The sequence below is a fragment of the Enterobacter cloacae complex sp. P2B genome (assembly GCF_014895985.1).
Lineage (GTDB): Bacteria > Pseudomonadota > Gammaproteobacteria > Enterobacterales > Enterobacteriaceae > Enterobacter > Enterobacter bugandensis.
On the sequence record NZ_JADBQQ010000011.1, the window covers coordinates 346,029 to 391,234 of the forward strand.

Sequence of the window (45,206 nt, forward strand, 5' to 3'; positions counted from 1 at the left end):
CAAGGTTAACCTGGTGACAAATACCGGTGCCGGGTGGAACCACGCTAAAGCGGCTGAACGCCTGCTGACCCCACTTCAGGAAGACATAACGCTCGTGATTTCGCTCCATCTCGAGACGCACATTTTCGCCAAAGGCATCGTCATCACCGAAGTGGTCAACGGTTACGGAGTGGTCAATCACGAGGTCGACGGGTGAAAGCGGGTTCACTTTAGCCGTATCGCCGCCGAGGCGTTTAACCGCCTCACGCATGGCGGCGAGATCCACCACGGCAGGAACGCCGGTGAAGTCCTGCATCAGAACCCTTGCCGGGCGGTAGGCAATTTCTCTGTCGGCATGGGCATTCTTAAGCCACCCTGCCAGCGCCTGAATATCGTCGAGGGTCACGGAGTCACCGTCCTGCCAGCGCAAGAGATTTTCCAGCAAAACTTTCAAGGACTTGGGTAAACGCGAAATGTCCCCAAGCGTTCTGGCAGCCAGCGGCAGGCTATAGTAGTGCCAGGTTTTATTTTCTGCCTGTAACGTGTCCTTACTGGCTTCGCGTAGGGTTAACGACATAAGCTCCTCCTTAATTACAGAGATGTCCTGACAATCATCAGGGCCGTAATTAAAGATAACACAAAGATGTCGTAACGTTTTGATAACAACCCAAATTGATAAATTTAGGAATGGTCCAGAGGAGGGTAAAACAAAAAACCCCGCCGCAGCGAGGTTTTATGATTTAGTGGACGGCCAGCCAGATGAGCTGACTCCAGAACAGAATCGACAGGGTAAAAACGCCGATCCATGACCAGTATTTTTGAGACATCATGTTATTCATCATAGGGACACCAGGCATTATTTATTAAACATTCCGAGGCAGGTCCTCGTGCTATATTGCTGATGTGTATTTATTAAAGAGTACAAAGGCGCATAGTCATTATTCAGACTAACTGCATCATTACGCAATAAACTAAATTATTGTTTTTTGGGTTCGTCTTCCGCGAACACATCAATAAAAGCCTGCTGCTGCGGCGTCAGTTTCCAGGATGCTGGCACTGCTGTTGCAGGCGCTTTGCGTCCCTTGTGAACAGTGTCATGATGCTGACACATCCGCTTAGCCGTTTCTGTACGTACCGTCACTGCCATATTCAACCCCAATATTTCCAGGCCAGGAGAGCAACCATCACCCAGAACAGGGCGGAAACGAGAAAGACCGCCAGCCAGGCTTTACGCTTGAGCGCAGGATCCCTTTGCGGTTCTTCACTTCCTGAAGGCATTGCTAACCTCATACAATCGATATCGCTTATCATTTAGGACCAAACAATTGGTACAATTAATCATCTGTTGAGATAAATCCTAAAGAAACTTTAGCCGAAAAGCCAGTGAATTTACGCATCAAGAGGCATGAAATATTCAATCTTTTGACCAGAAATAAATATTTGAAAAGAAAAATTTGCGTAGCCGTTAATTAGTTTCTATTTTTGTCGCCAATTCACGACATTAAAGCCACACAAATTAAAAGGATAATGACAATATATGGCAGGGGAAGTGCAGATGATGATAATTCTAATTTAGCTTTAAGCCGATATTTCGGTATCTTTCCCTCAGGGAAAGATACCGGGTGTGATTATTTTTCGGGGAGTTTGATATCTTTAAACATCTCTTCGATATCTTCATTTGATCGTAATGCCACGGCGGTATCCACCACGTCACGCGTTAAATGCGGTGCAAAGCGCTGAATAAAATCATACATATAGCTTCGCAGGAAGGTACTGCGGCGGAAGCCAATTTTTGTCGTGCTGTGGCTGAAAATATCATGCGCATCAAGACGCACCAGGTCAGGGTCTGACACCGGGTCGACCGCCATGCTGGCGATCACCCCTACCCCCAGGCCAAGCCGTACATAGGTCTTTATGACGTCGGCATCGGTGGCGGTAAAGACAATCCGCGGCGTTAACCCGGCCCGGTTGAAGGCGGTATCAAGCTCAGATCGTCCGGTGAAGCCAAACGTGTAGGTGACCAGAGGATATTGCGCCAGCTCTTCGATTGACACCGACCCCTTGCCCGCCAGCGGATGATCCGGGGTCACCACAATGGAGCGGTTCCAGTGATAGCACGGCAGCATGACCAGATCGTCATAGAGATGGAGCGCTTCCGTTGCAATGGCAAAATCTGCATTGCCCTTCGACACCGCCTCCGCAATTTGCGTCGGCGATCCCTGGTGCATATGCAGGGAGACGCGCGGATAACGCTCGATAAAGCCCTTGATAACGCCCGGTAGCGCATAGCGCGCCTGGGTGTGCGTCGTGGCAATATACAGCGAGCCTTTATCCGGCCAGGTATGTTCCCCCGCCACAGACTTAATCGCATCGACTTTGGAAAGGACTTCCCGCGCAATACGGATGATTTCCTGCCCCGCTGGCGTCACTTGGGTAAGGTGCTTACCACTGCGGGCGAAAATCTGAATACCTAATTCATCCTCCAGCATGCGAACCTGCTTGCTGATGCCCGGTTGCGAGGTATATAGCCCCTCGGCGGTGGAAGAGACATTAAGGTTGTGATTCACCACCTCAACGATATAACGAAGCTGTTGTAATTTCATGCCATACCATCCGATTTAGCGCACGCGGTCAATCGCTTAAGACGATTTGATAATAAAAAAAGGGTTAACTATAACCACTATATCACTTATAGCCTGACTGTATAGTACGGAACAAAAAATAATAATAAGGTAATAAAAAAGGGCCGGAAGTCCGGCCCTTTCACGGGTAAGCTACGGTAAAGAAAGATTATTTCTTGCCTTCAACCCATTTGCCATCGACAAAGAAGGCGGACCATCCGGTCGCTTTACCCTCTTTCTCTGCCGCAACGTACTGCTGCTTCGTTTTACGGCTAAAACGGACCACCGTCTTATTGCCTTCAGGATCCTGCTGTGGCGCATCGGCCAGATAACGCAGCTTCTCAGGCAGACGATCGCGGAAGCGATGCAGCTCTTCCACCAGCGGGGCGCGCGTTTCACGCGATTTCGGGAAGGTGTTGGCGGCCAGGAAGACACCTGCGGCACCATCACGCAGCACGAAGTACGCGTCGGATTTTTCACACGGCAATTCTGGCAGCGGAACCGGATCTTCCTTCGGCGGAGCAACCTCACCATTGCGCAGAATTTTGCGCGTGTTCTTACACTCGTCGTTGGTGCAGGCCATGTACTTACCGAAACGCCCCATTTTCAGGTGCATTTCAGAGCCACACTTCTCGCACTCCACAATCGGACCGTCATAGCCTTTAATGCGGAACTCACCCTCTTCGATCTCATACCCGTCGCACGTTGGGTTGTTACCACACACGTGCAGCTTACGTTTAGGATCGATCAGATAGCTGTCCATCGCCGTGCCGCATTTTTTGCAGCGGCGTTTCGCGCGCAGGGCGTTGGTTTCCGCATCATCACCTTCCAGCACGTTGAGAACTTCGTTCTCCGGCACCAGGTTGATGGTTGTTTTGCAGCGCTCTTTTGGTGGCAGCGCATAGCCTGAACAGCCAAGGAACACGCCCGTTGTCGCAGTACGGATCCCCATCTTGCGGCCGCAGGTTGGGCAGTCGATGCTGGTCAGAACCATCTGGTTAGGCAGCATGCCGCCCTCTTCAGGATCTTTCTCCGCTTTCTCAAGCTGGTTGGTAAAGTCACTGAAGAAGCTATCGAGAACCTTCTTCCACTCCGCCTTGTGACTGGCCACTTCGTCGAGGCTGTCTTCCATCTGCGCGGTGAAGTCGTAGTTCATCAATTCGCGGAAGTTAGCTTCCAGACGGTCAGTGACAATCTCACCCATTTTTTCGGCATAGAAACGGCGGTTCTCTACGCGAACGTAACCGCGGTCCTGAATGGTCGAGATGATTGACGCGTAGGTTGACGGACGCCCAATCCCGCGTTTTTCCAGCTCTTTAACCAACGACGCTTCACTAAAGCGCGCAGGCGGCTTGGTGAAGTGCTGGGCCGGAACCAGGTCGACAAGCGACAACTCGTCGCCTTTGTTTACCGCAGGCAGCGTACGGTCTTCATCACCTTTACGCAGCGCAGGCATCACTTTCGTCCAGCCGTCGAAACGAAGAATACGACCGCGTGCCTTGAGGCGGAAGTCGCCCGCGCCAACGGTCAGCGTAGTGGAATCATATTTCGCTGGCGTCATCTGACACGCGACAAACTGACGCCAGATCAGCTGATACAGCTTCTGGGCGTCGGCTTCCATATCCTTCAGCGACTCGGCTAAAACAGAGACATCAGAGGGACGAATCGCTTCGTGCGCTTCCTGAGAATTCTCTTTGCTGGCGAACTGGTTGGCGCTTTCCGGCAGGTATTTTTTACCGAAGTTGTCGCTGATGTAGCCGCGCACCATGTTCACCGCGTCCTGGCTCAGGTTCGTTGAGTCAGTACGCATGTAGGTGATGTAACCCGCTTCATACAAGCGCTGGGCCATCATCATGGTTTTCTTCACGCCGTAACCCAGACGGGTGCTCGCCGCCTGTTGCAGTGTGGACGTGATAAACGGCGCGCCAGGCTTGCTGCTGGTCGGCTTATCTTCACGTTCCAGTACCTGATAGCGCGCTTTTTCCAGCAGCGCCACGGCGGCCATGGTCTGATCGCGGTTTTCAGGACGGAAAGGCTTATCGTTGTGATGGCTTACCTGCAGCGGCAGCGCATCACCGCCCGGGGTGGTGACATTGGCGTCAACTTCCCAGAACTCTTCCGGCACGAAGGCTTTAATTTCGCGTTCACGCTCAACGACAAGACGCACGGCTACAGACTGCACGCGTCCTGCAGACAGGCCGCGGGCAATCTTTTTCCACAGCAGTGGAGAAACCATGTAGCCCACAACGCGGTCCATAAAGCGACGCGCCTGCTGGGCGTTCACACGGTCGATATTCAGCTCGCCCGGCTTCTCAAACGCCTGACGAATCGCATTCTTTGTAATTTCGTTAAACACTACGCGGCTGTAGCGTTTGTCATCCCCGCCGATCACTTCCCGCAGGTGCCACGCAATGGCTTCCCCTTCGCGGTCAAGGTCGGTTGCGAGATAGATGTGGTCTGCTTTTTCAGCCAGCTGCTTCAGCTCGTTAACGACTTTTTCTTTCCCGGGCAGCACTTCATATTGTGCATCCCAGTTGTGCCATGGGTTAACACCCATGCGGTTGACAAGCGCGCTACGTTCATCCTTTTTAGGCTTTTTAGCCCCTTTGGTGGAGGTAGAGTCTGCGCTCTTTTTGCTGGCTGAGCCACTGGTCGGCAAATCGCGGATGTGACCAACGCTGGACTTAACCACGTAGTCATTACCCAGATACTTATTGATCGTTTTGGCTTTTGCCGGGGACTCAACGATGACGAGAGCTTTACCCATATTCACCTTTACCTAATTTAATTCTTCCAGGAATACGCCGCACGTTGATTTCCCTTCCGCTGACGACGAGCCAATGATATTGCGACTGCGTCAGGGGATATCAACCCCTATGTCTTACCGAACGTCAGAATGGCGACATCCAGGTCATTGAGTTTTCGGGTATTTTTCTCACATCTCGTATAATTCGTGACGAATTCCCGGTCGAATGTCAAGCAATTCTGTTGCCAGAATGACGAAAGCGCACACTCTACCTGATAAAATTCGTTACGCAACTTTATTAGCATGCAAAAGCAAATCCCGCCAACCTGCCCTCTGCATCTTATCCCCTCACATTACAGGGAAAATTTGCCCCCAAAGCGCCCCCGGCGTAGACTATTGTCACTGTTTAAGGAGTGGATTATGCAGAATACGACCCAACCCATTGACCGAGCCTCTCTGCTTATCGAAGCAAACAAGCTTATTCGTGACCATGAAGATACGCTGGCAGGCATTGAAGCCACCGGCGTTGAGCAACGTAATGGCGTGCTGGTTTTCAGCGGCGAATACTTCCTTGACGAGCAGGGGTTACCGACCCCGAAAAGCACTGCCGTGTTTAATATGTTTAAATACCTGGCGCATACGCTTTCAGAGAAATATCACCTGGTCGATTAATGCAAAACGCGAGGCATATGCCTCGCGTTTTTGTTTACAGCAGCGGTTTTTGTCCGCGCTGTAGCCAGCGAAGCAGCAGGCGGTCCGCGCTTTCCGCCGCACTGTTGGTAAAGCGGTCCATCAGCCGTTTGCGCTGTGTAAAGCGCACGCCTACCAGTTCCCTGCCTTCCATCAGGTTGAGCAGCAGGTCATCACTGGTACCTACTTCATCCACCAGCCCTTTTTCCTGCGCCTGGATGCCGTACCAGTGCTCACCGGTCGCCACCTGTTCAATATCCAGCGTTGGGCGCATGCGATGTACGAAGTCTTTAAAGAGATGGTGAGTTTCATTCAGATCTTCACGGAATTTTTGGCGCCCCTCTTCCGTGTTTTCCCCCAGCAGCGTCAGGGTGCGTTTGTACTGACCCGCCGTGTGAAGTTCGATATCAATCTCTTTATTTTTCAGGAAGCGGTTAAAGTTAGGGATCTGTGCGACCACGCCAATGGAACCTATGATGGAAAACGGCGCCGCAACGATTTTGTCCGCCACGCAGGCCATCATATAGCCGCCGCTCGCCGCGACTTTATCTACCGCCACGGTAAGTGGGATCTGCTTCTCGCGCAGACGCTGCAGCTGTGAAGCGGCCAGCCCGTAACCGTGTACCACCCCGCCCGGGCTCTCAAGACGCACCACTACCTGATCCTGCGGCGTTGCCACGGCCAGAACCGCAGTCACCTCTTCGCGCAGCGAAGCGACTTCATGCGCATCCATGCTGCCTTTAAAATCGAGCACATAGACGCGGGGTTTTGCGTCGCCCTGCGGCGTCTCGAGCTTTGCCTTCGCCTTCGCGGCTTTGGCTTCCTGCTTGTGTTTTTTCTTCTGGGCTTTCAGCCAGAGCTTCTGCTGATGGCTATCGAGCAGCGAGAGGGACATCTCTTCCTGCATCTCTTTATACTGCTCGCTCAGGCGGGTGATGCGTAACTCCCCACGCTGACGCTTGCGCTGCGTCAGGTTGACAATCAGAACGGCAACCACGGCAATGGCAATCACCACCGTCGCGATTTTGGCCAAAAACAACCCATATTGAGAAAGTAATTCCACGCGTTCCACCTTGATTTAACCACGAATCTTTCACGGCAGTGTACAACAGCCCTGCCCCTGCGTCTCGCCCGTGACATTACCTCTGCGAGCCGTCTTCAGGAATCCCCGCGCTGCGGTTTAAATATTTGCAAATTGTTAATTTTGCAGCAATGCGTCCTGTAGACTGATTGAATTCTCACGCTAATTCGGGCATAAAGCCGAAAAGTCATTATGAAGGCGTGATTGAGACCCCGTGCGCCTGAGGAGTCACCGTGCATTATCAACCGCAAAAAAACCTGCTGCAGAACCGAATCATTCTTGTCACCGGCGCCAGCGATGGTATTGGTCGCGAAGCGGCCCTGACGTACGCTGAATATGGCGCAAGCGTAATTCTGATTGGGCGTAACGAAGAAAAGCTCAAAGGGGTCGCTCAGGAAATTGAGGCCGCAGGCGGGACACCTGCCCCCTGGTACACGCTCGATTTGCTGACATGCACCCCAGCGCTCTGCCAGGAGCTTGCTCACCGTATCAGTACCCACTACCCACGTCTTGACGGCGTACTGCACAACGCCGGTTTGTTAGGTGAAGTGCGTCCAATGGATGAACAGGATCCTGAAATCTGGCAGCAGGTGATGCAGGTTAACGTTAATGGTACTTTTTTCCTCACGCAGGCCTTGCTTCCTTTATTACTCAAATCCGAGTCTGGATCTCTGGTCTTCACCTCTTCCAGCGTAGGCCGCGAGGGACGCGCAAACTGGGGGGCTTATGCTGTCTCAAAATTCGCGACCGAGGGCATGATGCAGGTGTTGGCGGATGAGTATCAGAGCCGCCATCTGCGCGTAAACTGCATTAATCCGGGGGGTACGCGCACCAGCATGCGCGCCAGCGCGTTCCCGACGGAAGATCCGCTGAAGCTGAAAACCCCGGCAGACATTATGCCGCTCTATCTCTGGCTGATGGGCGACGACAGCCGCCGCAAAACCGGAATGACCTTTGATGCCCAGCCGGGCCGCAAACCGGGAATTTCGCAATGAGTGAAGAACGTCATCAGCAGCGACAGCAGCGTCTGAAGGAACAGGTTGACGCGCGCGTCGCGGCAGCTCAGGAGGAGCGTGGGATCGTCATCGTTTTTACCGGCAACGGCAAAGGCAAAACTACTGCCGCGTTTGGCACCGCTACGCGCGCCGTCGGCCACGGGCAAAAAGTGGGGGTCATCCAGTTTATCAAAGGGGAATGGCCCAACGGTGAGCGTAATTTGCTTGAACCTCACGGCGTTGAGTTTCAGGTGATGGCGACCGGGTTTACGTGGGATACGCAGAACCGGGAAACCGATACCGCAGCCTGTCTGGCCGTCTGGGAGCACGCTAAAAGAATGCTGGCCAATCCCTCGCTGAATATGGTGCTACTGGATGAGATCACCTATATGGTCGCCTACGACTACCTGCCGCTGGAGGAGGTGCTGGATGCACTGAAGAGCCGCCCTGCGCACCAGACTGTTATCGTTACAGGTCGTGGGTGTCATCGTGAGATTCTGGAGCTGGCAGATACCGTCAGCGAGTTGCGTCCGGTCAAGCATGCGTTTGATGCAGGCATCAAAGCACAAATTGGCATTGATTACTAAAGAAAAAGCCCGGTGAGTTCACCGGGCTTTTTCAATTAACCGTTGTTATTCCGGCTGCCAGAGCGACGATTGCTGTTCACCTGGCTGTGGCGTTTCACCGCACGACGGATCTGATTCGCCTTCATACGACGACGATCTTTCTCCACCGCCACTTTAGAGGTGGTTTCCGGCGTCAGGCCAACCAGCTCGCGCAGGTAGTTAGTCTGGGTAAGATCCAGCTCGGTATAACCACCGCGCGGCAGACCTTTCGGCAGCAGAATGTCGCCGTAGCGAACGCGGATCAGGCGGCTAACCTGCACGCCTACCGCTTCCCACAGACGACGCACCTCGCGGTTACGGCCTTCGGTCAGGGTCACGTTGTACCACTGGTTAATCCCTTCACCACCGGTAAATTTGATGGTTTTGAACGCCGCAGGGCCGTCTTCCAGCTGCACGCCACGCGACAGATCGCGCAGTTTATTTTCGTCGACCTGGCCGAAGACGCGAACGGCGTATTCACGCTCAACTTCACGGCTTGGGTGCATCAGACGGTTTGCCAGTTCACCATCGGTGGTGAACAGCAGCAGACCGCAGGTGTTCACGTCCAGACGCCCCACCGCAATCCAGCGGGCGCCGCGCAGTTTTGGCAGACGGTCAAACACCGTTGGACGACCTTCCGGGTCGTTGCGCGTACACAGCTCGCCTTCCGGCTTGTAATACGCCAGCACGCGGCAGATCTGTTCCGCGGACTCTTTCACGGAGATAAGATGACCGTCAATGCGGATCTTGAGCCCCGGTACGATTTCTACGCGGTCACCCAGCGTGGCGATTTTACCGTCCACACTCACGCGGCCCGCTTCAATAATGGCTTCGATTTCACGGCGTGAACCGTGGCCGGCGCGCGCCAGCACTTTCTGTAACTTCTCGCTCATTGAGCTTCCTCAGGTGTCGCCTTCACAGGCGTCGAATCAGGTCAAAAGCAGAGCCGAGCCCTGCTTTGATGGCCGCGTAGTATATCTGCTTACACCTTTACAAGAAAGGCTTAACATCACCCACGCCTTCACGAATGACTTCTGGCGCATCTTCGGTGAGATCTACCACGGTGGTTGGCTGCTGGCCGAGATAGCCGCCGTGAATAATCAGCTCGACCACCTTCTCCAGACGATCCTTGATCTCTTCCGGATCGGACTCGGTAAACTCGCTGCCCGGCAGCATCAGCGAGGTAGAGAGCATCGGTTCGCCGAGAGTTTCCAGCAGCGCCTGGGCAATCGGGTTCGACGGCACGCGCATGCCGATAGTCTTACGCTTTTCCTGCAGCAGGCGACGCGGCACCTCCTTCGTCCCTTTCAGAATGAAGGTGTAGTTACCCGGCGTATTGTTCTTGATCAGGCGAAACGCCACGTTGTCGACATACGCATAGGTCGACAGCTCAGAGAGATCGCGGCACATCAGGGTAAAGTTATGGCCGTCCGGCAGCTGACGGATGCGACATATTCGCTCCATCGCCCCTTTATCTTCAATTTTACAGCCCAGCGCGTAGCCGGAATCGGTCGGGTAGACTATCACGCCGCCTTTGCGGACGATCTCCACGGACTGGTTAATCAGACGTGGCTGCGGATTGTCCGGATGGATATAGAAAAACTGACTCATACTTCCCTCTCTTCAATTTGCTGCGGCTGCTCCCAGAGCTGCCAGACCGGCTCAACGCCAGCGGGTAGCCAGAGCTTGCGTCCCAGTTCGATCCACGCGCAGGGCTGGTGGAAATCAGAGCCCTGTGACCCTAGCAGGCCAAACTGGCGGGCGTAAGTCGCGAGCTGCGCGCGCTCGTTGGGCGCCTGCTGACACTGGGCGACTTCCATCGCCTCGCCACCGCATTCGGCAAAGTGCGCCAGCAGCCGTTTCAGCCATTTAGCAGAAAGATTATACCGCCCCGGATGGGCCAGCACGGCCTTACCGCCAGAATGATGAATGACATCAATAGCTTGTTTTATTGTACACCACTGTGGCGGAACGTATCCGGTTTTCCCGCGCGCCAGATACTTTTTAAAGACATCCGCCATGGTCGTCGCTTTGCCCGCTTCAACCAGAAAGCGGGCGAAATGACCGCGGGTGACCGCCCCGCCGTTCGCCAGCTTTTGCGCACCTTCCAGCGCGCCCGGAATATGCGCCTTCTCCAGACGCTCGCCGATCATCTCCGCGCGCTGGTTGCGGCGCGTTTTTTGTTCTTGCAAAAAGGCAAGAAGTGCCGGATGTTCTATATCAATGTTCAGGCCAACGATATGAATCTCATGGTTTTCCCAGACGGTCGATATCTCGACGCCGGGCACCAGATTCAGCGCCAGCCCGCTGCGGGCAATCTCGGCGCGCGCTGCCGGAATGGCGTCGGTGGTATCGTGATCGGTTATCGCCAGCGTGCCGACACGCATTTCAACCGCGCGATGAACCAGGGCTTCGGGTGTCAGCAGGCCATCAGAGGCCTGAGTATGGCTGTGTAAATCATAAACAATCGCGTAGGTGGTATCGCTCAAAGCACTTCCCATAACAGGTTGGAGACATCCGAAAACGCCATGATACCGACTTAATGTGAAATTCTGAAATCAAGGGTTGACAATACGCCACCGAACTAGTTAACTAGTACGCAAGTTCACACGAGAAAGGTATCTGAAAATGACAGCACATTTCACTCTGCACGGTTGGTGGCGCACTTCCTGATCTTCGGGCAGTGTCACGCATCTGCGAAATGCAAACAGATACCCGCCCGCTACCCAGCGGGCTTTTTTTTGAACAGAATAAATGAGAATCACAACATGCAAACAGCCAAACCTCATCTCGAACTGTTGACCTGCGAGGCGGTCTATCGCCACAACCCGACCGCGCTGTTTCATCAGGTGTGCGGCGCGCGTCCGGCGACGCTGCTGCTGGAGTCTGCGGATATCGACAGCAAGGACGATTTGAAAAGCCTGCTGCTGGTCGACAGCGCGCTGCGCATTACCGCGTTAGGTGACACCGTCACCATTAAGGCGCTCTCTGATAATGGCGCATCGCTGCTGCCACTGCTGGATGCGGCTCTGCCCGCGGGCATCGACAATGAACGTCACCCGGACCTGCGAATTCTGCATTTCCCGCCGGTAAGCCAGCTGCTCGACGAAGACGCGCGCCTCTGCTCGCTGTCCGTGTTCGATGCCTTCCGCCTGCTGCAAAATCTTGTCACCGTGCCGGAAGATGAGCGCGAAGCAATGTTCTTCGGCGGGCTGTTTGCTTACGACCTGGTCGCCGGTTTTGAAGATTTGCCGGAAACCGAGCAGGGCAACCGCTGCCCGGACTACTGTTTCTACCTGGCCGAAACCCTGTTGGTGATCGACCATCAAAAAAAATATACCCGCATCCAGGCAAGCCTGTTCACGCCCTCTGCGTTTGAGAAAAACCGCCTTGAGCATCGCATCGCTCAGCTCCGGCAGCAGATGACGGAAGCGCCGCCTGCGCTGCCGGTACAGCGCATTGAGGAGATGACCTGCGAATTAAGTCAGACCGACGATCAATACGGCGCGGTGGTACGTCAGATGCAAAAAGCGATTCGCGCCGGGGAAATTTTCCAGGTGGTGCCGTCCCGTCGCTTCTCACTGCCCTGCCCGTCGCCGCTGGCGGCTTACGATGTGCTGAAAAAGAGCAACCCAAGCCCGTACATGTTCTTTATGCAGGACAATGATTTCACGCTGTTTGGCGCGTCGCCGGAAAGCTCCCTGAAGTACGACGCCACCAGCCGACAGATTGAGATCTACCCGATTGCGGGCACCCGTCCACGCGGCCGTCGTGCCGATGGCTCCCTGGACCGCGATCTCGACAGCCGCATCGAACTGGAAATGCGTACTGACCACAAAGAGCTGTCCGAACACCTGATGCTGGTCGACCTGGCGCGAAACGATCTGGCGCGAATTTGCACGCCGGGCAGCCGCTACGTGGCAGACCTGACCAAAGTTGACCGTTACTCCTTCGTGATGCACCTGGTCTCCCGCGTGGTGGGTGAACTGCGCAGCGACCTCGACGTGCTGCACGCCTACCGTGCCTGCATGAATATGGGCACCCTGAGCGGCGCGCCGAAGGTGCGTGCCATGCAGCTTATCGCCGAAGCGGAAGGACGTCGGCGCGGAAGCTACGGCGGCGCGGTAGGTTACTTCACCGCACACGGCGACCTTGATACCTGCATCGTGATCCGCTCCGCCTACGTCGAAGACGGTATTGCCACCGTTCAGGCCGGCGCCGGGATTGTTCTTGACTCTGTTCCGCAGTCTGAAGCTGACGAAACCCGCAATAAAGCACGCGCGGTATTGCGCGCCATCGCTACCGCACACCACGCACAGGAGATTTTCTGATGGCTGACATTCTGCTGCTCGATAACATCGACTCCTTTACCTACAACCTGGCAGATCAGCTGCGTGCGAATGGTCACAACGTCGTTATCTACCGCAACCACGTTCCTGCTCAGACCCTGATTGACCGTCTGGCGACCATGCAAAACCCGGTGCTGATGCTCTCCCCGGGGCCGGGCGCGCCGAGCGAAGCGGGCTGTATGCCCGAACTGCTGACCCGCATGCGCGGCAAGCTGCCGATTATCGGTATCTGCCTTGGTCACCAGGCAATCGTGGAAGCTTACGGCGGTTACGTCGGCCAGGCGGGCGAGATCCTGCACGGTAAAGCCTCCAGCATTGAACATGACGGCCAGGCAATGTTTGCCGGGCTGCCGAATCCGCTCCCGGTCGCGCGCTATCATTCGCTGGTCGGCAGCAACATTCCGGCCGGGCTGACCATCAACGCCTCGTTTGAAGGGATGGTGATGGCGGTACGCCACGATGCGGATCGCGTCTGCGGGATGCAGTTCCACCCGGAATCTATTTTGACCTCCAATGGCGCCCGCCTGCTGGAGCAGACCCTTGACTGGGCGTTACAGAAGCTGGAGCAGACCAACACCCTGCAGCCGATTCTGGAAAAACTGTATCAGGCACAGACCCTGAGCCAACAGGAGAGCCACCAGCTTTTTTCCGCCGTGGTGCGCGGCGAGCTGAAGCCTGAGCAGCTGGCGGCGGCGCTGGTGAGCATGAAAGTGCGCGGCGAAAGCCCGCAGGAGATCGCCGGTGCGGCAACCGCGCTGCTGGAAAATGCCGCCCCGTTCCCGCGTCCGGACTATCAGTTTGCGGATATCGTCGGGACCGGTGGCGACGGCAGCAACAGCATCAATATTTCGACCGCCAGCGCCTTTGTGGGGGCGGCCTGCGGCCTGAAGGTGGCCAAGCACGGTAACCGCAGCGTCTCCAGCCGTTCAGGCTCGTCCGATCTGCTGGCCGCGTTTGGCATCAATCTGGAGATGAATGCCGAGCGTTCGCGTGAAGCGCTGGACGATTTGGGCGTTTGCTTCCTGTTTGCGCCGAAATATCACACCGGTTTCCGCCACGCGATGCCGGTTCGCCAGCAGCTTAAAACCCGCACGCTGTTTAACGTGCTCGGCCCGCTGATCAACCCGGCCCATCCGCCGCTGGCATTAATTGGCGTTTACAGCCCTGAGCTGGTCCTGCCGATTGCCGAGACGCTGCGCGTGCTGGGTTACAAACGCGCCGCCGTGGTGCACAGCGGCGGAATGGATGAAGTTTCGCTGCATGCGCCGACGCTGGTGGCCGAGCTTAACGATGGTGAAGTACTCAGCTATCAGCTTGAGGCATCTGATTTCGGCTTAACGCCGTACCATCAGGAAGCGCTGGCAGGCGGTACGCCGGAAGAAAACCGTGACATTCTGACGCGCTTACTACAAGGTAAAGGTGAGGCCGCTCATGAGGCCGCCGTGGCTGCCAACGTCGCCATGCTGATGCGTTTGCACGGTGAGGAAGACCTGAAGGCCAATGCTCAAAAAGTTCTGGATGTACTGCGCTCCGGTGCAGCTTACGATCGCGTTACCGCACTTGCGGCAAGAGGGTAAAGAATGCAGACCGTTTTAGCGAAAATCGTTGCCGATAAGGCCATCTGGGTGGAAGCACGCAAAGCAGAGCAGCCGCTTGCCAGTTTCCAGAATGACGTCGTCCCAAGCAGCCGTCGTTTCTATGACGCCCTGCAGGGTGCACGTACCGCCTTTATTCTGGAGTGCAAAAAGGCCTCTCCCTCAAAAGGTGTTATTCGTGACGATTTCGACCCGGCGCGTATCGCCGGTATTTATAAGCATCATGCGTCGGCAATCTCCGTGCTGACGGATGAGAAATATTTCCAGGGCAGCTTCGATTTTCTGCCGATCGTCAGCGGCATCGCACCGCAGCCGATCCTGTGCAAAGACTTTATTATCGACCCGTATCAGATCTGGCTGGCACGTTTCTACCAGGCCGATGCCTGCCTGCTGATGCTCTCGGTACTGGACGACGAACAGTATCGGCAGCTTGCTGCCGTGGCGCACAGCCTGAAAATGGGCGTGCTGACCGAAGTGAGTAACGAAGAAGAGCTTGAGCGCGCCATCGCGCTGGAAGCCAAAGTGGTCGGCATCAACAACCGCGATCTTCGCGACTTGTCGATTGACCTGAACCGCACCCGCCAGCTGGCGCCACGTCTGGGTGCGGGCGTCACGGTGATCAGCGAGTCCGGCATTAACAGCTACGCCCAGGTGCGCGAGCTGAGCCACTTCGCCAACGGTTTCCTGATTGGCTCCGCCATGATGGAACATGACGACCTCAATGCGGCGGTGCGTCGCGTGCTGCTGGGTGAAAACAAAGTCTGCGGCCTGACCCGCGAACAGGATGCGCTGGCCGCGTATGAGGCAGGAGCAATATATGGCGGTTTAATCTTCGTCGACACCTCTCCTCGAGCAGTCAATGAGGAACAGGCCCGCAAGGTAATCGCGGCGGCCCCGCTGAGCTATGTTGGCGTGTTCCGCAATGCGGATGTCGCGGACGTTGTGGCAAAAGCCGACGCGTTATCCCTGAGTGCCGTTCAGCTTCATGGCGATGAAGATCAGGCGTATATCAATGCCCTGCGCGACGCGCTGGCACCGCAGGTTCAAATCTGGAAAGCACAAAGCGTGGGCACCACCCTGCCCGCACGTAATCTTCACCACGTTGACAAATACGTGCTCGACAACGGCCAGGGCGGCACCGGACAACGTTTTGACTGGTCGCTGCTGAACGGCGAAAAGCTGGACAACGTCCTGCTGGCGGGCGGACTAAGCCCGGATAACTGTGTGGAAGCCGCGAAAACCGGCTGCGCAGGCCTCGATTTCAATTCAGGCGTAGAGTCGCAACCGGGTATCAAAGATGCCAGCAAGCTGGCCTCGGTGTTTAAAACTCTGCGTGCATATTAAGGAAGAGAAGATGACGACATTACTTAACCCGTATTTTGGTGAATTCGGCGGGATGTACGTTCCGCAAATCCTGATGCCCGCGCTGCGCCAGCTGGAAGAAGCGTTCGTGAGCGCGCAGAAAGATCCGGCGTTTCAGGCGGAGTTTACCGACCTGCTGAAAAACTACGCCGGGCGTCCAACCGCGCTGACCAAATGCCGCAACCTGACCGAAGGCACCAAAACCACGCTGTATCTTAAGCGTGAAGACCTGCTGCACGGCGGCGCGCATAAAACTAACCAGGTGCTGGGCCAGGCGCTGCTCGCGAAGCGTATGGGTAAAACCGAAATCATCGCCGAAACTGGCGCAGGCCAGCACGGCGTGGCTTCTGCGCTCGCCAGCGCCCTGCTCGGCCTGAAGTGCCGCATCTATATGGGTGCTAAAGACGTTGAGCGTCAGTCGCCGAACGTGTTCCGTATGCGCCTGATGGGTGCGGAAGTGATCCCGGTGCACAGCGGTTCTGCGACGCTGAAAGATGCCTGTAACGAAGCGCTGCGCGACTGGTCCGGCAGCTACGAAACCGCGCACTATATGCTCGGCACCGCGGCAGGTCCTCACCCGTTCCCGACCATCGTGCGCGAATTCCAGCGCATGATTGGTGAAGAGACCAAAGCGCAGATCCTTGAAAAAGAGGGTCGTCTGCCGGATGCAGTCATTGCCTGCGTCGGCGGCGGGTCTAACGCCATCGGCATGTTTGCCGATTTTATCGACGAAACCCGCGTGGGGCTGATTGGCGTCGAGCCTGCCGGTCATGGGATTGAAACCGGCGAGCACGGCGCGCCGCTGAAGCATGGCCGCGTGGGGATCTACTTCGGCATGAAAGCCCCGATGATGCAGACCGATGAAGGGCAGATTGAAGAGTCTTACTCAATTTCTGCCGGACTGGACTTCCCGTCCGTTGGGCCACAGCACGCGTTCCTGAACAGCACGGGGCGCGCGGACTATGTCTCCATTACCGATGACGAAGCGCTGGAAGCCTTCAAAACGCTGTGCCGCAGCGAAGGGATCATCCCGGCGCTGGAGTCTTCTCACGCGCTGGCGCACGCGCTGAAAATGATGAAAGAGAACCCGGAAAAAGAGCAACTGCTGGTGGTGAACCTTTCCGGTCGCGGTGACAAAGATATCTTCACCGTTCACGATATTTTGAAAGCACGAGGGGAAATCTGATGGAACGCTACGATAACGTATTTGCTGAACTGAAATCCCGCCAGGAAGGCGCGTTCGTCCCCTTCGTTACGCTGGGCGACCCCGGCCCTGAGCAGTCTCTGAAGATTATCGACGCCCTGATTGAAGCCGGCGCCGACGCGTTGGAGCTGGGTATTCCGTTCTCCGATCCGCTGGCGGATGGCCCGACCATCCAGAACGCCACCCTGCGCGCCTTTGCGGCAGGCGTGACCCCAACCCAGTGCTTTGAAATGCTGGCGGCGATCCGCCAGAAGCACCCGACCATTCCGATTGGTCTGCTGATGTACGCCAACCTGGTGTTCAACCGTGGTGTTGACGAGTTCTATACAGAATGCGCGCGCGTGGGTGTCGACTCGGTCCTGGTAGCAGACGTGCCCGTGGAAGAGTCCGCGCCGTTCCGCCAGGCTGCGATGCGTCACAATGTCGCCCCTATTTTCATCTGCCCGCCTAACGCGGACGATGAACTGCTGCGCCAGATAGCCTCTTACGGACGCGGGTATACCTATCTGCTTTCCCGCGCGGGCGTGACTGGCGCCGAGAATAAAGCGGCCCTGCCGCTGCATCATCTGGTGGAAAAGCTGGCCGAGTACCATGCCGCGCCGCCGCTGCAGGGCTTCGGGATCTCCTCTCCGGATCAGGTCACCGCGGCAATTGAGGCGAAGGCAGCGGGTGCCATTTCCGGCTCTGCGATTGTGAAGATCATCGAAAAGAACGTGGACAAGCCCGAGCAGATGCTGAGCGAATTGAAAGCGTTCGTGACCGCAATGAAAGCAGCGACGCGTAAAGCATAATCCCTCCACCGTCTGGCAACCCTGCCAGACGGTTACTCCTCCTTCTCCATCCTCTCCAAAGGATTACGTCAAAATTGATCCCGTCGATATTTTCGGTGTGAATAGCTTTTCAAACTTTCGCGTAAGCGTATGATCTGGACTCTTTTTAGCACTAATCCTTCTGAGTTCAGAGGCTTATTCATGTCATGGCAATCCTTCAAACAGACTTACCTGGTTAAGTTCTGGTCACCTGTTCCGGCCGTCATCGCGGCAGGCATTCTCTCTACTTATTATTTCGGCATTACCGGCACCTTCTGGGCCGTCACCGGTGAATTCACCCGCTGGGGTGGGCAACTGCTGCAGCTCGCAGGCGTGCACACCGAAGAGTGGGGATACTTCAAACTTATTCACCTGGACGGCACCCCGCTTACCCGCATCGACGGAATGATGATTATCGGCATGTTCGGCGGCTGTTTCGCTGCGGCGCTGTGGGCAAACAACGTTAAGCTGCGCATGCCCAAAAGCCGCGTTCGCATCATGCAGGCGGTAGTCGGGGGTATGATTGCCGGGTTTGGCGCCCGCCTGGCGATGGGCTGTAATCTGGCCGCGTTCTTTACGGGGATTCCGCAGTTCTCCCTTCATGCCTGGTTTTTTGCCGTGGCCACGGCGATTGGCTCTTACTTCGGAGCAAAATTCACCCTTCTGCCGCTGTTCCGCATTCCGGTGAAAATGACAAAAGTCAGCGCGGCGTCCCCGCTAACCCAAAAACCGGAGCAGGCAAAGCGCCGTTTCCGCCTGGGTATGCTGGTCTTTTTTGCTATGATCGCATGGGCCATTTGCACGGCGATGAATCAGCCGAAGCTTGGCCTGGCGATGTTGTTCGGCGTCGGCTTTGGCCTGCTGATCGAACGCGCGCAGATCTGCTTTACCTCTGCGTTTCGCGATATGTGGATCACCGGAAGGACGATGATGGCGAAGGCAATCATTGCCGGCATGGCGGTGAGCGCTATCGGCATCTTCAGCTATGTTCAGCTCGGTGTTGAACCGAAGATCATGTGGGCTGGCCCGAACGCGGTGATTGGCGGTCTGCTGTTTGGCTTCGGGATTGTGCTGGCGGGCGGGTGTGAAACCGGCTGGATGTACCGCGCGGTTGAGGGACAGGTGCACTACTGGTGGGTCGGGCTTGGGAATGTCCTTGGATCCACACTCCTCGCATACTTCTGGGACGACGTGTCCCCGGTGCTTGCCACAAACTGGGACAAGGTTAACCTGCTGAGCGCTTTCGGCCCTCTCGGCGGCCTGCTGGTGACTTATGCCCTGCTGCTGGTCGCTTTTTTACTGGTTGTCGCACAGGAGAAACGCTTCTTCCGCCGTGCCGTCGTCAAAACTGAAACGCAGGAGAACGCTGCATGAAAGAGATCGTCCCCGACTATCGTCTGGATATGGTCGGTGAACCCTGCCCGTATCCGGCGGTTGCCACGCTTGAGGCACTGCCGCAGCTGGAAAAAGGTGAAATTCTGGAGGTGGTGAGCGATTGTCCGCAATCCATCAACAACATTCCGCTGGATGCAAAAAACCACGGTTATACGGTGCTGGATATCCAGCAGGATGGCCCAACCATTCGCTATCTGATTCAAAAATGATCGCTAAGGGCCTCGCAAGGGGCCTTTATCGTATTGAATTATAAGTCATGTTGATCCACGGCAAAAACGCGATTTTTGACTTAAGTAAAATCTCATTTCCCTTTTGAAGGAGGTTTTCGCGGTTTGATGTATTTACGAGCTTTACTGGTTTTCGCCTTATTGATTCCCTTCCACGCGCTGTCCCTGAATTTTTCTTCGACCTTCCTGCGACTTAATTGCCCGGAAAGAGGACTTGTCGACGTTATTCTGCACGTCTATGACCATACTCAGGAACGATGGCGCGGTCATTTTGAAACCGGCGCGGGTCATAAACGTGTGGGTGATACCGAAATTATCCCGTTTGCCAACGGTGATATTCTCTTCCATTCCCTGTCCAGCGACGCTTTCAGCTATTTATATGATGGGGAAAAGATCCTGAGGCACTGCGTAAAGCTTGACGAGCGGCCGGTTTATCCGTCGTTTTGAAGCGAGCAAAGCAAACTGGCCACCCTGTGGCCAGTTTGACGGGGATCAGAAACGATAACCCGCAGAGAACATGAACACCCACGGATCCAGACGCGTATTGATGCTTTGCTGCTCGCCGCCCGCCTTGAAGCGTACGTCCGTATCAATATCCATATACCAGACCGAGGCGTTGATCAGCCAGTCGCGGTTAATCAGATAGTCCAGACCAACCTGCCCAGCCATACCCCACGAGTCTTTCAGGCTGAGATCTGAGAGTCCTGCTTCTTTGCCGGTATCGTTGAATTTCTCATCGAAGAAGGTGGTGTAGTTCACACCCGCGCCAATATATGGACGCACCTTGCTGCTGGCATCGCCAAAGTACCATTGCGCCATCAGCGTTGGCGGTAAATGGTGAACCGTGGCGATATCACCGGTCGCACCAAGACCGACACGGTGACGGAACGGGGTTGCCGCCAAAAGCTCAACACCAACGTTATCCGTCGCCATCCAGGTGAATGTTAAACCTAACTGGGTGTTGTTACTGACGTTAAAACCGCCCATACCCAACACGTTATCCGATCCTTCAGTTGGGCGAACCGTAGCCGAACCGGCACGAATAAAGAATTCGCCTGCTTCATGCGCATACGCGCCGCCAGAGAGACTGCTTAATACAAGGGCTGCCACCGCTAATTTTTTCATATCCGCTCCATCGTTGTGGTTTTAATCGCGGATGAGAATATACTCACAAAAGAGTAATAAGTGATCTGCCACAGATCACATTAAAACCAGTAAGTTAACATTCATTGATCTGGGTTAATTTTTTGTGGCGCTTTGAAAAGCAATAAGTTGTTTCTATGTCAATTTTTGGCATTTCACAGTTACAAAATTTTCTCTTTTCCCCCTCTTGCTCTTCCTCTGTCGGCTGGATAATTTATCGCTCTCACAAGTTGATTTGATGCGTTCTTTTTTGCAGGTGTGCTATGAGTGAAGTTAACCCGTGCATGACGTGCGGAGCCTGTTGTGCGTATTTTCGAGTCTCTTTCTATTGGGCTGAAGCCAGCGATGGCGGCGGTACCGTTCCGGTTCATCTTACTGAGCCGTTAACCCCCTTTCTGCGCTGCATGCGCGGCACCAATCAAAAGCAGGCCCGCTGTGACGCGCTGCAGGGTGAGCCCGGGGTTTCGACCCGGTGCGCGATCTATGAGGATCGCCCCAGCCCGTGCCGGGAATTTGCCATGTCGGGGGAAGATGGGCAGGTCAACGAAGCCTGTAATCGCGCCCGCGCGCGCTTTGGATTACCGCCGCTTTACAAAGATATGCTTTTCCATACAAGCCTTGATGCTGCCACAGCAGGTTCATCCGGTGTACAATTGCCGGCTAATTAACACCTGCAATACGCAAGGAGAGTGCATGTCTATCACGGCGAAGTCTGTCTACCGTGACACGGGAAATTTTTTCCGCAATCAGTTCATTACCTTTTTACTGATCGCGTTGCTTTGCGCCTTTATCACTGTGGTGCTGGGTCATGCGTTCTCACCGAGTGAAGAACAGATTGCCAGCCTGAGCCAGGGCGACCATCTTGCAGGAAGCGTTGGGCTATTTGAACTGGTGCAAAACATGACGCCAGAGCAGCAACAAATTCTGCTCCGGGCGTCTGCCGCATCCACGTTTTCTGGCCTGATTGGTAACGCCATTCTGGCGGGCGGCGTTTTGCTGATGATCCAACTGGTGTCGGCGGGCCACCGGGTCAGCGCCTTGCGGGCGATTGGCGCCAGCGCGCCGGTCTTACCTAAGCTGTTTATCCTGATCTTTTTAACCACCATGCTGGTGCAGATGGGAATTATGCTGGTTGTGGTGCCGGGCGTGTTACTGGCTATTGTGCTCGCTTTTGCCCCAGTAATGATCGTGCAGGATAAAATGGGAATTTTTACCGCGATGCGCAGCAGCATCCGACTCGCATGGGCTAATATGCGTCTGGTGGCTCCCGCAGTCATTGCCTGGCTGCTGGCAAAAACGCTCCTGCTCCTGTTTGCACCGAATTTTGCGGTATTAACCCCGAACGTTGGCGCGGTGGTCGCGAATACACTGAGCAACCTGATTTCAGCGGTGCTGCTTGTCTATCTGTTCCGCCTGTATATGTTAATTCGTCAGTAACCCTGATGCCGGGTGCATGACAGGGCCCGGCTCAACAAAGAAGATGGAATCACAGAATGAAGCAGTTTCTTGATTTTTTACCGCTGGTGGTCTTTTTCGCGTTTTACAAACTGTATGACATTTATGCTGCCACCACAGCGCTGATTATTGCGACAGCGGTTGTGCTGATCTACAGCTGGGTTCGCTACCGTAAAGTTGAGAAAATGGCGCTGGTAACGTTCGTCCTGGTCGCCGTATTCGGTGGGCTAACCCTCTTCTTCCACAATGATGAATTTATCAAGTGGAAAGTTACGGTGATCTACGCGCTGTTTGCGGGTGCGCTGCTCATCAGCCAGTGGGTGATGAAAAAGCCGCTGATCCAGCGCATGCTCGGCAAAGAGCTGACGCTGCCTCAGGAAGTCTGGTCGCGCCTGAATATCGCCTGGGCCGTGTTCTTTATCCTTTGCGGTCTTGCCAATATCTATATCGCTTTCTGGCTGCCACAGAATATCTGGGTCAACTTCAAGGTCTTCGGCCTGACGGCCCTGACGCTGATATTCACCCTGCTAAGCGGCATTTATATCTATCGCCACATGCCGCAGGACGACAAGCACTGATTGCTGACTGACCAGAACGTGTTCGACAGGCGTTCTGGTCTATTCTCTCCGCTGTGAAATCATAGTAGCATCCCGCCTGAAGTCTTCCGTTATGAGTTAAAACAATGACAACAAATAACGCCCCTCAGGGCGAACTGGTTTTACGCACACTGGCAATGCCCGCTGACACCAATGCCAATGGCGATATTTTTGGCGGCTGGCTGATGTCGCAGATGGATATGGGCGGCGCAATTCTGGCAAAAGAGATTGCTCACGGACGCGTGGTGACCGTGCGGGTGGATGGAATGACCTTCCTGCGCCCGGTTGCGGTAGGTGATGTGGTTTGCTGTTACGCCCGCTGCGTAAAGCGCGGCAATACATCCATCTCCATCAACATTGAAGTCTGGGTGAAGAAAGTCTCTTCTGAACCGATTGGACAGCGCTATAAAGCAACTGAAGCGCTGTTTATTTATGTCGCTGTCGATAGCGAGGGTAAACCTCGTCAGCTTCCGCCAGCCTGAATGGCAGGCAAAAAAAAGCCTCCTTTCGGAGGCTTTTTTTATTCCATCTGCGCCCCGCCGTTCAGGCGGAAAACAATGTTCACGATCAGTCCGCTTCCCGGTTTACCGGGTTCGTAGCGCCATCTGCGCATCGCCGACTTCACTTCGCGCTCAAACATATTAGAAGGTTGCGCAGACAGGATTTCCACGTTATCCACGCGGCCATCCGCAGTGACGTCAAATTTCACCCGTACGCGACCTTCAATACGCAAGGCCTGAGCCCGCGCCGGATACTGAGGCTGATTACGGCTCAACGCACGTGGGCCCGCTGGTGCGGCAACCGTCGGCTTCGCCGCCGGTGCGCTGTTATTCATGACCGGACGCGAAGGCGCTGCATTCTCGACCGGCTGGGTCGCGCGCGGTTCAACCGGGCGTTCTTCACGTTTAGGACGCTCCTCGACCTTCTTCACCGGCTTTGGCTTCGGCTTAGGTTTTGGCTTCGGTTCAGGTTTGTGGATCACCACCGGTGCCTCCTTCGGTGGCTCCGGTACAGGCTCGGGTTCCGGTTCAGGCTCAGCAACCGGCTGTGGCGGTGGTGGCGCAACCTGCGGCGGTTCGAGATCCGCTGGCGAGACCATGGTTACCGAGATCGGCTGGGCAGGTGCGGGCATTTCAATAACCTGATGAACCGAGGTGTAGAGCAAACCCGCCACGACGGCACCGTGAATCACGACGGACAACAGCGTCGGCCAGGGAAAGCGGCGAGGTAAATCAAGGGTCATCGAAGTCATAATCATCAACGTTAAAAAACCGGACCCTGATTTTAAATGCAAATAGCAATCATATTCAATAAGACACTTTGTTCTGGCGCAATTTAAGCGCAGGAGTGGTCAAAAAAAGGGCATCCAGATCGGGGTATTAATGTTGTTTTTATCTTTACATTGCAGTCAATTGCCCTTTCACATAACGTAACTGACACTTTATAACGCTTAAGGAGCTTCACCGTGCTTTACGTGATTTACTCTGAAGATATCGCTGATTCCCTCGAAAAACGTCTCTCTGTTCGCCCTGCCCATCTGGCTCGCCTGCAGCTGCTCCAGGACGAAGGCCGTTTGCTGACCGCGGGTCCAATGCCTGCTGTTGACAGCAATGACCCGGGAGCCGCCGGTTTTTCTGGCTCCACGGTTATTGCTGAGTTTGAGTCTCTTGAAGCGGCGCAGGCCTGGGCTGACGCAGACCCATACGTTGCGGCGGGTGTGTATGCAAAAGTGACGGTGCGACCGTATAAGAAAGTGTTCTGAGGTAAAAAGGCTCCCGCAGGAGCCTTTCTTCACATCAATGCAGTGACGCTAACCGCGCTGCAAACCCGACAAACAGCAGCCCTATCAGCCCGTTCCCCAGCTTTGCCAGCTTCTTTTTGGTTTTCAGATAACGCGTAACAAACGCCCCAGAGAAGATCAGAAAGCTCATGTACATAAAGCTAATCAGCTCAAGCGTGGTAGCGAGGATCAGGAAAGAGGTCCCGGTATTTTGCGCATTCACGTCGATAAACTGCACAAAGAACGAAACGTAGAACAGAATCGCTTTTGGATTGGTCAGGCTCAGGACGAGGGAGCGTTTCAAGATCGTGCTGGCAGGCTCGGTTCCGCTTTCTTGAGCGTTATTCTGACGTGTGATCACCGACCAGAGCATTTTTCCGCCCAACCACAGCAGATAGAAAGCCCCGAGATAGCGCACGATATTAAAGAGTACGGGGGTCGTCTGGATCAATGCCGCAACACCCGCCCAGGCCAGGAACATCAATACCGCATCACCAATAAACACGCCGGTCGCGGCAAGATACCCTTTTTTCACACCGTGACCGATCCCCGTTTTCAGCACAAACAGGGTGTTTGGCCCGGGAACCAGCACGATAAAAAATGCGCCAACAACATACGTCCAGAAATTCAGTACACCAAACTCCGCAAACACCTCTCCCTCCTTTTGCTAAAAATAACCGGAATATCGCCGCAATAACGATATTCGCAAAATAAGACACAATATAATCAGCGGGCACCTTGCGGTGCCCTCATGGGTTTCAGATATCCTGGACTGCGAACAGCAACGCATTGCGGTGCCGGGTCAATCCACATTTTCTGATGGCGTGGATACGCATATTGCGGCGGGATTGTGCTTCCAGCCAACGAGCCTTGCGACGACTCACCTGTCGCAACATACGCCAGCGCCCTACTTCTGTTCTACTGCGCTTCATGTCTACAACTCTTTCTCAAACAGAGCCGCCATTATAAACCCAACCCGACAGCAAACCAGCGCTTTTACCTGGCGTTTTTATTTGCCAGATGAATCCTGATGCGTACACTCATAACAATACGCTTTCAAAAGGATTTTTTTATCTATGACAACCTTCTACACCGTGGTGAGTTGGCTGGTCATTCTGGGATACTGGCTGTTAATCGCGGGTGTGACGTTACGCATCCTGATGAAGCGCAGAGCCGTACCCTCTGCCATGGCCTGGCTTCTGATCATTTATATCCTCCCACTGGTGGGAATTATTGCCTATCTCTCTTTCGGTGAGCTTCATCTTGGTAAACGCCGTGCCGAGCGGGCGCGCGCAATGTGGCCTTCCACCGCGAAGTGGCTTAACGATCTCAAAGCCTGTAAGCATATCTTTGCCGAGGAGAACAGCAGCGTCGCCTCCTCGCTGTTTAAGCTCTGCGAGCGTCGCCAGGGGATTGGCGGCGTTAAGGGCAATCAGCTCCAGCTTCTGACGTCGTCCGATGATGTCATGCAGGCGTTAATCCGCGATATTCAGCTGGCTCGCCATAATATTGAGATGGTGTTTTATATCTGGCAGCCCGGCGGCATGGCTGACCAGGTCGCTGAATCCCTGATGGCGGCCGCACGCAGGGGGATCCACTGCCGTCTGATGCTGGACTCCGCGGGCAGCGTGGCATTCTTCCGTAGCCCCTGGGCGGGCATGATGCGTAACGCCGGTATCGAGGTGGTTGAGGCGCTGAAGGTGAATCTCCTGCGCGTGTTTCTGCGCCGGATGGACCTTCGCCAGCACCGTAAAATGATCATGATCGATAACTATATTGCCTACACCGGCAGTATGAACATGGTTGACCCGCGCTTCTTTAAACAGGACTCCGGCGTCGGGCAATGGGTGGATCTGATGGCGCGAATGGAGGGGCCGATTGCCACCTCGATGGGCATCGTTTACTCCTGCGACTGGGAGATAGAAACCGGCAAGCGTATCCTGCCGCCACCGCCGGATGGCAATATTATGCCGTTTGAAGAGGCCAGCGGTCATACAATTCATACTATCGCCTCCGGACCGGGCTTCCCGGAGGATTTGATTCACCAGGCGCTGCTGACGGCAACCTACTCCGCGCGTGAATATCTGATCATGACGACGCCCTACTTTGTCCCCAGCGATGATCTGCTGCACGCGATTTGTACCGCAGCGCAGCGCGGCGTCGATGTCAGTATCATTCTGCCACGCAAAAATGATTCCCTTCTGGTGGGCTGGGCCAGCCGTGCCTTCTTTAGCGAACTGCTTGCCGCCGGGGTGAAAATTTACCAGTTTGAAGGCGGGCTCCTGCACACCAAGAGCGTGCTGGTCGACGGCGAATTAAGCCTGGTGGGCACGGTTAACCTTGATATGCGCAGCCTGTGGCTAAACTTTGAAATCACCCTGGTGATTGATGACGCCGGCTTTGGCGGTGACCTGGCGGCGGTTCAGGATGACTATATCTCCCGTTCGCGGCTGCTGGATGCCAGGCTGTGGGTAAAACGTCCGTTATGGCAGCGAATAGCTGAACGACTGTTTTACTTCTTTAGTCCGTTGCTGTAAAACGTGCCCAACGATGTTAAACAGGTAGTCATCATGGAAATGGATCTGAACAATCGCCTGACCGAAGACGAAACGCTCGAGCAGGCCTATGACATTTTTCTCGAACTGGCGGTTGATAACCTCGATCCCGCAGACGTGATCCTCTTTAATCTGCAGTTCGAAGAGCGCGGCGGTGCCGAATTGTTCGACCCTTCAGAGGACTGGGCCGAACATGTAGATTTCGACCTGAACCCTGACTTCTTTGCCGAAGTGGTTATTGGGCTGGCTGATGAAGACGGCGGTGAAATTAACGACATTTTTGCGCGCGTCCTGCTGTGTCGAGAGAAAGACCACAAGCTGTGCCACATACTCTGGCGCGAATAATAAAAAAGGCTGCGATAGCAGCCTTTTTTATTTAATCCGCTAACGCGCTTCCGCAGCGGTTGCAAAACCGCGCGCTGTATTCATGATCGACCTGGTGGCAGTTCGGACATTTGCGCCGCTGTTTATGGTTCTGGAACGCGCTGCTCATGTGCGTGGTAATAAGCCCCGTCGGAATGGCAATTACCGAATACCCAATCAGAATCAGCACGGATGCCACAATCCGCCCCAGCGGCGTATGGGGCGTGATATCGCCATACCCCACGGTCGTAACGGTCACTATCGCCCAGTAGACGGACGCGTTGAGCGTCGTGAAGCCATATTTCGGCCCTTCAATCAAATACATCAGCGCGCCAAAAACAATCATGACGATGGCAATAAACGAATAGAACAGAATAAGCTGATGGCGTGCGCTGACGATCGCACTCCAGAATACGCGCAGCGACGGCATAAAGCGCAGTAACTTCAGGATACGCAAGACCCGAATAACGCGCATCGCTCGCCAGGCGAAAACATAGTTGAGGCTGATCTCCGGCCACAGCCACATCACATAGAGCGGCAGGATCGTCGCTAAATCAATAAAGCCCCAGAAGCTAAAGACGTACTTTGCCGGGTTGGGCCAGCAAACAACACGCAGAAAATACTCAGCGGTAAAGACCAGGGTAATAATAAGTTCCAGCCAGACAAACGCATGCCATTCCTCAAATGTCAGGTGATATTGCGTCCCCACACCCGATTCAATAAAGATGACCACTACGCTCAATAGCGCAAACAGCGCACAAAGACCTTCAAAACGGCGTCCCGATACCGTTTCAGGATCGAATAAAAGATGATAGAGCTGCCGACGGGCTGAAGTGAATAAACGCGACACGGTAACCTCGCAAAAAAATAAGGGCTGACATCATGTCAGCCCTTGCGATTATAGCGGGTCTACTTTCAGGCAGGAAACCGCATGTCGGAAACTGCCCTCCAGCACCGGTCGCGTTTTCGCGCATTCCGGCCCGGCCATCGGGCATCGCGTGCGGAACACGCAGCCCGACGGCGGATTGATCGGCGACGGCAATTCCCCTTCCAGAAGCTGAATCGTTTTATTCTTTTCCAGATCCGGATCGGGGATCGGCACCGCCGACATCAGCGCTTTGGTATAAGGATGCAGCGGATTATGGTACACCTCGTCATAGGTTCCCAGTTCCACGGCATGGCCCAGGTACATCACCAGCACGCGGTCGGAGATGTGTTTTACCACCGCCAGGTCGTGCGCAATGAAGATCAGCGACAGCCCCATTTCGCGCTGCAGCTTCTGCAGCAGGTTAACCACCTGCGCCTGAATGGAGACGTCCAGCGCGGAAACCGGCTCATCACAGATAATTAGCTTCGGTTCGAGGATCAGGGCGCGCGCAATACCAATACGCTGACACTGACCGCCGGAGAACTCGTGCGGATAGCGGTTGATGAGGTTAGGCAACAGCCCGACTTTCAGCATCATCGCCTTCACGCGGTCGCGGACTTCCTGACGCGGCATCTTTGGATGATAGGTGCGCAGCGGTTCGGCGATAATCTCACCGATGGTCATACGCGGGTTTAATGACGCCAGCGGATCCTGGAAAATCATCTGGATATCGCTGCGCACGTCGCGCCACTCGTCAGGCTTCATGCCCAGCAGATCTTTACCCAGCCAGGCCACTTTGCCGCCGGTGGCTTTCACCAGACCGATAATTGCACGCGCAAAGGTGGATTTACCGCAGCCGGATTCGCCCACCACGCCCAGGGTTTCCCCCTCGTACAGACGCAAGGTGACGCCATCTACCGCTTTCAGGGTCTTCGGCGGCTGCCAGAACCACTGCTTGCCGTCTTTGATGTCGAAATGCACCTTGAGGTCGGCGATTTCGAGCAGCACGTTGCGTTTTTCATCTACTGCGTTCATACCAGCTCCTCCTGCGGCTTAAAGCAGGCGCGCAGACGGCCTGGGGCAAATTCTTCCAGCGGCGGCGCGCTGTTACAGATTTCCATCGCGTGCGGGCAGCGCGGCTGGAACGGACAGCCTTTCGGCAGTCGCAGCAGGTTTGGCGGGTTGCCCGGAATGGTGAGCAGGGACTCCCCTTCCGCATCAAGACGCGGCACCGCGTTCAGCAGGCCAATCGAGTACGGATGGGCTGGCTGATAGAACACGTCGCGCGCTTTGCCGTATTCCATGGTGCGCCCGGCGTACATCACCAGCACTTTGTCACAGATACCGGCAACCACGCCCAGATCGTGGGTGATCATGATAATCGCCGTGTTGAACTCACGCTTAAGCTCGTTCAGCAGGGTCATGATTTGCGCCTGCACGGTGACGTCCAGCGCGGTAGTCGGTTCATCGGCAATCAGCAGTTTTGGCCGGCACAGCAGCGCCATGGCAATCATCACGCGCTGACGCATACCGCCAGAGAACTCGTGCGGGAACATGCGCATGCGCTTGCGCGCTTCCGGCATTTTTACCGCATCCAGCATTTTAACGGATTCCTCAAAAGCTTCCGCTTTGCCCAGACCTTTGTGCAGCATCAGGACTTCCATCAGCTGCTCACCGACGCGCATATACGGGTTCAGGGAGGTCATCGGATCCTGGAAAATCATTGAGATCTGTTCGGCGCGAAGCTTGTTCAGCTCGAGCTCCGGCAGGTTAAGAATTTCGCGACCGTTGAATTTCGCCGAACCGCCAATCACGCCGTTAGCGGCTAGCAGGCCCATTAATGCAAATGCCGTCTGGGATTTTCCGGAGCCGGATTCACCCACGATCCCCAGCGTTTCCCCTTTGCTCAGGTTAAAGTTGAGATCGTTGACCGCAGTAACATCGCCGTCCGGGGTTTTAAAGGTCACGCGGAGGTCTTTAACATCCAGCAGAAGATTGCTCTGCTGCTGCGCCTGTGGCGCGGTGGCCGTTTCAATAATTGTCATGACGGCGCTCCTTAACGGTCTTTCGGGTCGAGGGCATCACGCAGGCCATCGCCGATAAAGTTAAAACAAAACAGGGTAACGACCAGGAAACCCGCCGGATAAAGCAGCAGCCAAGGTGAAACTTCCATCGAGTTTGCGCCGTCGCTCAGCAGCGCACCCCAGCTGCTCAGTGGCTCCTGCGTGCCCAGCCCCAGGAAGCTGAGGAAGGATTCAAACAGAATCATGCTTGGCACCAGCAGTGAGGCATAGACCACCACCACGCCCAGCACGTTAGGCACGATATGACGAACCACGATATTACTGGTTGATACCCCGCCTACCTGCGCCGCTTCGATAAACTCTTTGCGTTTGAGGCTCAGCGTCTGGCCGCGCACGATACGCGCCATATCCAGCCAGGAAACCATCCCGATGGCCACGAAGATCAACAGGATGTTCTGGCCGAAGAAGGTCACCAGCAAAATCACGAAGAACATAAACGGGAAGGAGTTCAGGATTTCCAGGAGACGCATCATCACCGAGTCTACTTTGCCGCCAAGGTAGCCGGAAAGCGCGCCGTAAAGCGTCCCCACGATCACCGCCACCAGCGCGGCGGCGATACCGACCATCAGAGAAATACGGCCACCAATCGCCACGCGCACCAGCAAATCACGGCCGGATGAATCGGTACCGAAATAGTGGCCGGACTCCATATCAGGCGCGCTGGACATCATGCCCCAGTCCGTATCGAAATAGGTAAATTGCGACAGCATTGGCGCCAGGGTGACAAACAGCGCGATGATCACCAGCACAACCAGGCTGGCGACCGCCGCACGGTTATGCATAAAGCGACGGCGCGCGTCCTGCCAGAGGCTACGACCTTCTACTTCCAGTTTTTCACTGAAGTTTTCCAGCGCCTCGCTGTTTTTCTTACTCAACATCATGGCGTGCTCCAGCGTTAGTAACGAATTTTCGGGTCGATAACGGCATAAAGCACATCGACAACGGCGTTAAAGAGAATGGTAAGTGCGCCCACGAGGATCGTGAGGCTCAGAACGAGCGAATAGTCACGGTTAAGTGCCCCGTTTACGAACAGTTGACCAATACCCGGCAGGCCGTAAATTGTTTCGATAACCATTGAACCCGTAATGATGCCGACGAATGCCGGTCCCATATAGGAGAGCACAGGCAGCAGCGCCGGCTTGAGCGCGTGGCGGAAGATGATCCGGCGCATCGGCAGCCCTTTCGCGCGCGCGGTGCGGATGAAGTTAGAGTGCAGCACTTCGATCATAGAACCACGGGTAATACGCGCGATACTGGCGATGTACGCCAGCGATAATGCCACCATCGGCAAAATCATGAACTTCAATGCCCCGCCGTTCCAGCCGCCCCCGGGCAGCCATTTCAGCGTGATGGCAAATATCATCACCAGCAATGGCGCGACAACGAAGCTGGGTATGACTACCCCAGTCATTGCCACCCCCATTACGGCATAATCCCATTTGGTATTTTGTCTGAGCGCGGCGATAACGCCTGCGGTGACCCCGAGAACGACGGCCAAAATGAATGCAGCAGCACCCAGTTTTGCCGAGACCGGGAAGCTGGAGGCCACCAGATCGTTAACGGAATAGTCTTTATATTTAAATGACGGTCCAAAATCACCGTGCGCCAGCTGCTTCAGATAATTGAAGTATTGGGTGGTGATGGGATCGTTTAAGTGATACTTCGCTTCGATGTTGGCCATGACTTCTGGCGGCAACGTACGTTCACCGGTAAATGGACTTCCCGGCGCGAGACGCATCATAAAGAAGGAAATCGTAATTAGAATAAATAACGTTGGTATCGCTTCTAAACAGCGACGCAGGATAAATTTCAACATTGCCCGTACCTTCTGGCGTGTGCCTGATGAATGTTACAAAGTAGACACAGTGGGGCAAGCCAGGCTCGCCCCACGTATTGCCATTAATGCTTGATAATATAAAGATTCTTAACGGAAATATTATCCAACGGGTCTTTACCGGTATAACCCCCTACCCACGGTTTCACCAGACGGGCGTTAACGTAGTAGTAAACCGGTACAATTGCAGAGTCTTTATCGAGCTGTTCTTCTGATTTCGCGTACAGCTCTGCGCGCTGCGCATCGTCAGAAACTTTCAGGGTTTCAGCGATGATCTTGTCAAACGCCGGGCTCTTATAGTGCGCCGTGTTGTTTGAACTGTCGCTGAGCATGGTGTTCAGGAATGATGTCGGTTCGTTATAGTCCGCACACCAGCCCGCACGCGCCACGTCGAAGGTCCCCTGATGACGCGTATCGAGGAAGGTTTTCCACTCCTGGTTTTCCAGCTTAACGTTCACGCCCAGGTTTTTCTTCCAGATAGACGCGACGGCAATCGCCAGTTTTTTATGCAGATCTGATGTGTTATACAGCAGGTTGAACGTCAGCGGCTTGTCTGCGGTGTATCCTGCTTCAGCCAGCAGTTTTTTCGCTTCTTCGTTACGTTTTTCCTGCGACCATTTGAACCACTCAGGCTCAACCAGTTTCATCCCATCGGTATACGGAGGCGTGTAGCTGTACGCCGGCAGATCGCCCTGGTTTTTCACTTTGTTCACGATGATATCGCGATCCAGTGCCAGCTTCAGCGCGGTACGAACGCGCACGTCGGTGAATGGTGCTTTCTGGTTGTTGATTTCGTAATAATAGGTGCACAGATATGGATCGACGTGAACTTCTTTCGGGATCTCTTTCTTCAGCTTCTGGAACAGTTCAATCGGCATGTTGTTATAGGTCATGTCGATTTCACCGCTGCGGTAGCGGTTAACGTCGGTCACTTCGGAAGAGATTGGCAGGTAGGTGACCTGATTAATCACGGTCTTCGCATTATCCCAGTACTGCGGGTTACGCTCCAGCACCATACGTTCGTTGACCACCCAGTCTTTCAGCTTATAGGCGCCGTTGGTCACGATATTGGCAGGCTGCGTCCATTTTTCACCAAATTTTTCCACGGCGGATTTTGGTACCGGCGAGACGGATGGGTGAACGAGCAGCTTATAGAAGTACGGAACAGGTTCGCTCAACGTCACTTCAAAGGTATTAGCATCGATCGCCTTCACGCCCAGGTCGGTGACCGGCTTTTTACCGGCGATGATGTCATCGATATTGGCGATGTGACCATACTGCAGATAGCTCGCATATGGAGAGGCGGTATTTGGATTCGCCAGGCGCTGCCAGCTATACACGAAATCTTCGGCGGTAACCGGTGTACCGTCGGACCATTTGGCATCTTTACGCAGATGGAAGGTCCAGACTTTGAAATCTTTATTTTCCCACTTTTCTGCCACACCCGGTGCCGGGTGGCCGTCTACGTCAGTCACCAGCAGACCTTCGAACAGGTCGCGGTTAACGTTTGACTCAGGAACGCCTTCAATTTTATGCGGATCGAGAGACTGCACTTCCGCACCGTTGTTACGCACCAGCGTCTGTTTTTCCGCCAGTTGAACACCTGCAGGAACGTCCGCAGCCATTGCAGCGTTTCCCGCGATTAGCGCAGTTAAAATCCCCGCCGCTACCAGATTTTTTTTTGTGATGATGGACATTGTGTTGGTACTCCACTCATTATAATTACTGGCTTTCGCCAGCTGTCTAATCCCCTGTTGGGGCCTGTACAGCGCAGGAGTTTTTTTTGCTGCTGTCAGGTTCTTTTTTTACTGCTTGCTATCACCGACTTTTTTATTACTGACCGCTCGTATGGCCGTCTTGCGTCGATTCTTGCCAGGCCTCCCCTGTTTGAGACCTGTGCTGGATATCTGAGAAGAGGATTATATGAAAATAATTCTCATCTACTTGTTTTAGGCTGCAAAATAGTAGGCCGGAAAGTATCAAATGGCGTAAACACGCGCCAATACATTTTGCAAATTTGTTAAGCAATTCTCTTTTACGGCCCAGGTCGTATCGTCCTGCCCAGCCCTTCCATACGTTGAGCACCCTAAAAAACACTTTAAATTCAAACTAATATGGAAGATTTTCTCTTCAGGCGCGTCGCTGCATTCTCATCGCGTAGTTTTGCACGAAAATTTAACAATTGATTATTATTTAGCACATTCATCTAACGAAATGTTGAAATTACTAATATCATTTCGGTTATCCCGCAGCAAGCCCAAGACTATCGTGTGAGTAAAATAACAGTGTGTTCGAAGATTTTCTGTGCAGGCAGGCTTGAGATGAATTCATAACTCTATGAAATATATGAGATGAACATTATTAGTAGAATTTATTATGACAGGTAAGCTTTTCAACTTTATTTATATGATTTGCTGATATTGATACAAAAAAAACGGCGCCGAAGCGCCGTTCTTTCGTATGAAATATCAATGTAACAAGCCGGGGAAAATGCTTTTAATACCCGTGACAATGAATTCGATCCCGAGTGCCATTAACAGCAGCCCCATGATACGCGTAATAACGTTGATGCCGGTCTGCCCCAGCAGGCGTACCAGCAACGGCGCCATACGGAATACGCCCCAGCAACAGAGCGCGAAAACGGCAATCGCGACAGAAAAACCAATCAAATGCATGAGGCTATGGTAACGCGTGCCCCAGACAATGGTTGAACTGATGGCACCCGGCCCGGCCATGAGGGGCAATGCCAACGGAACCACGCCGATACTTTCACGGATGGCGGTTTCTGACTTTTCCTGCTTGTTCTGCTTATCCTCACCCAGCTTACCGCTGATCATGGACATGGCAATGGTCACCACCAGGATCCCGCCCGCAATGCGGAAGGAGTCAATCGAGATGCCAAAGAGCTGGAGAATGGCATCACCCAGGAAAAGCGAGGTGAGCAAAATGATCGCCACAGACAGGTTAGCGGTAAGATTGGTTTTGTTCCGGGCCGCCGCCGTCTGGTAACTGGTCATACTAATGAAGACAGGAATGATCCCCACCGGGTTGACCAGGGCAAACAGACCAATAAAAAATTTGAAATACGTTGGAAAATCAAAGAGCGTTTGGATCACGTTTTGCTCCGCTTTTGCGCATGCCCGGGACAGTTACATTGTTAGGAAAAATCGCGCTGAAGATACGCTTTTTATTAGCATACTTCACCAGAAATCTGTGCCAAAACGTTAGCATTTCAGAATGTTAAACATATGTTGAGACAATGATAGCGTCACTTCCAATAGTTACTTAATTAATTAACAGTGGAAATATATCCATTAAATAACCCTGCTGAAAGGTATCAGCTTGGTGGAAAATTGACGCAGATCATGATTTCCGTACTCAGAAGTGAGTAATCTTGATTACGCCCCCAGGGAGGTCACCTGACAATAAGGGATGATGCTAAGGTAAGGCTCTTTTAGTAAATTAGTGTACTGGAGCATAAAGTAACCCTTTGTTTTACTTTATGTAACGCAAGTCGTATTGGCACTGTCTATACTGTCTGACGTATCGAGCGCTGGTTTACTAAAAGAGTTTAAACATTATCAGGAGAGCATTATGGCTGTTACTAATATCGCTGAACTGAACGCCCTCGTCGAGCGCGTTAAAAAAGCCCAGCGTGAATATGCCAATTTCACCCAAGAACAGGTTGATAAAATCTTCCGCGCGGCCGCTCTGGCTGCTGCAGATGCTCGAATCCCTCTCGCTAAAATGGCCGTTGCCGAATCTGGCATGGGTATCGTTGAAGATAAAGTGATCAAAAACCACTTTGCTTCTGAGTATATCTACAACGCCTATAAAGATGAGAAAACCTGTGGCGTTCTGTCTGAAGACGACACCTTCGGGACGATCACCATCGCCGAACCTATCGGCATCATTTGCGGTATTGTTCCAACGACTAACCCTACTTCAACGGCTATCTTCAAATCGCTGATCAGCCTGAAGACCCGTAACGCAATCATCTTCTCTCCACATCCACGTGCGAAAGACGCAACAAATAAAGCAGCCGACATCGTTCTGCAGGCAGCAATTGCTGCGGGCGCACCAAAAGATCTGATTGGCTGGATCGACCAACCTTCTGTTGAACTGTCTAACGCGCTGATGCATCACCCGGACATTAACCTGATTCTGGCGACCGGTGGTCCTGGTATGGTTAAAGCAGCATACAGCTCCGGTAAACCAGCAATCGGTGTAGGCGCAGGTAACACCCCCGTTGTTATCGATGAAACCGCTGACATCAAACGTGCTGTTGCGTCTGTGCTGATGTCTAAAACCTTCGATAACGGCGTTATCTGTGCATCTGAACAGTCTGTAGTTGTTGTTGATTCCGTGTACGACGCAGTACGCGAGCGTTTCGCCAGCCACGGCGGCTACCTGCTGCAGGGCAAAGAGCTGAAAGCGGTTCAGGACATTATCCTGAAAAATGGCGCGCTGAACGCTGCTATCGTAGGTCAGCCAGCCTATAAAATCGCTGAACTCGCAGGCTTTACCGTTCCGGCGACCACCAAGATCCTGATCGGTGAAGTTAAAGTTGTCGACGAAAGCGAGCCGTTTGCTCACGAAAAACTGTCTCCTACGCTTGCTATGTACCGTGCGAAAGATTTCGAAGACGCGGTAGAAAAAGCTGAGAAGCTGGTTGCCATGGGCGGTATCGGTCATACCTCATGTCTGTACACCGACCAGGATAACCAGCCAGAGCGTGTTGCCCACTTCGGTCAGATGATGAAAACTGCCCGTATCCTGATTAACACCCCTGCTTCTCAGGGTGGTATCGGTGACCTGTATAACTTCAAACTCGCACCTTCCCTGACTCTGGGTTGTGGTTCCTGGGGTGGTAACTCCATCTCTGAAAACGTTGGTCCAAAACACCTGATCAACAAGAAAACCGTTGCTAAGCGAGCTGAAAACATGTTGTGGCACAAACTTCCGAAATCTATCTACTTCCGCCGTGGCTCTCTGCCAATCGCGCTGGATGAAGTGATTACTGATGGCCACAAACGTGCGCTCATCGTGACTGACCGTTTCCTGTTCAACAACGGCTACGCTGACCAGATTACCTCTGTGCTGAAAGCGGCTGGCGTCGAAACTGAAGTGTTCTTCGAAGTTGAAGCTGACCCAACCCTGAGCGTTGTACGCAAGGGTGCTGAACTGGCGAACTCCTTCAAACCAGATGTGATTATCGCACTGGGTGGTGGTTCCCCAATGGACGCCGCGAAAATCATGTGGGTTATGTACGAACATCCGGAAACCCACTTCGAAGAGCTGGCGCTGCGCTTTATGGACATCCGTAAACGTATCTACAAGTTCCCGAAAATGGGCGTGAAAGCGAAAATGATCGCCGTCACCACTACTTCCGGTACCGGCTCAGAAGTGACGCCATTCGCGGTAGTAACAGATGACGCAACAGGTCAGAAATACCCGCTGGCTGACTACGCGCTGACGCCAGATATGGCTATCGTTGATGCCAACCTGGTAATGGAAATGCCGAAGTCTCTGTGTGCGTTCGGTGGTCTGGATGCCGTGACTCACGCGCTGGAAGCCTACGTTTCTGTACTGGCGTCTGAGTTCTCTGACGGTCAGGCTCTGCAGGCTCTGAAACTGCTGAAAGAAAACCTGCCAGCGTCCTACAACGAAGGTTCTAAAAACCCTGTAGCACGTGAACGTGTCCACAGTGCAGCAACCATCGCCGGTATCGCGTTTGCGAACGCCTTCCTGGGTGTTTGCCACTCTATGGCGCACAAGCTGGGTTCACAGTTCCACATTCCTCACGGTCTGGCGAACGCCCTGTTGATCAGCAACGTTATCCGCTATAACGCCAACGACAACCCAACCAAGCAGACTGCGTTCAGCCAGTATGACCGTCCGCAAGCGCGCCGTCGTTATGCTGAAATCGCTGACCACCTTGGTCTGAGCGCACCGGGCGACCGTACTGCTGCGAAGATTGAGAAACTGCTGGCATGGCTGGAAAGCCTGAAAGCTGAACTGGGTATTCCTAAATCTATCCGTGAAGCAGGCGTTCAGGAAGCTGACTTCCTCGCTCACGTAGACAAGCTGTCTGAAGATGCCTTCGATGACCAGTGTACTGGTGCTAACCCGCGCTACCCACTGATCTCCGAGCTGAAACAGATTCTGCTGGATACCTACTACGGTCGTGAGTTCAAAGAAGGTGACGTTGCTGCTGTGAAAGCAGAAGCTCCGATCATTAAAGCTGACAAGAAAGCGAAGAAAAGCGCTTAATTGACAGTCTGAGGAAAAAACCCGCCTGTATGGCGGGTTTTTTTTATGTCTGAATAACGGCAGATATTATTTTCTGTTGTCGTGCTGGATCGCCGTCAGCGAGCCTACGGACAACGCTTCCTTATAATGCTTACGGCAGACCGACACATAGCGTTCATTGCCACCAATCACCACCTGCTCACCGTCCGCATAAGGTTTTCCAGCCTGGTCGAGACGAAGCACCATGCTGGCCTTGCGTCCGCAGAAACAGATAGTTTTTAGTTCAACCAGCTTATCTGACCAGGCAAGCAAATACTGGCTTCCGGCAAACAGCTCCCCGCGGAAGTCCGTACGCAGCCCGTAGCACAGAACGGGGATATCGAGCTCATCAACCACTTCAGAGAGCGCGTGCACCTGTTCACGCGTCAGGAACTGGCTCTCATCAACCAGCACGCAGTGAATGGGCTCTGACGCATGCGCAGCGCGGATATCCTCCAGCAGGTCAGTTTGCGGGTTAAACAGCCTGGCTGGCGAAGAGAGGCCTATTCTGGAACTCACCTTCCCTGCACCGAAGCGATCGTCGATTTCAGCGGTATAAACAACGGTACGCATTCCTCGTTCCTGGTAATTGTATGAGGATTGCAGCAGTGCGGTGGATTTCCCGGCATTCATTGCCGAATAGTAGAAATAAAGTTGTGCCATTGGCCGTAAAACCCTAATCAATGTGTAATATTCCCGATGATTCATTGTACCATATTTTGTCTGGTCATCAGCGACACTCCGCACAAACGATGCCGTGCTGAAAGGTGTAAAACACCCTCTTTTCGCAAAAATAATCCGCTAAAACAGAGAGTAATGGCGGTCATGCTGGTGAACAGGTTATATGATTAGCCAAACATAACACTTCTTTTTATTGTGGAATCTACGTTCATTAAAATTCACTATTTATTAACTATTCCTGCCTTAACATCGTCGCCTGGAACTAATACAAAAGGCTGATATTTATCCGCCGAAACTATAATTCCTGCGGCAAATGTCACAAAAAAAAGATGCAAGCGGCGGGGTTAAGCAGGTTATCGTGATAACAAGCGAGACTGCCAAAGAGGAAATTTAAGTTAGCGTAATTAATAATAGCGGCTTTATTTAGTATTTTTTGAATTCCTTACATTCCTGGCTATTGCACATCTGAATTTATGGCTCTATTATTAGGTCAACAAACCACCCCCCATTATAAGTTTGAGATTACTACAATGAGCGAAGCACTTAAAATTCTGAACAACATCCGTACTCTTCGTGCGCAGGCAAGAGAATGTACCCTTGAAACGCTCGAAGAAATGCTGGAAAAATTAGAAGTTGTAGTTAATGAACGTCGCGAAGAAGAAAGCGCTGCTGCTGCTGAAATCGAAGAGCGTACGCGTAAACTGCAGCAATATCGTGAAATGCTGATTGCTGATGGTATCGATCCAAATGAATTGCTGAACAGCATTGCTGCTGCAAAAACCGGTACCAAAGCAAAACGCGCTGCCCGTCCTGCTAAATATAGCTATGTAGATGAGAACGGCGAAACTAAAACCTGGACCGGCCAGGGCCGTACTCCTGCTGTAATCAAGAAAGCTATGGATGAGCAAGGTAAACAGCTGGATGACTTCCTGATCAAGGATTAATCAAGCCGAATTCAGAAAAATCCCGCCTCTGGTGGGATTTTTTTTGCCCGCAATTTATCACTAACATCCTCTTACACTCCGTCATAAAGCGTTATTCGACTATTTAGTTTCGCTTACAAACAGGCTGATCATGGCGTTTTATGGGCATAAAAAAACCGGTGGGCAGGGCCACACCGGTTTCATAGATTTACGCCTGGATTATTTCTTAATACCCATACTCTCTTTGAGCCAGCCTTTAAATTCTTCACCCAGCGTATTATGGCGAATGCCGTATTCAACGAACGCCTGCATATAACCGAGCTTATTACCGCAGTCATGGCTCTTACCTTTCATGTGGTAAGCCTCAACGGTCTCTTTCTCGATCAGCATATCAATGGCATCCGTCAGCTGGATTTCATCCCCTGCTCCTGGAGGCGTTTTCGCCAGCAGAGGCCAGATTTCAGCACTCAGGACATAGCGACCCACCACTGCCAGATTAGACGGCGCTACGTCGGCTTTAGGCTTCTCTACGACACCAACCATTGGCACGCTTTCGCCTGGCTCAAGGTTCACGCCCTTGCAGTCAACCACACCGTAAGCGGTCACGTCTTCAACTGGCTCAACCATAATCTGGCTGCAGCCCGTTTCGTCAAAGCGGTGGATCATCTCAGCCAGGTTGTCCTGAGAGAGATCGGATTCGTATTCATCCAGAATCACGTCAGGCAGAATAACCGCGACGGGCTCATCACCCACAACCGGGTGTGCACACATAACCGCGTGGCCCAGACCTTTAGCCAGCCCCTGACGAACCTGCATAATGGTAACGTGCGGAGGGCAAATAGACTGAACTTCTTCTAACAGCTGACGCTTAACGCGTTTTTCCAGCATGGCTTCGAGTTCAAAACTTGTATCGAAGTGGTTTTCGATAGAGTTTTTAGATGAATGCGTAACCAGCACAATTTCAGTAATGCCGGCCGCGATACACTCATTAACGACATACTGGATTAATGGCTTATCAACCAGAGGCAGCATCTCTTTAGGAATCGCCTTAGTTGCTGGTAACATCCTGGTCCCCAATCCCGCTACCGGGATGACGGCCTTTCTGACTTTCGAATTTAGGGCAGCCATTCAAATTCTCCTGAGCTGTTCAAGTTTTGAACTTTTATGCAATAAATAACGCGTTGAGTATATCAGCCTCGCCCCGCAGTCCGGGTCTGAAAAGAACGCGTTGCCGATGAATTAGGACAAATACGCATGAATCTGGGCAGCGATAGTAGCACTCCCGAGAAAACACAGGTAAAGCAATCTTAAAATTAAGATCCAATTGCTTATTCCGTGGACAACATTAAGCGAAGCCTTCCCCCGGCACCCCAAATTTGGCACTGCCAGGAAGAACAGCGATGGCTAATTTGATTTAGATACGCCGTTCCCAGTGTTCCAAGCGGCACCCCGTTACTCACCTGAATATGGTGTTCCCCGGTATTCAGTGACGCGTTGAGACCTGCAGAAACGAGGATAAGATTCTTTAAACCGCTATGGTAATAACCAACCAGCAGCGGGAACTGTCCGGGTAAATTGGCCTGACGAAAAAGCTGGTTTACCTGTTTGAGTAAACTGCCTAACTCAGGGAGCCGTTGTCCCTGATGTGATAACTGTTCCTGCAATAATCCATTAAAGAGCGCGCGAAGTAACAATGCAGCTAATACGCCATTATCCCCTGCACGGGTTACGTCCAGAGAATAAAATGCGAGGTCGGAATCAGACAGAGGTGCAATATCCAGCACCAGCCCAGGCTGATCGGCCGCCACCAGCTGGCGATAGTTTACGCGGCAGTGGGAAATAGTTTGCTGAACGGGAGGCTGAAGTTCTTGCAACAATTTCGCCGCCGCTGGCGGATTACTCACCAGCGCGTCCCAGTCCTGAAAAAGGCGTTCCTCTTCCTCAACGCGGGAATTAAACATATTTGGATAAAGGCACGCTAATACCGTCTCACGTAACCGGTTCAGATCTTTGACGGGTTTCAGCAGAATATCCTGAACGCCAAGACGTAATGCTTTGGCAATATCCGCCATATTTTCTGTCGCGGAGATCACCAGAATGGGCATCTGGTCCCCCTCGTTGCGCAGATGTTCAACCAGTTTCAGCCCATTCATTCGCGGCATCGCGATGTCGCAAATCATCAGATCGGGCGTAATACCGGTCATTTTTTCCAGCGCGTCGACACCATCTTCAGCCAGTAAAGTGTTTGCTCCCAGCGAGGATAACCACGAATCCAGTAGCGATCGGAAAACGGGCTCGTCTTCAACAATCAAAATGTGTTTTCCGGCCAATGGCTGCGTCATGGTTCCTCCCCTGGCTGACAGTTACTAAATAGTGGCATGCTATCGGCACTATCGCCTGTCAGATTTTGCTGAAGTAGTCAAAAAAAGGTGCTTAACGTGCTGTTCGCACAAACGGCAGCAACTCGTCTATTTTCTTTTCGACGGCTAGCGAGCCCGCTGCGATGGCGGCCTCAGCCCGATGGAAATCAAGGGTAGAGATTTGCGGACAGTAAGGCTGAATAAGAATATCCGGAGGATCGCCAGCCATACGGTTACGTTTAAGGCGATTCTCAAGAACCTGAATTGAGGTGGTCATGATCTCCATGGCCGTCGGTGCGGCAACCGAGCGTCGTGCGGCCAGGCGACCAATTCTTCCGCGCAGGCGTTCATGCCAGGCAAGCTTTTCGATGTCGGCATCTTCGCTCTGCAGATTGACCGGCATAAGGTCTTGCTGCATCAGATGAGCGTCGTGCTGCAAATCAACGGCGATGACGATGTCCGCCCCCATGGCGCGCGTCAGAGAGATGGGAACCGGGTTCACGACGCCACCATCGACAAGCCAGTAACCGTTATGGGGCACGGGCGCCATAAGCCCAGGAATACTGCATGAAGCACGCACCGCAAGGTGAATATCCCCTTCGGTCAGCCAGAGTTCACGGCCTGTGCTGAGATTGGTTGCGACGGCGCCGAAAGGCATCCGGCAGTCAGTAAAGTCTTCGAGAGGCATCACCCGGCGGAACTGGTTAAAGACGCGTTCACCGCGCAACAGCCCACCGCGCTGCCAGGAGAGATCCATCAGACGCAGCACGTCCCAATAGCTGAAGGAGCGCACCCAGGTTTCGAGATCCGGAAGCTTGCCGCACGCGTAGGCGGAGCCGACAAGCGATCCGATTGAACATCCTGCTACGATATCGACGTCAACGCCCATCTTGTTTAAGGCATTAATCACGCCGATATGAGACCATCCCCGGGCTGCACCTGATCCCAGCGCCAGTCCAATTTTAACCTTTCTCATTAGCCCTGTTTTACTTCCCCTGGATTCCTGACATAGCGTCAACGCAACTGCTCAGTTAACATAGTGCTACCCGAGGCGTTTTACGCCCTTATTTTTTGTTCCAGGAAGAGAATCGTGTCTCAACTCTGCCCCTGTGGTAGCGCTCTGGAGTATAGCCTATGTTGCCAGCGATATCTTTCTGGCAATCAGGTTGCACCGGATCCGTCACACCTCATGCGTTCACGGTATACTGCTTTTGTGATCAAAGACGCAGACTACCTGATAAAAACCTGGCACCCGTCCTGCCACGCCGCCGATTTCCGACAGGAGATCGAAGCCGGGTTCGCCAACACCCACTGGCTTGGGCTTACCGTGTTTGAATCTTCACCCGGTAGCCACCACGACGAAGGCTTTGTCAGCTTTGTTGCCCGTTTTACCGAGAACGCCAGGCCTGGCGCCATTATCGAGCGTTCCCGGTTCTTAAAGGAAAGCGGGCAGTGGTATTATATTGACGGTACGCGCCCACAGTTTGGTCGTAACGATACCTGCCCTTGTGGTTCAGGAAAAAAATTCAAAAAGTGTTGCGGGCAGTAACGCCTGACAACCCAGACTTCGCAAATACAAACAGGATTTCCCGGCGATGCAATCATTACAACGTAAAGTTCTGCGCACTATCTGTCCCGATCAAAAAGGGCTGATCGCACGAATCACCAATATTTGCTACAAGCATGAACTGAATATCGTGCAGAACAACGAGTTCGTTGACCACCGTACCGGTCGCTTCTTCATGCGTACCGAACTGGAAGGCATTTTCAACGACACCACCCTGCTGGCCGATCTGGACAGCGCGCTGCCGGACGGTTCCGTGCGTGAGCTGAATCCTGCGGGCCGTCGTCGCATTGTGATTCTGGTGACGAAAGAAGCTCACTGCCTGGGCGATCTGTTGATGAAGGCCAATTACGGCGGCCTGGACGTAGAAATTGCCGCTGTTATTGGCAACCACGAAACCCTGCGCACGCTGGTTGAGCGTTTTGATATTCCGTTTGAGCTGGTGAGCCATGAAGGCCATACCCGTGAAGAGCACGACAACCTGATGGCTGCTGCCATTGAAGCGCATAACCCGGACTACGTGGTGCTGGCGAAATATATGCGCGTGCTGACGCCTTCCTTCGTCGCCCGCTTCCCGAACAAGATTATCAACATTCACCACTCGTTCCTGCCGGCCTTTATTGGCGCGCGGCCTTATCACCAGGCGTACGAGCGCGGCGTGAAGATCATCGGCGCAACCGCGCACTACGTGAATGACAATCTGGACGAAGGTCCAATCATCATGCAGGACGTGATTCACGTGGATCACACCTACACCGCAGAAGATATGATGCGCGCCGGACGTGACGTTGAGAAGAACGTGTTGAGTCGTGCCCTGTATCAGGTGCTGGCGCAGCGTGTCTTTGTCTACGGTAACAGAACCATCATTCTTTAATCTTTCGGAAAATGAATTGATTAGCTTTGCGCCTTTACGGATAAAAAGCAGGCAAACAGCTTCTTTTCCCTAAAGGAATGCTTTACAGGGGCGTCTCATTTGATATGATGCGCCCCGCTTCCAGCAGGAAGCAGGCCAGTAAAAACGCATTACCCCGTGGTGGGGTTCCCGAGCGGC

Annotated in this window: 48 protein-coding genes and 1 other annotated feature (1 of these 49 only partly in view); of the genes, 22 read left to right on the top strand and 26 right to left on the bottom strand. The window is 53.5% G+C overall.

Features of this window, described 5'->3' with window-relative positions:
• The 6 genes from acnA to topA all read right to left on the bottom strand — a co-directional run.
• Positions 1 to 556, bottom strand: the start of a protein-coding gene (gene acnA / locus IM313_RS11730; protein ID WP_028013402.1) for an aconitate hydratase AcnA. 2,120 nt of this gene lie to the left of the window's left edge; 556 of the gene's 2,676 nt are visible here — the first part of the coding sequence; it begins with the start codon at positions 554 to 556; its stop codon lies off the left edge, out of view.
• Positions 557 to 719: 163 nt separating this feature from the next.
• Positions 720 to 818, bottom strand: a complete 99-nt coding sequence (ymiC, locus tag IM313_RS22575; RefSeq protein WP_032644994.1) for a small membrane protein YmiC — start codon at positions 816 to 818, stop codon at positions 720 to 722.
• 137 nt (positions 819 to 955) lie between these two features.
• Complete coding sequence (locus IM313_RS11735; RefSeq protein WP_032644881.1) at positions 956 to 1,126, bottom strand: hypothetical protein; 171 nt, start codon at positions 1,124 to 1,126, stop codon at positions 956 to 958.
• A 2-nt stretch (positions 1,127 to 1,128) separates the two neighbouring features.
• A complete protein-coding gene (locus IM313_RS11740) occupies positions 1,129 to 1,269 on the bottom strand; it encodes a YmiA family putative membrane protein (protein WP_213743510.1) in 141 nt (46 codons plus the stop codon).
• 338 nt (positions 1,270 to 1,607) lie between these two features.
• Positions 1,608 to 2,582, bottom strand: a complete 975-nt coding sequence (cysB, locus tag IM313_RS11745) for an HTH-type transcriptional regulator CysB (RefSeq protein ID WP_028013403.1) — start codon at positions 2,580 to 2,582, stop codon at positions 1,608 to 1,610.
• 187 nt (positions 2,583 to 2,769) lie between these two features.
• Positions 2,770 to 5,367: a type I DNA topoisomerase gene (topA, locus tag IM313_RS11750; protein ID WP_041909639.1), complete on the bottom strand. Its 2,598-nt coding sequence runs from the start codon at positions 5,365 to 5,367 to the stop codon at positions 2,770 to 2,772.
• A 399-nt stretch (positions 5,368 to 5,766) separates the two neighbouring features.
• Between topA and IM313_RS11755 the strand changes: the two genes are divergently transcribed.
• The gene (locus tag IM313_RS11755; RefSeq protein WP_003856804.1) at positions 5,767 to 6,018 is read left to right on the top strand and encodes a YciN family protein; all 252 of its coding nucleotides are present in this window, start codon (positions 5,767 to 5,769) and stop codon (positions 6,016 to 6,018) included.
• Between the two features lie 34 nt (positions 6,019 to 6,052).
• Here IM313_RS11755 and sohB read toward each other — a convergent pair whose 3' ends face one another.
• On the bottom strand, positions 6,053 to 7,099 hold the full coding sequence (sohB, locus tag IM313_RS11760) for a protease SohB (RefSeq protein ID WP_150144038.1): 1,047 nt from the start codon (positions 7,097 to 7,099) through the stop codon (positions 6,053 to 6,055).
• 251 nt (positions 7,100 to 7,350) lie between these two features.
• Between sohB and IM313_RS11765 the strand changes: the two genes are divergently transcribed.
• Together IM313_RS11765 and cobO are read left to right on the top strand one after the other, a co-directional pair.
• On the top strand, positions 7,351 to 8,112 hold the full coding sequence (locus tag IM313_RS11765; protein ID WP_028013406.1) for a YciK family oxidoreductase: 762 nt from the start codon (positions 7,351 to 7,353) through the stop codon (positions 8,110 to 8,112).
• A complete protein-coding gene (gene cobO / locus IM313_RS11770; protein ID WP_049001070.1) occupies positions 8,109 to 8,699 on the top strand; it encodes a cob(I)yrinic acid a,c-diamide adenosyltransferase in 591 nt (196 codons plus the stop codon). The genes IM313_RS11765 and cobO overlap by 4 nt, the downstream gene beginning before the upstream one ends.
• A gap of 35 nt (positions 8,700 to 8,734) precedes the next feature.
• Here the strand turns inward: cobO and rluB are convergent, their stop codons facing one another.
• From rluB to rnm, 3 genes are all read right to left on the bottom strand, one after another.
• Positions 8,735 to 9,610, bottom strand: coding sequence for a 23S rRNA pseudouridine(2605) synthase RluB (gene rluB / locus IM313_RS11775; protein WP_028013408.1), 876 nt, complete (start codon positions 9,608 to 9,610; stop codon positions 8,735 to 8,737).
• Between the two features lie 97 nt (positions 9,611 to 9,707).
• On the bottom strand, positions 9,708 to 10,328 hold the full coding sequence (locus IM313_RS11780) for an L-threonylcarbamoyladenylate synthase (RefSeq protein ID WP_049121933.1): 621 nt from the start codon (positions 10,326 to 10,328) through the stop codon (positions 9,708 to 9,710).
• Entirely contained in the window at positions 10,325 to 11,206 is an 882-nt protein-coding gene (gene rnm / locus IM313_RS11785; protein ID WP_192971168.1) for an RNase AM, read from the bottom strand. The genes IM313_RS11780 and rnm overlap by 4 nt, the downstream gene beginning before the upstream one ends.
• Positions 11,207 to 11,345: 139 nt before the next feature.
• Between rnm and trpL the strand changes: the two genes are divergently transcribed.
• The 8 genes from trpL to yedF all read left to right on the top strand — a co-directional run bounded on the left by trpL (position 11,346) and on the right by yedF (position 19,640).
• Positions 11,346 to 11,390, top strand: coding sequence for a trp operon leader peptide (gene trpL, locus IM313_RS22780; RefSeq protein ID WP_106993556.1), 45 nt, complete (start codon positions 11,346 to 11,348; stop codon positions 11,388 to 11,390).
• Positions 11,367 to 11,460: a sequence feature (Trp leader region), on the top strand. (Overlaps the previous gene by 24 nt.)
• 25 nt (positions 11,461 to 11,485) lie before the next feature.
• Positions 11,486 to 13,048: an anthranilate synthase component 1 gene (locus tag IM313_RS11795; protein ID WP_192971169.1), complete on the top strand. Its 1,563-nt coding sequence runs from the start codon at positions 11,486 to 11,488 to the stop codon at positions 13,046 to 13,048.
• Positions 13,048 to 14,643 (top strand): bifunctional anthranilate synthase glutamate amidotransferase component TrpG/anthranilate phosphoribosyltransferase TrpD, encoded by a 1,596-nt coding sequence (gene trpD, locus IM313_RS11800; RefSeq protein ID WP_192971170.1) that lies wholly within the window; start codon positions 13,048 to 13,050, stop codon positions 14,641 to 14,643. The genes IM313_RS11795 and trpD overlap by 1 nt, the downstream gene beginning before the upstream one ends.
• 3 nt (positions 14,644 to 14,646) lie before the next feature.
• A complete protein-coding gene (gene trpCF / locus IM313_RS11805) occupies positions 14,647 to 16,005 on the top strand; it encodes a bifunctional indole-3-glycerol-phosphate synthase TrpC/phosphoribosylanthranilate isomerase TrpF (protein ID WP_041909630.1) in 1,359 nt (452 codons plus the stop codon).
• A 10-nt stretch (positions 16,006 to 16,015) separates the two neighbouring features.
• Positions 16,016 to 17,209, top strand: coding sequence for a tryptophan synthase subunit beta (gene trpB / locus IM313_RS11810; RefSeq protein ID WP_028013413.1), 1,194 nt, complete (start codon positions 16,016 to 16,018; stop codon positions 17,207 to 17,209).
• The gene (gene trpA / locus IM313_RS11815) at positions 17,209 to 18,018 is read left to right on the top strand and encodes a tryptophan synthase subunit alpha (protein ID WP_192971171.1); all 810 of its coding nucleotides are present in this window, start codon (positions 17,209 to 17,211) and stop codon (positions 18,016 to 18,018) included. The genes trpB and trpA overlap by 1 nt, the downstream gene beginning before the upstream one ends.
• A 180-nt stretch (positions 18,019 to 18,198) precedes the next feature.
• Positions 18,199 to 19,410, top strand: a complete 1,212-nt coding sequence (gene yedE / locus IM313_RS11820; protein WP_048960531.1) for a selenium metabolism membrane protein YedE/FdhT — start codon at positions 18,199 to 18,201, stop codon at positions 19,408 to 19,410.
• A complete protein-coding gene (gene yedF, locus IM313_RS11825; RefSeq protein ID WP_045260667.1) occupies positions 19,407 to 19,640 on the top strand; it encodes a sulfurtransferase-like selenium metabolism protein YedF in 234 nt (77 codons plus the stop codon). The genes yedE and yedF overlap by 4 nt, the downstream gene beginning before the upstream one ends.
• 156 nt (positions 19,641 to 19,796) lie before the next feature.
• Here yedF and IM313_RS11830 read toward each other — a convergent pair whose 3' ends face one another.
• Together IM313_RS11830 and ompW are read right to left on the bottom strand one after the other, a co-directional pair.
• Positions 19,797 to 20,006, bottom strand: coding sequence for a hypothetical protein (locus tag IM313_RS11830; protein WP_192971172.1), 210 nt, complete (start codon positions 20,004 to 20,006; stop codon positions 19,797 to 19,799).
• A 144-nt stretch (positions 20,007 to 20,150) separates the two neighbouring features.
• Positions 20,151 to 20,783: an outer membrane protein OmpW gene (gene ompW / locus IM313_RS11835; protein ID WP_045260668.1), complete on the bottom strand. Its 633-nt coding sequence runs from the start codon at positions 20,781 to 20,783 to the stop codon at positions 20,151 to 20,153.
• A gap of 281 nt (positions 20,784 to 21,064) precedes the next feature.
• Between ompW and IM313_RS11840 the strand changes: the two genes are divergently transcribed.
• The 4 genes from IM313_RS11840 to yciA all read left to right on the top strand — a co-directional run bounded on the left by IM313_RS11840 (position 21,065) and on the right by yciA (position 23,334).
• The gene (locus IM313_RS11840) at positions 21,065 to 21,469 is read left to right on the top strand and encodes a YkgJ family cysteine cluster protein (protein WP_059357684.1); all 405 of its coding nucleotides are present in this window, start codon (positions 21,065 to 21,067) and stop codon (positions 21,467 to 21,469) included.
• Positions 21,470 to 21,494: 25 nt separating this feature from the next.
• Positions 21,495 to 22,238, top strand: a complete 744-nt coding sequence (locus tag IM313_RS11845) for a YciC family protein (RefSeq protein WP_028013418.1) — start codon at positions 21,495 to 21,497, stop codon at positions 22,236 to 22,238.
• A gap of 56 nt (positions 22,239 to 22,294) precedes the next feature.
• The gene (locus tag IM313_RS11850; protein WP_028013419.1) at positions 22,295 to 22,834 is read left to right on the top strand and encodes a septation protein A; all 540 of its coding nucleotides are present in this window, start codon (positions 22,295 to 22,297) and stop codon (positions 22,832 to 22,834) included.
• Between the two features lie 104 nt (positions 22,835 to 22,938).
• The gene (gene yciA / locus IM313_RS11855) at positions 22,939 to 23,334 is read left to right on the top strand and encodes an acyl-CoA thioester hydrolase YciA (protein ID WP_028013420.1); all 396 of its coding nucleotides are present in this window, start codon (positions 22,939 to 22,941) and stop codon (positions 23,332 to 23,334) included.
• A gap of 38 nt (positions 23,335 to 23,372) precedes the next feature.
• Here yciA and tonB read toward each other — a convergent pair whose 3' ends face one another.
• On the bottom strand, positions 23,373 to 24,095 hold the full coding sequence (gene tonB, locus IM313_RS11860) for a TonB system transport protein TonB (protein WP_028013421.1): 723 nt from the start codon (positions 24,093 to 24,095) through the stop codon (positions 23,373 to 23,375).
• A gap of 222 nt (positions 24,096 to 24,317) precedes the next feature.
• On the opposite strand from tonB, the gene IM313_RS11865 reads away from it, so the two are divergent.
• Entirely contained in the window at positions 24,318 to 24,614 is a 297-nt protein-coding gene (locus tag IM313_RS11865) for a YciI family protein (RefSeq protein ID WP_028013422.1), read from the top strand.
• 34 nt (positions 24,615 to 24,648) lie between these two features.
• Here the strand turns inward: IM313_RS11865 and leuE are convergent, their stop codons facing one another.
• The gene (gene leuE, locus IM313_RS11870) at positions 24,649 to 25,284 is read right to left on the bottom strand and encodes a leucine efflux protein LeuE (RefSeq protein ID WP_192971173.1); all 636 of its coding nucleotides are present in this window, start codon (positions 25,282 to 25,284) and stop codon (positions 24,649 to 24,651) included.
• 106 nt (positions 25,285 to 25,390) lie between these two features.
• Entirely contained in the window at positions 25,391 to 25,564 is a 174-nt protein-coding gene (locus IM313_RS11875; protein WP_086379783.1) for a YciY family protein, read from the bottom strand.
• A 144-nt stretch (positions 25,565 to 25,708) separates the two neighbouring features.
• Between IM313_RS11875 and cls the strand changes: the two genes are divergently transcribed.
• A complete protein-coding gene (gene cls / locus IM313_RS11880; RefSeq protein ID WP_008502791.1) occupies positions 25,709 to 27,169 on the top strand; it encodes a cardiolipin synthase in 1,461 nt (486 codons plus the stop codon).
• A gap of 33 nt (positions 27,170 to 27,202) precedes the next feature.
• Complete coding sequence (locus IM313_RS11885; protein WP_006810881.1) at positions 27,203 to 27,532, top strand: HI1450 family dsDNA-mimic protein; 330 nt, start codon at positions 27,203 to 27,205, stop codon at positions 27,530 to 27,532.
• 31 nt (positions 27,533 to 27,563) lie between these two features.
• Here the strand turns inward: IM313_RS11885 and IM313_RS11890 are convergent, their stop codons facing one another.
• The 7 genes from IM313_RS11890 to IM313_RS11920 form a co-directional block, all read right to left on the bottom strand.
• The gene (locus IM313_RS11890; RefSeq protein WP_192971174.1) at positions 27,564 to 28,400 is read right to left on the bottom strand and encodes an ion transporter; all 837 of its coding nucleotides are present in this window, start codon (positions 28,398 to 28,400) and stop codon (positions 27,564 to 27,566) included.
• Positions 28,401 to 28,448: 48 nt separating this feature from the next.
• On the bottom strand, positions 28,449 to 29,453 hold the full coding sequence (gene oppF / locus IM313_RS11895; RefSeq protein ID WP_041909608.1) for a murein tripeptide/oligopeptide ABC transporter ATP-binding protein OppF: 1,005 nt from the start codon (positions 29,451 to 29,453) through the stop codon (positions 28,449 to 28,451).
• On the bottom strand, positions 29,450 to 30,463 hold the full coding sequence (locus tag IM313_RS11900) for an ABC transporter ATP-binding protein (RefSeq protein ID WP_028013427.1): 1,014 nt from the start codon (positions 30,461 to 30,463) through the stop codon (positions 29,450 to 29,452). The genes oppF and IM313_RS11900 overlap by 4 nt, the downstream gene beginning before the upstream one ends.
• A gap of 11 nt (positions 30,464 to 30,474) precedes the next feature.
• The gene (gene oppC / locus IM313_RS11905; protein ID WP_028013428.1) at positions 30,475 to 31,383 is read right to left on the bottom strand and encodes an oligopeptide ABC transporter permease OppC; all 909 of its coding nucleotides are present in this window, start codon (positions 31,381 to 31,383) and stop codon (positions 30,475 to 30,477) included.
• Positions 31,384 to 31,397: 14 nt separating this feature from the next.
• Complete coding sequence (gene oppB, locus IM313_RS11910) at positions 31,398 to 32,318, bottom strand: oligopeptide ABC transporter permease OppB (protein WP_028013429.1); 921 nt, start codon at positions 32,316 to 32,318, stop codon at positions 31,398 to 31,400.
• A gap of 83 nt (positions 32,319 to 32,401) precedes the next feature.
• Positions 32,402 to 34,033, bottom strand: a complete 1,632-nt coding sequence (gene oppA, locus IM313_RS11915; RefSeq protein WP_028013430.1) for an oligopeptide ABC transporter substrate-binding protein OppA — start codon at positions 34,031 to 34,033, stop codon at positions 32,402 to 32,404.
• 771 nt (positions 34,034 to 34,804) lie between these two features.
• A complete protein-coding gene (locus IM313_RS11920; RefSeq protein WP_041909604.1) occupies positions 34,805 to 35,452 on the bottom strand; it encodes a YchE family NAAT transporter in 648 nt (215 codons plus the stop codon).
• A 478-nt stretch (positions 35,453 to 35,930) separates the two neighbouring features.
• On the opposite strand from IM313_RS11920, the gene adhE reads away from it, so the two are divergent.
• Positions 35,931 to 38,609, top strand: a complete 2,679-nt coding sequence (adhE, locus tag IM313_RS11925) for a bifunctional acetaldehyde-CoA/alcohol dehydrogenase (protein ID WP_048999273.1) — start codon at positions 35,931 to 35,933, stop codon at positions 38,607 to 38,609.
• Between the two features lie 66 nt (positions 38,610 to 38,675).
• On the opposite strand, the gene tdk is transcribed toward adhE, so the two are convergent.
• Positions 38,676 to 39,290, bottom strand: a complete 615-nt coding sequence (gene tdk / locus IM313_RS11930; protein ID WP_028013433.1) for a thymidine kinase — start codon at positions 39,288 to 39,290, stop codon at positions 38,676 to 38,678.
• Between the two features lie 548 nt (positions 39,291 to 39,838).
• Here tdk and hns point away from each other — a divergent pair.
• Positions 39,839 to 40,252 carry a histone-like nucleoid-structuring protein H-NS gene (gene hns / locus IM313_RS11935; RefSeq protein ID WP_028013434.1) on the top strand — a complete coding sequence of 138 codons (414 nt, stop codon included), beginning with the start codon at positions 39,839 to 39,841 and terminating at the stop codon, positions 40,250 to 40,252.
• Between the two features lie 198 nt (positions 40,253 to 40,450).
• On the opposite strand, the gene galU is transcribed toward hns, so the two are convergent.
• The 3 genes from galU to rssA form a co-directional block, all read right to left on the bottom strand.
• Entirely contained in the window at positions 40,451 to 41,359 is a 909-nt protein-coding gene (gene galU / locus IM313_RS11940; protein WP_028013435.1) for a UTP--glucose-1-phosphate uridylyltransferase GalU, read from the bottom strand.
• A 200-nt stretch (positions 41,360 to 41,559) separates the two neighbouring features.
• Entirely contained in the window at positions 41,560 to 42,573 is a 1,014-nt protein-coding gene (rssB, locus tag IM313_RS11945; RefSeq protein ID WP_028013436.1) for a two-component system response regulator RssB, read from the bottom strand.
• A gap of 91 nt (positions 42,574 to 42,664) precedes the next feature.
• Positions 42,665 to 43,567, bottom strand: coding sequence for a patatin-like phospholipase RssA (gene rssA / locus IM313_RS11950; RefSeq protein ID WP_047368711.1), 903 nt, complete (start codon positions 43,565 to 43,567; stop codon positions 42,665 to 42,667).
• A gap of 114 nt (positions 43,568 to 43,681) precedes the next feature.
• Between rssA and IM313_RS11955 the strand changes: the two genes are divergently transcribed.
• Together IM313_RS11955 and purU are read left to right on the top strand one after the other, a co-directional pair.
• The gene (locus tag IM313_RS11955) at positions 43,682 to 44,140 is read left to right on the top strand and encodes a YchJ family protein (protein ID WP_041909602.1); all 459 of its coding nucleotides are present in this window, start codon (positions 43,682 to 43,684) and stop codon (positions 44,138 to 44,140) included.
• Between the two features lie 46 nt (positions 44,141 to 44,186).
• A complete protein-coding gene (purU, locus tag IM313_RS11960) occupies positions 44,187 to 45,029 on the top strand; it encodes a formyltetrahydrofolate deformylase (protein WP_028013439.1) in 843 nt (280 codons plus the stop codon).
• Positions 45,030 to 45,206: the final 177 nt, after the last annotated feature.

Coding starts and splice junctions, on each gene's coding strand:
- ymiC (WP_032644994.1), bottom strand. CDS start 818: ATGAATAACATGATGTCTCAAAAATACTGGTCATGGATCGGCGTTTTT.
- IM313_RS11735 (WP_032644881.1), bottom strand. CDS start 1,126: ATGGCAGTGACGGTACGTACAGAAACGGCTAAGCGGATGTGTCAGCAT.
- IM313_RS11740 (WP_213743510.1), bottom strand. CDS start 1,269: ATGAGGTTAGCAATGCCTTCAGGAAGTGAAGAACCGCAAAGGGATCCT.
- cysB (WP_028013403.1), bottom strand. CDS start 2,582: ATGAAATTACAACAGCTTCGTTATATCGTTGAGGTGGTGAATCACAAC.
- topA (WP_041909639.1), bottom strand. CDS start 5,367: ATGGGTAAAGCTCTCGTCATCGTTGAGTCCCCGGCAAAAGCCAAAACG.
- IM313_RS11755 (WP_003856804.1), top strand. CDS start 5,767: ATGCAGAATACGACCCAACCCATTGACCGAGCCTCTCTGCTTATCGAA.
- cobO (WP_049001070.1), top strand. CDS start 8,109: ATGAGTGAAGAACGTCATCAGCAGCGACAGCAGCGTCTGAAGGAACAG.
- rluB (WP_028013408.1), bottom strand. CDS start 9,610: ATGAGCGAGAAGTTACAGAAAGTGCTGGCGCGCGCCGGCCACGGTTCA.
- IM313_RS11780 (WP_049121933.1), bottom strand. CDS start 10,328: ATGAGTCAGTTTTTCTATATCCATCCGGACAATCCGCAGCCACGTCTG.
- IM313_RS11795 (WP_192971169.1), top strand. CDS start 11,486: ATGCAAACAGCCAAACCTCATCTCGAACTGTTGACCTGCGAGGCGGTC.
- trpD (WP_192971170.1), top strand. CDS start 13,048: ATGGCTGACATTCTGCTGCTCGATAACATCGACTCCTTTACCTACAAC.
- trpCF (WP_041909630.1), top strand. CDS start 14,647: ATGCAGACCGTTTTAGCGAAAATCGTTGCCGATAAGGCCATCTGGGTG.
- trpB (WP_028013413.1), top strand. CDS start 16,016: ATGACGACATTACTTAACCCGTATTTTGGTGAATTCGGCGGGATGTAC.
- trpA (WP_192971171.1), top strand. CDS start 17,209: ATGGAACGCTACGATAACGTATTTGCTGAACTGAAATCCCGCCAGGAA.
- yedE (WP_048960531.1), top strand. CDS start 18,199: ATGTCATGGCAATCCTTCAAACAGACTTACCTGGTTAAGTTCTGGTCA.
- yedF (WP_045260667.1), top strand. CDS start 19,407: ATGAAAGAGATCGTCCCCGACTATCGTCTGGATATGGTCGGTGAACCC.
- IM313_RS11830 (WP_192971172.1), bottom strand. CDS start 20,006: ATGGAAGAGAATATCACCGTTGGCAAACGGGATAATTTCGGTATCACC.
- ompW (WP_045260668.1), bottom strand. CDS start 20,783: ATGAAAAAATTAGCGGTGGCAGCCCTTGTATTAAGCAGTCTCTCTGGC.
- IM313_RS11840 (WP_059357684.1), top strand. CDS start 21,065: ATGAGTGAAGTTAACCCGTGCATGACGTGCGGAGCCTGTTGTGCGTAT.
- IM313_RS11845 (WP_028013418.1), top strand. CDS start 21,495: ATGTCTATCACGGCGAAGTCTGTCTACCGTGACACGGGAAATTTTTTC.
- IM313_RS11850 (WP_028013419.1), top strand. CDS start 22,295: ATGAAGCAGTTTCTTGATTTTTTACCGCTGGTGGTCTTTTTCGCGTTT.
- yciA (WP_028013420.1), top strand. CDS start 22,939: ATGACAACAAATAACGCCCCTCAGGGCGAACTGGTTTTACGCACACTG.
- tonB (WP_028013421.1), bottom strand. CDS start 24,095: ATGACCCTTGATTTACCTCGCCGCTTTCCCTGGCCGACGCTGTTGTCC.
- IM313_RS11875 (WP_086379783.1), bottom strand. CDS start 25,564: ATGAAGCGCAGTAGAACAGAAGTAGGGCGCTGGCGTATGTTGCGACAG.
- cls (WP_008502791.1), top strand. CDS start 25,709: ATGACAACCTTCTACACCGTGGTGAGTTGGCTGGTCATTCTGGGATAC.
- IM313_RS11885 (WP_006810881.1), top strand. CDS start 27,203: ATGGAAATGGATCTGAACAATCGCCTGACCGAAGACGAAACGCTCGAG.
- oppF (WP_041909608.1), bottom strand. CDS start 29,453: ATGAACGCAGTAGATGAAAAACGCAACGTGCTGCTCGAAATCGCCGAC.
- IM313_RS11900 (WP_028013427.1), bottom strand. CDS start 30,463: ATGACAATTATTGAAACGGCCACCGCGCCACAGGCGCAGCAGCAGAGC.
- oppC (WP_028013428.1), bottom strand. CDS start 31,383: ATGATGTTGAGTAAGAAAAACAGCGAGGCGCTGGAAAACTTCAGTGAA.
- oppB (WP_028013429.1), bottom strand. CDS start 32,318: ATGTTGAAATTTATCCTGCGTCGCTGTTTAGAAGCGATACCAACGTTA.
- oppA (WP_028013430.1), bottom strand. CDS start 34,033: ATGTCCATCATCACAAAAAAAAATCTGGTAGCGGCGGGGATTTTAACT.
- adhE (WP_048999273.1), top strand. CDS start 35,931: ATGGCTGTTACTAATATCGCTGAACTGAACGCCCTCGTCGAGCGCGTT.
- tdk (WP_028013433.1), bottom strand. CDS start 39,290: ATGGCACAACTTTATTTCTACTATTCGGCAATGAATGCCGGGAAATCC.
- hns (WP_028013434.1), top strand. CDS start 39,839: ATGAGCGAAGCACTTAAAATTCTGAACAACATCCGTACTCTTCGTGCG.
- galU (WP_028013435.1), bottom strand. CDS start 41,359: ATGGCTGCCCTAAATTCGAAAGTCAGAAAGGCCGTCATCCCGGTAGCG.
- rssB (WP_028013436.1), bottom strand. CDS start 42,573: ATGACGCAGCCATTGGCCGGAAAACACATTTTGATTGTTGAAGACGAG.
- rssA (WP_047368711.1), bottom strand. CDS start 43,567: ATGAGAAAGGTTAAAATTGGACTGGCGCTGGGATCAGGTGCAGCCCGG.
- purU (WP_028013439.1), top strand. CDS start 44,187: ATGCAATCATTACAACGTAAAGTTCTGCGCACTATCTGTCCCGATCAA.